This is a genomic window from Pigmentiphaga sp. NML080357, assembly GCF_002188465.1.
Lineage (GTDB): Bacteria > Pseudomonadota > Gammaproteobacteria > Burkholderiales > Burkholderiaceae_B > Pigmentiphaga.
Genome location: NZ_NINW01000059.1, coordinates 1 through 56,063, shown reverse-complemented (window position 1 = coordinate 56,063; position 56,063 = coordinate 1). Strand labels below are relative to the sequence as shown.

Annotated in this window: 53 protein-coding genes (1 of these 53 running past the window's edge); 14 read left to right on the top strand and 39 right to left on the bottom strand. The window is 67.8% G+C overall.

Annotated features, from left to right (window positions below):
- The 5 genes from CDO44_RS27210 to CDO44_RS27190 all read right to left on the bottom strand — a co-directional run.
- Window positions 1-590, bottom strand: partial view of a cyclase family protein gene (locus CDO44_RS27210; RefSeq protein WP_087783414.1) — the 5' portion only. The gene continues 187 nt to the left of window position 1, outside the view; the window shows 590 of its 777 coding nt (coding positions 1-590); it begins with the start codon at window positions 588-590; its stop codon lies beyond the left edge, outside the window.
- Between the two features lie 12 nt (window positions 591-602).
- Window positions 603-1,913 (bottom strand): TRAP transporter large permease, encoded by a 1,311-nt coding sequence (locus tag CDO44_RS27205; RefSeq protein WP_087783413.1) that lies wholly within the window; start codon window positions 1,911-1,913, stop codon window positions 603-605.
- Window positions 1,910-2,485 (bottom strand): TRAP transporter small permease subunit, encoded by a 576-nt coding sequence (locus CDO44_RS27200; protein WP_087783412.1) that lies wholly within the window; start codon window positions 2,483-2,485, stop codon window positions 1,910-1,912. The genes CDO44_RS27205 and CDO44_RS27200 overlap by 4 nt, the downstream gene beginning before the upstream one ends.
- Window positions 2,486-2,504: 19 nt before the next feature.
- Window positions 2,505-3,560, bottom strand: a complete 1,056-nt coding sequence (locus CDO44_RS27195; RefSeq protein WP_087783411.1) for a C4-dicarboxylate TRAP transporter substrate-binding protein — start codon at window positions 3,558-3,560, stop codon at window positions 2,505-2,507.
- Window positions 3,561-3,626: 66 nt separating this feature from the next.
- Window positions 3,627-4,325 (bottom strand): TetR/AcrR family transcriptional regulator, encoded by a 699-nt coding sequence (locus CDO44_RS27190; protein ID WP_087783410.1) that lies wholly within the window; start codon window positions 4,323-4,325, stop codon window positions 3,627-3,629.
- 481 nt (window positions 4,326-4,806) lie between these two features.
- Between CDO44_RS27190 and rpmB the strand changes: the two genes are divergently transcribed.
- Together rpmB and rpmG are read left to right on the top strand one after the other, a co-directional pair.
- Entirely contained in the window at window positions 4,807-5,043 is a 237-nt protein-coding gene (gene rpmB / locus CDO44_RS27185; RefSeq protein WP_087783409.1) for a 50S ribosomal protein L28, read from the top strand.
- 24 nt (window positions 5,044-5,067) lie between these two features.
- The gene (rpmG, locus tag CDO44_RS27180; RefSeq protein WP_087783408.1) at window positions 5,068-5,235 is read left to right on the top strand and encodes a 50S ribosomal protein L33; all 168 of its coding nucleotides are present in this window, start codon (window positions 5,068-5,070) and stop codon (window positions 5,233-5,235) included.
- Window positions 5,236-5,344: 109 nt separating this feature from the next.
- On the opposite strand, the gene CDO44_RS27175 is transcribed toward rpmG, so the two are convergent.
- From CDO44_RS27175 to CDO44_RS27145, 7 genes are all read right to left on the bottom strand, one after another.
- Window positions 5,345-6,310, bottom strand: a complete 966-nt coding sequence (locus CDO44_RS27175) for a fumarylacetoacetate hydrolase family protein (RefSeq protein ID WP_087783407.1) — start codon at window positions 6,308-6,310, stop codon at window positions 5,345-5,347.
- Window positions 6,311-6,321: 11 nt separating this feature from the next.
- Window positions 6,322-7,287: a tripartite tricarboxylate transporter substrate binding protein gene (locus CDO44_RS27170; protein ID WP_087783406.1), complete on the bottom strand. Its 966-nt coding sequence runs from the start codon at window positions 7,285-7,287 to the stop codon at window positions 6,322-6,324.
- A 192-nt stretch (window positions 7,288-7,479) separates the two neighbouring features.
- Entirely contained in the window at window positions 7,480-8,289 is an 810-nt protein-coding gene (locus CDO44_RS27165) for a CoA ester lyase (protein WP_087783405.1), read from the bottom strand.
- Window positions 8,286-9,497: a CaiB/BaiF CoA-transferase family protein gene (locus CDO44_RS27160; protein ID WP_087783404.1), complete on the bottom strand. Its 1,212-nt coding sequence runs from the start codon at window positions 9,495-9,497 to the stop codon at window positions 8,286-8,288. Before CDO44_RS27160 ends, CDO44_RS27165 begins: the two co-directional genes overlap by 4 nt.
- Window positions 9,494-10,855 (bottom strand): MmgE/PrpD family protein, encoded by a 1,362-nt coding sequence (locus CDO44_RS27155; RefSeq protein ID WP_087783403.1) that lies wholly within the window; start codon window positions 10,853-10,855, stop codon window positions 9,494-9,496. Before CDO44_RS27155 ends, CDO44_RS27160 begins: the two co-directional genes overlap by 4 nt.
- A 22-nt stretch (window positions 10,856-10,877) precedes the next feature.
- Window positions 10,878-12,026, bottom strand: a complete 1,149-nt coding sequence (locus tag CDO44_RS27150; protein ID WP_087783402.1) for an acyl-CoA dehydrogenase family protein — start codon at window positions 12,024-12,026, stop codon at window positions 10,878-10,880.
- Between the two features lie 27 nt (window positions 12,027-12,053).
- Window positions 12,054-12,896, bottom strand: a complete 843-nt coding sequence (locus CDO44_RS27145; RefSeq protein ID WP_087783401.1) for a MaoC family dehydratase N-terminal domain-containing protein — start codon at window positions 12,894-12,896, stop codon at window positions 12,054-12,056.
- 159 nt (window positions 12,897-13,055) lie between these two features.
- On the opposite strand from CDO44_RS27145, the gene CDO44_RS27140 reads away from it, so the two are divergent.
- The 3 genes from CDO44_RS27140 to CDO44_RS27130 all read left to right on the top strand — a co-directional run bounded on the left by CDO44_RS27140 (window position 13,056) and on the right by CDO44_RS27130 (window position 16,051).
- Complete coding sequence (locus CDO44_RS27140) at window positions 13,056-13,997, top strand: LysR family transcriptional regulator (RefSeq protein ID WP_087783400.1); 942 nt, start codon at window positions 13,056-13,058, stop codon at window positions 13,995-13,997.
- A gap of 68 nt (window positions 13,998-14,065) precedes the next feature.
- A complete protein-coding gene (locus tag CDO44_RS27135) occupies window positions 14,066-15,493 on the top strand; it encodes a DHA2 family efflux MFS transporter permease subunit (protein ID WP_087783399.1) in 1,428 nt (475 codons plus the stop codon).
- Window positions 15,494-15,646: 153 nt separating this feature from the next.
- A complete protein-coding gene (locus CDO44_RS27130) occupies window positions 15,647-16,051 on the top strand; it encodes a GFA family protein (RefSeq protein WP_087783398.1) in 405 nt (134 codons plus the stop codon).
- A gap of 107 nt (window positions 16,052-16,158) precedes the next feature.
- Here the strand turns inward: CDO44_RS27130 and CDO44_RS27125 are convergent, their stop codons facing one another.
- From CDO44_RS27125 to purN, 3 genes are all read right to left on the bottom strand, one after another.
- Window positions 16,159-17,361, bottom strand: a complete 1,203-nt coding sequence (locus CDO44_RS27125; RefSeq protein WP_087783397.1) for an acyl-CoA desaturase — start codon at window positions 17,359-17,361, stop codon at window positions 16,159-16,161.
- A gap of 281 nt (window positions 17,362-17,642) precedes the next feature.
- Window positions 17,643-19,181, bottom strand: coding sequence for an RsmB/NOP family class I SAM-dependent RNA methyltransferase (locus CDO44_RS27120; protein ID WP_087783396.1), 1,539 nt, complete (start codon window positions 19,179-19,181; stop codon window positions 17,643-17,645).
- Complete coding sequence (gene purN, locus CDO44_RS27115; protein ID WP_233146385.1) at window positions 19,178-19,813, bottom strand: phosphoribosylglycinamide formyltransferase; 636 nt, start codon at window positions 19,811-19,813, stop codon at window positions 19,178-19,180. The genes CDO44_RS27120 and purN overlap by 4 nt, the downstream gene beginning before the upstream one ends.
- Before the next feature lie 240 nt (window positions 19,814-20,053).
- Here purN and CDO44_RS27110 point away from each other — a divergent pair, with 240 nt between their 5' ends.
- From CDO44_RS27110 to CDO44_RS27075, 7 genes are all read left to right on the top strand, one after another.
- Window positions 20,054-21,049, top strand: coding sequence for a bifunctional riboflavin kinase/FAD synthetase (locus CDO44_RS27110; RefSeq protein WP_087783434.1), 996 nt, complete (start codon window positions 20,054-20,056; stop codon window positions 21,047-21,049).
- Window positions 21,050-21,319: 270 nt separating this feature from the next.
- On the top strand, window positions 21,320-24,136 hold the full coding sequence (ileS, locus tag CDO44_RS27100; protein WP_087783393.1) for an isoleucine--tRNA ligase: 2,817 nt from the start codon (window positions 21,320-21,322) through the stop codon (window positions 24,134-24,136).
- Window positions 24,136-24,636 carry a signal peptidase II gene (gene lspA, locus CDO44_RS27095; RefSeq protein ID WP_087783392.1) on the top strand — a complete coding sequence of 167 codons (501 nt, stop codon included), beginning with the start codon at window positions 24,136-24,138 and terminating at the stop codon, window positions 24,634-24,636. Before ileS ends, lspA begins: the two co-directional genes overlap by 1 nt.
- Window positions 24,637-24,750: 114 nt before the next feature.
- Window positions 24,751-26,010, top strand: a complete 1,260-nt coding sequence (gene coaBC / locus CDO44_RS27090) for a bifunctional phosphopantothenoylcysteine decarboxylase/phosphopantothenate--cysteine ligase CoaBC (protein ID WP_087783391.1) — start codon at window positions 24,751-24,753, stop codon at window positions 26,008-26,010.
- A gap of 10 nt (window positions 26,011-26,020) precedes the next feature.
- Entirely contained in the window at window positions 26,021-26,593 is a 573-nt protein-coding gene (locus CDO44_RS27085; protein WP_087783390.1) for a phage holin family protein, read from the top strand.
- Window positions 26,590-27,039: a dUTP diphosphatase gene (dut, locus tag CDO44_RS27080; protein WP_087783389.1), complete on the top strand. Its 450-nt coding sequence runs from the start codon at window positions 26,590-26,592 to the stop codon at window positions 27,037-27,039. Before CDO44_RS27085 ends, dut begins: the two co-directional genes overlap by 4 nt.
- Window positions 27,040-27,049: 10 nt before the next feature.
- The gene (locus CDO44_RS27075) at window positions 27,050-27,766 is read left to right on the top strand and encodes a GntR family transcriptional regulator (RefSeq protein ID WP_087783388.1); all 717 of its coding nucleotides are present in this window, start codon (window positions 27,050-27,052) and stop codon (window positions 27,764-27,766) included.
- A 51-nt stretch (window positions 27,767-27,817) separates the two neighbouring features.
- Here CDO44_RS27075 and CDO44_RS27070 read toward each other — a convergent pair whose 3' ends face one another.
- The 6 genes from CDO44_RS27070 to CDO44_RS27045 all read right to left on the bottom strand — a co-directional run bounded on the left by CDO44_RS27070 (window position 27,818) and on the right by CDO44_RS27045 (window position 33,753).
- Window positions 27,818-28,561: an SDR family NAD(P)-dependent oxidoreductase gene (locus CDO44_RS27070; RefSeq protein ID WP_087783387.1), complete on the bottom strand. Its 744-nt coding sequence runs from the start codon at window positions 28,559-28,561 to the stop codon at window positions 27,818-27,820.
- 4 nt (window positions 28,562-28,565) lie between these two features.
- Window positions 28,566-29,540, bottom strand: coding sequence for a tripartite tricarboxylate transporter substrate binding protein (locus CDO44_RS27065; protein WP_087783386.1), 975 nt, complete (start codon window positions 29,538-29,540; stop codon window positions 28,566-28,568).
- A gap of 82 nt (window positions 29,541-29,622) precedes the next feature.
- Window positions 29,623-31,044: an MmgE/PrpD family protein gene (locus tag CDO44_RS27060; protein ID WP_087783385.1), complete on the bottom strand. Its 1,422-nt coding sequence runs from the start codon at window positions 31,042-31,044 to the stop codon at window positions 29,623-29,625.
- Between the two features lie 33 nt (window positions 31,045-31,077).
- Window positions 31,078-31,917, bottom strand: coding sequence for a fumarylacetoacetate hydrolase family protein (locus CDO44_RS27055; RefSeq protein WP_087783384.1), 840 nt, complete (start codon window positions 31,915-31,917; stop codon window positions 31,078-31,080).
- Between the two features lie 19 nt (window positions 31,918-31,936).
- On the bottom strand, window positions 31,937-32,419 hold the full coding sequence (locus tag CDO44_RS27050) for an aromatic-ring-hydroxylating dioxygenase subunit beta (RefSeq protein WP_158213460.1): 483 nt from the start codon (window positions 32,417-32,419) through the stop codon (window positions 31,937-31,939).
- Window positions 32,420-32,445: 26 nt separating this feature from the next.
- Window positions 32,446-33,753 carry an aromatic ring-hydroxylating dioxygenase subunit alpha gene (locus tag CDO44_RS27045; RefSeq protein WP_087783382.1) on the bottom strand — a complete coding sequence of 436 codons (1,308 nt, stop codon included), beginning with the start codon at window positions 33,751-33,753 and terminating at the stop codon, window positions 32,446-32,448.
- Window positions 33,754-33,884: 131 nt separating this feature from the next.
- On the opposite strand from CDO44_RS27045, the gene CDO44_RS27040 reads away from it, so the two are divergent.
- Together CDO44_RS27040 and CDO44_RS27035 are read left to right on the top strand one after the other, a co-directional pair.
- Window positions 33,885-34,673, top strand: coding sequence for an HpcH/HpaI aldolase/citrate lyase family protein (locus CDO44_RS27040; protein WP_158213459.1), 789 nt, complete (start codon window positions 33,885-33,887; stop codon window positions 34,671-34,673).
- A gap of 108 nt (window positions 34,674-34,781) precedes the next feature.
- On the top strand, window positions 34,782-35,381 hold the full coding sequence (locus CDO44_RS27035) for a DUF2239 family protein (protein ID WP_087783380.1): 600 nt from the start codon (window positions 34,782-34,784) through the stop codon (window positions 35,379-35,381).
- Here CDO44_RS27035 and CDO44_RS27030 read toward each other — a convergent pair.
- The 18 genes from CDO44_RS27030 to CDO44_RS26940 all read right to left on the bottom strand — a co-directional run bounded on the left by CDO44_RS27030 (window position 35,368) and on the right by CDO44_RS26940 (window position 55,895).
- Entirely contained in the window at window positions 35,368-35,589 is a 222-nt protein-coding gene (locus CDO44_RS27030; protein WP_087783379.1) for an acetyl-CoA carboxylase biotin carboxyl carrier protein subunit, read from the bottom strand. The genes CDO44_RS27035 and CDO44_RS27030 overlap by 14 nt on opposite strands.
- 30 nt (window positions 35,590-35,619) lie before the next feature.
- Window positions 35,620-36,993, bottom strand: coding sequence for an acetyl/propionyl/methylcrotonyl-CoA carboxylase subunit alpha (locus CDO44_RS27025; RefSeq protein ID WP_087783378.1), 1,374 nt, complete (start codon window positions 36,991-36,993; stop codon window positions 35,620-35,622).
- A gap of 12 nt (window positions 36,994-37,005) precedes the next feature.
- A complete protein-coding gene (locus CDO44_RS27020; protein WP_087783377.1) occupies window positions 37,006-38,244 on the bottom strand; it encodes a CaiB/BaiF CoA-transferase family protein in 1,239 nt (412 codons plus the stop codon).
- Window positions 38,241-39,263 carry a tripartite tricarboxylate transporter substrate binding protein gene (locus tag CDO44_RS27015; protein WP_158213458.1) on the bottom strand — a complete coding sequence of 341 codons (1,023 nt, stop codon included), beginning with the start codon at window positions 39,261-39,263 and terminating at the stop codon, window positions 38,241-38,243. Before CDO44_RS27015 ends, CDO44_RS27020 begins: the two co-directional genes overlap by 4 nt.
- A 22-nt stretch (window positions 39,264-39,285) precedes the next feature.
- Window positions 39,286-40,050: a GntR family transcriptional regulator gene (locus CDO44_RS27010; RefSeq protein WP_087783375.1), complete on the bottom strand. Its 765-nt coding sequence runs from the start codon at window positions 40,048-40,050 to the stop codon at window positions 39,286-39,288.
- Between the two features lie 2 nt (window positions 40,051-40,052).
- Window positions 40,053-41,618 carry an acyl-CoA carboxylase subunit beta gene (locus CDO44_RS27005; protein WP_087783374.1) on the bottom strand — a complete coding sequence of 522 codons (1,566 nt, stop codon included), beginning with the start codon at window positions 41,616-41,618 and terminating at the stop codon, window positions 40,053-40,055.
- 119 nt (window positions 41,619-41,737) lie between these two features.
- Window positions 41,738-42,907 (bottom strand): PrpF domain-containing protein, encoded by a 1,170-nt coding sequence (locus CDO44_RS27000; RefSeq protein ID WP_087783373.1) that lies wholly within the window; start codon window positions 42,905-42,907, stop codon window positions 41,738-41,740.
- A 144-nt stretch (window positions 42,908-43,051) separates the two neighbouring features.
- Complete coding sequence (locus tag CDO44_RS26995; RefSeq protein ID WP_087783372.1) at window positions 43,052-44,221, bottom strand: ABC transporter substrate-binding protein; 1,170 nt, start codon at window positions 44,219-44,221, stop codon at window positions 43,052-43,054.
- 110 nt (window positions 44,222-44,331) lie between these two features.
- Window positions 44,332-45,549 carry a TolC family protein gene (locus CDO44_RS27540; RefSeq protein WP_158213457.1) on the bottom strand — a complete coding sequence of 406 codons (1,218 nt, stop codon included), beginning with the start codon at window positions 45,547-45,549 and terminating at the stop codon, window positions 44,332-44,334.
- Window positions 45,542-48,661 (bottom strand): efflux RND transporter permease subunit, encoded by a 3,120-nt coding sequence (locus CDO44_RS26980; protein WP_087783371.1) that lies wholly within the window; start codon window positions 48,659-48,661, stop codon window positions 45,542-45,544. The genes CDO44_RS27540 and CDO44_RS26980 overlap by 8 nt, the downstream gene beginning before the upstream one ends.
- 12 nt (window positions 48,662-48,673) lie before the next feature.
- Window positions 48,674-49,786, bottom strand: coding sequence for an efflux RND transporter periplasmic adaptor subunit (locus CDO44_RS26975; protein ID WP_087783370.1), 1,113 nt, complete (start codon window positions 49,784-49,786; stop codon window positions 48,674-48,676).
- A 114-nt stretch (window positions 49,787-49,900) separates the two neighbouring features.
- A complete protein-coding gene (locus CDO44_RS26970; protein WP_233146387.1) occupies window positions 49,901-51,319 on the bottom strand; it encodes a HAMP domain-containing sensor histidine kinase in 1,419 nt (472 codons plus the stop codon).
- Window positions 51,320-51,321: 2 nt separating this feature from the next.
- Window positions 51,322-52,005, bottom strand: coding sequence for a response regulator transcription factor (locus CDO44_RS26965; RefSeq protein ID WP_087783369.1), 684 nt, complete (start codon window positions 52,003-52,005; stop codon window positions 51,322-51,324).
- Window positions 52,006-52,111: 106 nt separating this feature from the next.
- The gene (gene ehuA, locus CDO44_RS26960; RefSeq protein ID WP_087783368.1) at window positions 52,112-52,882 is read right to left on the bottom strand and encodes an ectoine/hydroxyectoine ABC transporter ATP-binding protein EhuA; all 771 of its coding nucleotides are present in this window, start codon (window positions 52,880-52,882) and stop codon (window positions 52,112-52,114) included.
- A gap of 25 nt (window positions 52,883-52,907) precedes the next feature.
- Window positions 52,908-53,576 carry an ectoine/hydroxyectoine ABC transporter permease subunit EhuD gene (gene ehuD, locus CDO44_RS26955; RefSeq protein ID WP_087783431.1) on the bottom strand — a complete coding sequence of 223 codons (669 nt, stop codon included), beginning with the start codon at window positions 53,574-53,576 and terminating at the stop codon, window positions 52,908-52,910.
- Window positions 53,576-54,220, bottom strand: coding sequence for an ectoine/hydroxyectoine ABC transporter permease subunit EhuC (gene ehuC / locus CDO44_RS26950; RefSeq protein WP_198951467.1), 645 nt, complete (start codon window positions 54,218-54,220; stop codon window positions 53,576-53,578). The genes ehuD and ehuC overlap by 1 nt, the downstream gene beginning before the upstream one ends.
- A gap of 5 nt (window positions 54,221-54,225) precedes the next feature.
- A complete protein-coding gene (gene ehuB, locus CDO44_RS26945; RefSeq protein WP_087783366.1) occupies window positions 54,226-55,140 on the bottom strand; it encodes an ectoine/hydroxyectoine ABC transporter substrate-binding protein EhuB in 915 nt (304 codons plus the stop codon).
- A gap of 98 nt (window positions 55,141-55,238) precedes the next feature.
- Window positions 55,239-55,895, bottom strand: a complete 657-nt coding sequence (locus CDO44_RS26940; protein WP_087783365.1) for a glutathione S-transferase family protein — start codon at window positions 55,893-55,895, stop codon at window positions 55,239-55,241.
- Between the last annotated feature and the right edge of the window lie 168 nt (window positions 55,896-56,063).

Genomic DNA, 56,063 nt, shown 5'->3' with positions numbered 1-56,063 from the left:
TCGGCGAAGCGCTTGGCGGTATGCACGAACGGCGCATCCCAGCTCCAGGCGTCGGTGCCCGTCACGCGCACCCCGCGCTCGGTCAGGTAGAGCGTCGCCTCCATGCCCATGCCGCAGCCGGCGGACACATAGTCGGGTTGGCCGTAGCGCGCGCCGGCCGCCGTATTCACCAGCACGATGTCATAGGGTTCCAGCGTGTGGCCGATACGCGTCAGCTCGGCCTCGACCTCCTCGGGCGTTACCACGTGGCCGTCCGGCAAGTGGCGGAAATCCAGCTTCACGCCGCGGCTGAAGCACCACTCCAGCGGCACCTCGTCGATGGTGATGGCGCGTTCGCCGCCGTCCATGGTGGAGTGGAAGTGGTAGGGCGCATCCAGGTGGGTGCCGTTGTGGGTCGAGACATTGAGCCGCTCGATGGCCCATCCCTCGCCGCCGGGCAGGTCGGCCACGTCCAGGCCCGGGAAGAACGCCGCCATGTCGGCGGCCGTCGAGCGGTGGTCCAGATAGGCGATCTGCGGCAGGTGGCCGGGCGGGTCCGAAGCGATGGTGTCGTCCAGGGCAACGGAAAGATCGACGAAACGTCGTGGCATGAGAAACTCCTTTCAGCGCCGGAGCAGGCCGGTGGCCAGCCAGGGAAAGACCAGGATCAGGGCAAGCACCGCCAGCATGATGGCGGCGAACGGCATGGCGCCATGGAAGATCTCGCCCAGCTTGAGCGTGCGGTCGGGCGACGTGCCCTTGATGACGTAGACGGACAGCCCGAACGGCGGCGTGAGCAGGCCGACCTCGACCGCGATCACGGTAACGATGCCGAACCAGATCGGGTCGATGCCGAAGGCCTTCATGATGGGATAGAACAGCGGCACCACGATCAGCAGGATGGATGAGCTGTCCAGGATCGTGCCCATCGCGACGATCAGCACCACGTAGGCGATGATGATGCCCCAGTAGCCGATGTCGCTGGCGGCGATGGCCGCGCTCAGGAACTCCGGCAGGCCGCTGAGCGACAGCATGCGCGAATACATGCTGGCGGCGATGATCAGAAAGCAGATGGCGGCGGTGACCTGGCCGGTGTCGGTCAGCACCCGCCAGATGCGTCCGGGGGGCAGCGCGCGGCGGAACAGCCCGATCACGACCGCGCCCAGCGCGCCTACCGCGCCGGCCTCGGTAGGGGTGAAGAAACCTCCGTAGATGCCGCCCAGTACCAGCCCGATGAGCAGCACGATGGGCAGCGCCTTGCGTCCCATCGCCGCCACGGACAGGGGCGTGACGTCTTCCGAGATGCTGGTGCCGGCAAACGCCGGCCGCCGCCGAGCCAGCCAATAGACGCCCAGCCCGAAGGCCACGGCGAGGAGGATGCCGGGCACCACCCCGGCCAGGAAAAGATCCCCCACCGATTGCTCGGTGAGCACGCCGTACAGGATGAGCAGCAGGCTGGGCGGGATCAGCATGCCCAGCACCGAGCTGCCGGCCACGATGCCGTAGGCGAAGCGCTTGGTATAGCCGTGCCGCAGCATCTCGGGCACGGCCACGCGCGTGAAGACGGCGGCCGAGGCGATGGAAATGCCCGTGATGGCGGCGAAGATGGCGTTGGCGCCCACCGTGGCGATGCCCAGGCCGCCCTTGATGCGCCCCAGCATGCGATTGGCGACGTCGAAGGCGTCGCGGCCGATGTCCGCCTGCGAAACCACGAACCCCATCAGCACGAACAAGGGCACCACGCCGAAAATGTAGGAGTCGATGGACTCCGTGGCGGCCAGGGCCAGCATGCGCCCGGTGATCAGGAAACTGCCCTTGATCGCGAGCACGCCGAGGAAGGAGCACACGGCCAGCGCGATGGCGACGTGCATGCCCGCATAGATGAGCCCCACCATCCCGAACAGCGCCAGCGCGCCGATGGCCAGATCGCTCATGATGCCCTCGCTTGCAGCGGCAGGCCGCGCGCGCCGCCGGCCAGGCATGCGGCGCGCACGGCCCGCACCAGGAACTGCAAGCCGAGCGCCGCCGTTCCCACCAGCATGACGAGCCGCACGGGCCAGATCGGCGCGGTGAAGTCGCCGATCGCGCCGACGAACAGGTTGCGTGTCCAGGCGCGCTCGAACAGCGGCAGGAGGCCGTTGAAGAGCACCGCGCAGAACCCCGCGCCGACCAGGCAATACAGGGCTTCCAGGCCGGCCCGGCCGCGCGGCGGCAGCCGGTCGAGCAGGATCTCGGCGCGAGTCAGCCCTCCCAGCCGCAAGGAATGCGCGACCTGCAGGAACACGATGGCCACGATGGACATGCTGACCATCTCCGGCACGCCGGAGATCGGCTTGCCGAAGAAGGCGCGGCCGATCACGTCGGAGTTGATGGCCAGCATCACGCCCACGATCAGCAACGTGCCGAGCGCGTTCAGAAAGGCGGTGCAGGCATCCAGCGCGCGCAGCACGGGGTGGTGGGACGGCGGGAGAAAATCGCCCTCGCCGGCGACGGGAACTTCGGACATGGCGAACCTCCGGGGAAGCCTAGTTCTGGCCCCAGTTGCGGACCGGCTTGGCGCCGGCCGCCCGCACTTCTTTCATGTAGGCGTCCAGCACTTCCTTGGCGGGCAGCTTCTGCTTCTGCAGCTCGGCGATCCAGCCCTTGGTCGGATCCTCCAGCGCCTGGGCGTACGAAGCGCGCAGGCTGGTCGAGTCCGGGTTGAGCTTGCCGCCCTTGGCGACCAACTCCTGCAGCGCCGCCTCGGTGGCCTTGCGCAGGTCGTCGGTATAGGCGCGCTCGAAGGCCGCCGCCCCCGCCACCAGCGCCTTCTTCAGCGCCTCGGGCTGGGCGTCGTACCAATCCTTGTTGGCCGCCAGGCCGCCCGAGTACTGCGCGCCGTAGCCGATCTGGGTGATGTAGGGCGCGACCTCCTGGATCTTGGCCGGCACCGCGGCGGTGGCGAAGGTCACCACGCCGTCGTAGAGGCCGGTCTGCAGGGCGTTGTAGTACTCGGTCAGGTTGCCCGCGACGCCCACGGCGCCGGTGCCCTTCATCCAGTTGATCGAGGTGCCCGGCGTACCGATCTTGCGGCCCTTGAGGTCGGCCAGGCTCTTCACCGGGAACTTGGTGAAGAGCAGATAATCGTCCAGGCCGAAGCCGCCCCCGATGTAGACCACGTCGTTCGCTTCCCACGCCTTCATCATCGCGGGGATCTTGCGCTGCACGTCCTGCACGGCCTGCGTGATCAACCCCGGATCGGTCGAAACGAACGGCGTGTAGTAGGTGACGTTCTGCAACGGCAGCTTGGCGGGCTCGAAGATGGTGGGCACCAGCGCGATGTCGGCCACGCCGTCCTGGGCCGCCTCCAGCTCCTCGCCCACCTTGGCGAGCGAACCGCCGTACTGCTGCTTCCATTCGATCTTGATGTCCGAGCCTTCGAGCGCCTTGTTGACCGCGGGCACGAAGGTTTCCTGCAGGTGCTTGACCCACCGGAACACGGGCGGGTGGCCGTTGACGAGGGTCACGGTGACGGTCTTGGCCTGCACCGCCACCGAAGCGGTGGCCAGCAAGGCCGCGAAAGCGGCCGGAAGAATGCGCATGGAGGTCTCCTTGGGGATGCCGGGCTCGTGCGGCCCGGTTCTTGCGGTTTGGGAAAAAACCTGGGTTCACTCGCCTCCGGGGCCGGCGCGCGGGGAAAGAACGGGTGGCGGACCGCCCATTCCAGCGGCGCGCCCGGCGGCCAGCGCCTCGATGCCGGCGCTGATGAAAGGCACCAGCCGGGCCATGACGGCGTCGACGTCGCCGTCGTCGCAGACGCCGCCGGACAGGCGGCCCGCCCGCCCGGTGGCCGACATCATGGTCATGCCCACGCCGATGGCGAACATGTAGGACCACACCGCATCGGCCTGGTCCAGCTGGGGCAGGATGCGGCGGAAGGCCTCGATGAAACGGCGGGCGATGGCGTCGTAGTGCGCGGCGATCAGGGTGCGCGAGCGCTCGTCGTCCGCATTGGCGGTGGCGGCCAGCACCCGCGAGAACAGATTGCCGGCCTGCCCTTCGTGCCCGAACTCCACGGTCGGCCGGAACAGGGCCTCCAGCAGGTCGCCAAGGGCGGGCTTGCCCTGTCCTTCCGGCCCGAACAGGCGGTCCAGCTCGGCCGCGCGCAACGCGTTGATGGCGTCGGAGCGCCGGGCGAACATGGCCTCGTAGAGCTTTTCCTTGGTGCCGAAGTGGTAGTGCAGGAGCGCCTGCGCCACCCCGGCCTCGGTAGCGATCTGCCGCATGCTGGCGCCATCGAACCCATGCAGGGCGAAAACCCGCTCGGCGGCATCGAGGATGGCGGTGCTGGCGTTTGGCTCGGTCAAGGCGGTATCCCGGAAACATCGTCGGGCAGAGCCTATATCCTGACTGATCGATCAGTCAACATAGGGTTGTCGAGCAATCCCGCATGGCGCGGCACAGCCGGGCGCCGGGATTCACCGGGGGTTCGCTAGAATGGCGGCGCGAATGAGCCGGCCGCGCCGACGCCGCAGCCAGGCGCGGCTGCGGCATAAACAACGCCTTGAAAACAAAGCGGATTCCATGCTATTCTTGCGAGCTTTACGGCGTTGCCTTTGGTCCGCGAGAGAACGCGCCCTGGGAAAAGCCTTTCGCAAGCGAGCTTGCGGATGCTTTTGACGCACGCTTTCAACGCATTCTGGTTTTCCGCCGGGGTGCCTTGAGAACAGTGCGAACCGGGTCCGACATCATCCATCTTGCCGGGCACGCCGGAAATTCGGGGCAACATCCGGCACTGCCGATCCCCGGATCCCTATCCCGAATTCACGAAATAGAAGAGGTGTCGCCATGGCACGAGTATGTCAAGTAACCGGTAAAGGTCCGATCGTGGGCAACAACGTTTCCCACGCCAACAACAAGACCAAGCGCCGCTTCCTGCCGAACCTGCAATACCGCAAGTTCTGGGTCGAAAGCGAAAACCGCTGGGTTCGCCTGCGCGTGAGCACGAACGCCCTGCGCACCATCGACAAGAACGGCATCGAAGCCGTGCTGGCCGATCTGCGCGCCCGCGGCGAAGCCGTTTAACCACCGGGTCCACAGGAGCACACCATGGCCAAGGGTATACGTGAAAAGATCAAGCTCGAGTCCACCGCCGGCACCGGGCACTTCTACACCACGACCAAGAACAAGCGCACCACCCCGGAAAAGATGCTGATCAAGAAGTTCGATCCGGTCGCGCGCAAGCACGTCGAATACAAGGAAACCAAGCTGAAGTAATCGGCTCGGTACGCCGGTTCGCCGGTCCGATAAAAAACCTCGCCTGGGCGAGGTTTTTTATTGCCATGGCGTTGCGTGCGCGCCGCAATGCTTCACGCACGCACGGGCATCAAGCCGCGACCACTCGGTTGCGAAGCCTGCCTATCCCGTCGATCTCGCACTCGATCAGGTCGCCAGGCCGCAGGTAGCCCGACGCCGGGACGATGCCATTGCCTCCCGACCACTTGCCACCCAGCTCCTTATCGGTGGACCAGGCCGTTCCGCTCGGCGTACCGGTGATGATCATCATCCCCGGCCGCAAGGTGAGATTCATCGAGAAAACGTGGACCAGTTCCGCCACGGTCCAGATCATCTGCCCGGTATGGCTGTTCTGCCTGAGCTCGCCGTTGACCCATGAACGGATTCCCAGATCCTGGGGATCGGGAATGCCGTCGGTGTCGACGATGAAGGGACCGACAGGCGCGCTGGTGTCGAACACCTTGCCCCTGCCCAGCTCGTACCAGCTGCTGCCGTCCGGGCGGAAGCGGACCTGGCGGTCGCGAGCCGTCACGTCGTTGACGATGGTGTAGCCGAACACATGCTCCAATGCCCGCTCACGCGGGATGTGCCGGCCCGGCTTGCCGATGACGACGGCCAGTTCCACCTCCCCGTCCAGTTTGCGCGTCAGCACCGGATCGTGGACGATGTCGTCGTGCGGGCCGACGACGCAGTCGGCCGTCTTGACGAAGAACTCGGGCTCCTTGCCGCTGGTATCCGAGCTTGCCTTCTCGGCGTTATGGCTGAGGTAGTTGCTGCCCGCGCACAGAATGGTGGAGGGAAGCATGGGGGCGCACAGCTCGGCCTCGTCCAGGGCCAGGCGTCCCACACCCCGATCGGCGGAAATCGCCACGGCCCGCGCGGCCAGTTCGCGGGACCGCGGCGCATGGCGAATGACCTCGGTCATGTCGGCGAACCAGCCCACCTCGCGCCCCAGCCCTCCCACGGTTTCTTCGACCGATTGAGGATCGACCAGATCGGCACCGTCGACGATGCCGACGCGATGGACGCCGTTGCGGCGATAAGTTGCATACTTCATGGGTATCCTTGCTATTCGAGTTTGCCGATGCTGTTGATGACCTGGGTCTGGTGCCGTTCGTCGGCGCGCCAGAATGCTTCGAAATCGGCCTCGTCCTGGTACTGCACGGGCGTTCCCATCCCTGCCATGGCTTTCGAGAACGCCGGATCGGCGACGGCATCCCGGACGGCTGCGCGCAACCGCATCATGACGGGCTCGGGGACGCCGGCCGGCGCGAACAACCCGGCCCACAGGTAGTATTCGGCGTCGTAGCCCAGTTCTTTCATCGTCGGCACATCGGGAAGGCTCGCCAGGCGTTCAGCGCCCTGCACTGCCAGCGGCCTGAATTTGCCGCTCCTGATGTGGCCCGAGATATTGCCGTAGGTCTGCGTTGAAGCCTGGACATGCCCGCCCAGCAACGCCGTCACCTGTTCGCCGCCACCGCCATAGGGCACGTGCAGCAGCTTGATGCCCGCGGCATGGGCGAAACGCTCCATGGCGACGTGCGTGGTCCCGTAGATGCCCGAAGAGCTATAGCTGACGGTCCCGGGCCTGGCCTTCGCCGCCTGCACCAGTTCCTGCACCGACTTCCAGGGCGCATCGTTGCGCACCACCAGTACCGTCGGATCGGCCGACATGCGCGCGATGGCCATGAACTGCGAGGTCGCATACGACGGCGTCTTGCCGGTCAGCCTGTCCGCGGCGGGAATCGCCGAAATGCTCGGCAGCGCCATCATCAGCGTGTAGCCGTCGGGAGCCGCCTTGGCTACATGGGCCATGCCTACGCCGCCGCCGGCGCCGGGACGGTTCTCGATGATGACGGATTGGCCGAGGCGTTTGGCCATCAAGGGCGCCAGCGGCCGGGCGGTGGTGTCCGATACGCCGCCGGGTGAAAACGGAACGACCAGGGTAATGGGGCGAGAAGGGAAATCATCCGCCGCCATGACAGCGAGCGGACACGACAGTGCGGCAGCCAGCGCCGCATGGCGTGGGTTCATTGCGTGTCTCCTGAATAGGTATTGTTCTGGCGCGTACCGCGGACGGCCGCGCGCTGGTGAACACTAACACGCGAATGGCGGTTTTTGTTGCCGAAAGCCGCCCGGCTGCGCGGCAATCCGGCATTTCATGCCGGCCACGAAGCGTTTTCGGGACACCCGTGCCGCCTGTGCCGGACAGGCCATTGCCATGCCTTAGTCCGCCCGGTCGAGGATCGCCCGCGCTCGACGAATGACGGGCGCGTCCACCATCCGGCCGTCCAGCTTGAAGGCCCCCCGCTCGCCGCTGGCGGCCTGCACCACTCGCCGCGCCCATTGCAGGTCTTCCCCGGATGGCTGGAACGTCTCGTTGACGACAGGCACTTGCAAGGGATGGACGCACAACATCCCGCCCATGCCAGCGCCACGTGCGCGGGCGGCCTCCGCGCGCAATCCCGCGATGTCATCGAGCCGGAGATGGACACCATCGAGAGGGGCGGCAAGCCCGGCGGCGCGGGCATGCAGCAGGAGCCGATGACGAACGTCGTCCAGCATCGCCCGGCCGGCTGGCGTGGCCGCATCCAGACCCAGGTCCAGCGCGAAATCCACCGAACCGAACGCCAGCCGCGCCACGCCTTCTGCACGTGCCAGTTCGGGCAGCGCCAAGACCGCCCGGGCGCTCTCGACGAGCGGCCATAGCGGCTTGCCGCTCGCCGCGGCATGGGCGACGACGGCAGCCGAATCCGCCTTGGGCAACATGATGGCGGCCACCCCCGGCGATCGCGCGCACAGCGCGAGATCGTCGTCGAAATACGAGGTATCCGCGGCGTTCACCCGGACGACGACGCACGCGCCGGCATGGGCCTCCAGAAATCCCGCCAAGGTCTGGCGCGCCGCCTCCTTGGCGCCATCCTGCACCGCATCCTCCAGATCGACGATCACGGCGTCGGCGCCGCTCGCCAGCGCCTTGGGCAGGCGCTCGGGACGATCCGCGGGTACGAAGAGGGCCGAGCGTACGCCCCTCATGGGCCGATCGCACGCTGGGTGCGCAATGCCTGGATCTGGGCGTCGCCATAACCGAGCTCGGCGAGGATGCCGGCCGTATGCTGCCCCAGCGCCGGTATGGCATCCATGCGGGCCGCGAAGGCACTGCTCGCCCCGGGCGGCAGCAAGGCAGGCAGCATGCCGGCCGGGCTGCCGACCTCTGCCCAGCGCCCGCGCGCGGCCAGTTGCGGATGGTTCCATACACCGGCCATGTCGTTGACGCGGGCGTTGGCAATCTGCGCCTCCTCCAGCGCCGCGATGACTTCGTCCGCGCTCATGCGCGCGAAGGCGGCGACGATGATGTCGCGCAATGCGGCGCGATTGGCCGTGCGGCGCGAGTTGGCGTCGAAGCGCGGGTCTTCGGCCAATTCCGGCTGGCGCAGCACCCGTTCGCAGAACACCCGCCATTCGCGCTCGTTCTGCAGGCCGAGCATCACCGTGCCGCCGTCGCCGGCGGGAAACGGGCCGTAGGGATAGATGGTGGCGTGCGCGGCGCCCGAGCGCGCGGGCGGCGGCGCGCCGTCGAATGCGTAGTACATGGGGTAGCCCATCCACTCGACCATGCTCTCGAGCATGGAAACGTCGATGCGGCTGCCTTCGCCGGTGGTTGCGCGCAGCAAGAGCGCGGCCAGGATGCTCGAATAGGCGTACATGCCGGCGGCGATGTCCGCCACCGAGGCGCCGGCCTTGGACGGCTCGTCCGGCGTCCCCGTCACCGAGAGAAAGCCCGCCTCGCTCTGAATCAACAGGTCGTAGGCCTTCTTGTCGCGATAGGGGCCGGTGTCGCCGTAACCGGAAATATCGCAGACGATCAGGCGCGGATGGCGTTCCCGCAGCGCCTCGAAAGAGAGTCCCAGGCGCGCCGCGGCGCCGGGGGCGAGGTTCTGCACCAGCACGTCGATCTTGGGCAGCAGGCGCTCCAGCACGCCCCGGGCCCCCTCCTGCTTGAGGTCCAGGGCCAGGCTTTCCTTGGAGCGGTTGGTCCAGACGAAGTGGGATGACAGGCCGCGCACGCGCTCGTCGTAGCCGCGCGCGAAGTCGCCCGCGTCCGGACGCTCGATCTTGATGACCCGGGCGCCGAGATCGGCCAACTGGCGCGTGCAGAACGGCGCGGCGATGGCATGCTCCAGGCTCAGGACAGTAATGCCGTCCAGCGGACGGGGCGAAGGAGATGGGAAGGCAGCGCTCATGACCGGTCCAGCATGAATGTCGACAAATCGTCCACGCGGCGCAGGCTCCACAGCCTGGGTATCCAGGCGTCGATCTCGGCCGGTTCCGCCGCGCCCGAGAACGCCGCCAGGCGGCGCAGCTTGGCCTCGAGCTCGGCGCGCGACAGGGTGTTGTCCGGGTCGCCCTTGGGAGAGTCGATGGCCGCCCGAAGCAGGCGGCCGTCGCGGGTCTCGACCTCCACACGGCCGAGCCAGCGGGCGGGATAGGCGCGATCGACCTCTTCATCCTCCACCATGGCGGTGCGCCGGCGGATCTCCGCCACGGCGGGGTCGGTCAACGCATGATCGCGAAACTCCTCCAGCCCCGCGCGGCCATACACGGCGACCAGGCCGAGCACGGTGCCCATGGAGAATTTCGCCTGGTGCACGGTGCGTGGCTCGGTCACGCCGCCCAGCACGTCGATCGCGGCGCGATGCACCCGCGCCCGTATCGCCGCGATCTCGCCGTGCGCAAGCCCTTCCCTGCGCATGAGATGCAAGAGCGCATCGGCGGCGGGATGGGTGTGCCGGCACGAGGCATGGAATTTGAACGAGGTCTCGAGCGTGGCCCAGCGCCGCCCCAGGCGATCGCACAGACGGGAAGGATCGGCGTCCGACGACATGCCCGCCGCCATGCCTTGCCGGCCCTCCAGCACGCCGTGCGCGCCGGTCAGGCCCTGGGCGGCGAGGTAGGCCGCAAGCAGCCCCGAGGCCGCGGCCTGGCCAGTATGCAGTTGCTTGGAATCGGCCGCCTCGCGCAGGAATTCCCAAAGCCCGGCCGCCTGCGTTCCGGCCGATCCGAGCGCATGGGCGAACGTGGACGCATCCAGTCCCAGCAGCTTGCCCACGCCGGCGGCCGCGGCCAGCGTGCCGACCGTACCCGTGGTATGGAATATCCGGTAGTGCGAACGCCCCATGAACTCGCCGATGCGCACGCCGGCCTCGTAGCCGGCCACCGCCGCCAGCAGCATGTCGGCGCCCGACTTGCGCAGGTCCTGGGCGGCGGCGAATACGGCGGGAAATACCACGGTGGCCGGATGCAGGACCGAACCGTTGTGCAGGTCGTCCTGCTCCGCCACGTGCGATGCCGCGCCATTGACCAGCGCGGCGAAATGCGCCGAAGTGGTCCGGCGATCGGTCAGGATGGCGCAACGGCCGCCGGCCGGTCCCATGGCGGCGGCATAACCTTCGAACAGCGGTATCGGATGCGCGCCCTTGCCTGCCAGCGCCGACGCCACCCAGTCGAAAAACAGCTCTTCGGCCCGGTCCACCACTGGCGCGGGCAGGTCGCCGAACTGCAGTCCGGCGAGGAACTCGCACAGTTCGCCCGTCGCGGGCATCGTCGTCTCCTCCATGCCGGCTTCAGAACGAACGCGGCAGGCCCAGCAAATGCTCGGCCACGTAGGAAAGAATGAGATTCGTGGAGATCGGCGCCACCTGGTAGAGCCGAGTCTCGCGGAATTTGCGCTCGACGTCGTACTCGCAGGCGAAGCCGAAGCCGCCGTGGGTCTGCAGGCAGGTGTTGGCGGCCTCCCACGATGCCTTGGCGGCCAGGTACTTGGCCATATTGGCGCTCGCGCCGGCGTTCTCGCCCGCGTCGTATTCGCGGCATGCGCGCCAGCGCATCAGGTCGGCGGCCTCCACCTCGATGTGGGCCTCGGCGATGGGGAACTGCACGCCCTGGTTCTGGCCGATGGGCCGTCCGAATACCTGGCGTTCGCTGGCGTAGTCGCGCGCCCGCTCGACGAACCAGCGGCCGTCGCCGATGCATTCGGCGGCAATGAGCGTGCGCTCGGCGTTGAGACCGTCAAGAATGTAGCGAAAGCCTTTCCCTTCCTCGCCGATCAGGCTGTCGGCGGGCAGTTCCAGGTTGTCGAAGAACAGCTCGTTGGTTTCGTGATTGACCATGTTGGGAATGGGCCGCACGTCCATTCCCCGGCCGATGGCCTCGCGCAGGTCGACAAGGAAGATGGACATGCCCTCGGTCTTCTTGGCGACCTCGGCCAGCGGCGTGGTCCGGGCCAGGAGGATCATCAGGTCCGAATGCTGCACGCGCGAGATCCAGACCTTCTGTCCGTTGACCACATAGCGGTCTCCACGCCGCACGGCAGTGGTCTTGATCTTGGTGGTATCGGTGCCCGTGGTCGGCTCGGTCACGCCCATGGATTGCAGGCGCAATTCGCCGCTGGCCAGACGGGGCAGGAAATATTCCTTCTGCGCGACGGAACCATGCCGCACCAGCGTGAAGAGGTTGTACATCTGGCCGTGCACGGTACCGGAATTGCCCCCGCAGCGGTTGACCTCTTCGAGGATGACGGATGCCTCGGACAGCCCCAGCCCCGAGCCGCCGTACTCGGCCGGGATCATGGCGCTCAGCCAGCCGGCCTCGGTCAGGGCGCGCACGAAATCATCGGGAAAGCCCCGCGCTTCGTCGACCTTGCGCCAATAGGCGGCATCGTAGCGGGTGCAGAGCGCGCGCACGCCCTGGCGGATGTCGTCATAGTCTTCCATGCTGATTCCGAGTCCGAAATATTCGCGCTATCGCGAAGCGAAGCGCAGTTCGCCGTGCTGCACGGCGCCGTCGCCATTGCCGGCCCATAGCTGCGCGACCCCCTCGCCCGCCATCCTGCCGGCGGCCGCGAAAGCCGTGGGCGCGATCAGCGGACGCACGCCGCGGTACGAGAAATGCGTCGGCCGCAGTTGCGGGTGGGCACGCTGGAATGCCGCCACCAATAGCGTGGCGATCAGGGGCCCGTGCACCACCAGGCCGGCATAGCCCTCTTCCCCGGTGGCATAAGGCCAGTCGTAGTGGATGCGATGTCCATTGAAGGTCACGGCCGAATACCGGAACAGCAAGGTGGAAGTGGGCACGATGGTCTCCGACCATTCGGCGACGGGCAGCGGCGCCGGATCGGCCGTGCGCGGCGGAGAAGGCTCGCGATAGACGATGTCCTGCTCCTCGCGCACCGCGAGCCTGCCGCGCTGCTCGTAGTCGTGCCGGACGGTCACGAACAGCAGGGCGCCGGTGCGGCCAGCCTTCTCTTCGACCGACAGGATGGTCGAGGTGCGCGTCGCGCCTTCGCCCACGATCAGCGGATGGAGGAATTCGAGCCGGCCCCCTGCCCACATCCGGTTGCGCCGGTCGGCGGGCGGCAGGAACCCGCCCCGGGCGGGATGCCCGTCCGCGCCGAGCCCTGCGGCCTCGACAGGCTCCTGAAAATAGGCCCAATGCCACAGAGGCGGCAAACCGGCGCCCGGCTCGGGCGCGGGCTGGCCCAGCGTCGCCGCGACGCGACGGGCGAGGTTGTGGCTGATCTGGTCGACGGACGATTCGGTACGGCCCACCCAATCGCTGGGAGAAGCTGCGGTCTCCTGGTTCATGCGTGCTTCCATGCGGAGCGCCCGGCAGGCGCGAAGTGGTCGATGCGGCAAGCATGCGCCGGGCGAAGCCTTCTGTAAATTTTGATTTTTGTTATCCAGCCTTCGCCGTTACGGAAGGCGATGGGGTAAGGTAGCGTCTTTGCGCGCCCGTCTTTCGCCATGCATTTCGATCTGGCCGACCTGCGGTTGTTCATCCACGTTGCCGAAGCGCCCAGCCTGACGCAGGGCGCCCGCCGCGCCCACCTTTCGCTTGCCGCCGCCAGCACCCGCATCAAGGAGCTGGAGGCCCAGCTCGATGCGCGCCTCTTGTATCGAAACAGCCGCGGCGTGGAGCTCACTCCCGCGGGACGCCGGCTGCTCGAACACGCCCGGCACGTCATGCGCCAGGTCGACATGCTCAAGGGCGAATTCGCCGACGGCGGTTCCGGCACCACCGGCCACATCCGCATCTTCGCCAACACCACCGCGGTAACCGAATTCATGCCGGAGATCCTGGCGCGCTTCCTGGCCGAACGCCCGGGCGTCACCGTCGACCTCCAGGAGCGCCTGACCCGGGACATCATCCGCGGCGTGATGGACGGATCGACCGACCTCGGCATCACCGCCGGCCCGATCACCGCCCCGGGACTGGAGCGGTTGCATTTCAGCACCGACCGGCTGGCACTCGTCGTGCCGGCGGACCACCCGCTCGCGGCGCGCGGACGGGTCACGCTGGACGATACGCTGCGCTACCCGCACATCAGCCTGCACGACGGCAGCACCCTGCTGGCGTTCCTGCGCGAACAGGTCGAAAGCCGCGGCGCGGAACTCATCCTTCGCATACAGGTGTCGAGCTTCGAGGCCGTGTGCCGCATGGTGGAGGCGGGAGTCGGCATAGGCGTGATCCCCGAATCGGCGGCGCAACGCCACCGCCGCACCATGGACCTGGCCATCGTCGCGCTCGACGAGCCATGGGCCGTGCGCGAGCGGGACCTGCTGGTGCGCGAGCTGGAAGCCTTGCCCGCCTGCGTGCGCGCCCTGATCGAGGCGGTCCAGGCGTACGGACGGCAAGCCGGGGAGCCTGCCGCCGCGACCGGGACATCGACGGCCGCAAGCGACTAAAATCGCCGGCTCGCGTCGGCCGCGACGATCGCGCCCGGCACGCTCCACCTTTGCACAGAGAACGCTCCATGGGTAATGCCACGCCCCTACGCGGCGGCTATCGGATCATCGCGCTGATCGTCGCCAGCGCGTTCTTCATGGAGCAGCTGGATTCCACCATCATCTCCACCGCGCTGCCGGCCATGGCGCAATCGCTGCACGCCGATCCGGTGCGCATGAACTTCGCGATGACGGCCTATCTGCTGAGCCTGGCCGCCTTCATTCCCATCAGCGGCAGGATCGCCGACCGCTTCGGCACGCGCAATACGTTCCGCGCAGCGATTGCCCTTTTCGTCGTCAGTTCGGTGTTGTGCGGCCTGGCCCAGAACCTGCCCTGGCTGATCGCGGCGCGGCTGCTGCAGGGAGCGAGCGGCGCGATGATGGTTCCGGTAGGCCGTCTGGTGCTGCTGCGCACGGTGGAAAAATCCCAGCTGGTCTCGGCCATGTCCTGGGTGCTGTTCCCGGCCATGATGGGCCCGGCGGTAGGACCGCTCATCGGCGGCTTTCTGACCACCTACCTGTCCTGGCACTGGATCTTCTACATCAACGTTCCCATCGGCCTGGCCGGCATTGCCCTGGCCACCGTCTACATTCCCGACATCCGCAGCGATGCGCCCTCCACGTCCTTCGACTACCTGGGGTTCGTCCTGTCGGCCGCGGCGCTGGCCAGCCTGATCGTCGGCCTGGAAGGATTGGGCCACGGCGGCTTGTCGGCGACCACGCTATCGTTGCTCGGGGCGGCCGGCGCCTGCGCCCTGCTCTATGGCTGGCACAGCCGCCGCCACCCGGAACCGGTGCTGGACTTCAGCCTGTTGCGGATCCCGACCTTCCAGGTGGCGATGCGCGGAGGCCTCCTGTACCGCGTCGCCTACGGCGGCTTTCCGTTCCTGATGCCCCTCATGCTGCAACTGGGTTTTGGCCTGTCGGCCGCCGAAAGCGGCGCGATCACCTTTGCCGGCGCGGTCGGGGGCCTGGTCATGAAAGCGATCTCGGTACGCTTCCTGCGTGCCTTCGGCTACCGCAACGTGATGATCTGGAACGGCCTGCTGTCGGCCCTGCTGCTGGGCCTGTGCGGCGCATTCCGGCCGGAATGGCCGCTGCTCGCCATCTACCTGCTGCTCCTGCTGGGCGGGCTGGCGCGCTCCCTGCAATTCAACGCCTACGGCACCATTGTCTACGCCGACATCCCGCCGGCGCGCATGAGCGCAGCCACCAGCCTGGCGAGCACCAATCAGCAGATGACCGCCGCGCTGGGCATCGGGCTGGCGGCGCTCGCGCTGGATTTCTCCATGCGGGCGCTGGGCCATGACAGCGTGCGGCTGTCGGACTTCACCGTGGCCTTCGCCGCCATGGGCCTGCTCGGCGCGCTGGCGGTGACGCAATGCCTGGGCCTTCCGGCCGACGCCGGCGCGGAACTGAGCGGCCACGGGCGTGAAAGCGGAACGGCCGGCTCTTAGTTCTTCTCAACGCCAGTATGGAAAGTATCATCAAACCCGGCCCGCCAGACCACAACGACGCCGGTCGAGCCCCTCTTCCGGCCAATAGGAGAACCTCCATGCCATCCATGATTCGCCTGCTCGGCGCGGGCCGACCTGCCGGGGAGCCGGCCCATGCCTAGTGGCGGCAAGACACGAACAGCCACGTGCTCCTGCCGCGGCGTACGGCTCGCCCTTGCCGGCGAGCCCAGGCGCGTCTACGCGTGCAGCTGCACCGAATGCCAGCGCTGCACCGGGTCGGCCTTCGCCTACCGGGCCATCTTTGCGGATGCGGCCATTCTCGGCCTCGAAGGCACGACCCGCTCCTGGCGGCGAACCGGCTCGTCGGGACGGTGGCTCGAGCAGACGTTCTGCCCCACGTGCGGCACTGTCGTCTTCATGCGCGCGGAAGCGTTGAATGACGCTCTTTCGATATCGGTCGGTTGCCTGGAGGCCCCCGATTTCCCTGCGCCCCAGTTGCTGCATTGGTCCGACCGAAAGCACCGCTGGCTGTGCCTTGAAGGCGTTGCCGAGCAATAAAAAACCCCCGGCGGAAACCAGGGGTTTGTGGACAGCCTCGGAAACCGCGAGGCGCCTTCAGGCAAGGAACGCAAATGGGCGGCGGTGCCCCTGACGGGGCACCGGACTCAAGTGGCGTAGCTGCGCAGGCGCGCGGAGAACTCTTCCAGGCGCGCAATGCCGCTTTGCTGAGCGCGGTTGCACCAGTCCTGCAGGTCGCGCAGCAACTGCTCGCTCGAAGCGCTCGAGCGCTCCCAGATGGCGGCGAGCTCGCGCCGCATCTCGACCAGGATGGCCAGCGAACGATGGTCGGCCAGCACGGTGTTCAGTTCGGAACGGTGCGAAGCCGGCAGCGACTCGTCGTCGGCCCGGTGCAGCAGGGCCCGCGCGCGCCGTAGCAGTTTCGATTGCCGGTGCGATTCCTTGGCCGCCTTCAAGCGCGCGATCTCGTCCCGGCAGGCGTGCTTGAGCAGGTCGGCATAGCGCGCCATGATTTCGTAGCGGTGCGTGATCACGGCCTGCAGGGTCTCCAGGTCGACCACTGGCTTGCCGTGCGCCAGCCTTACCTTGGGGGCGACCTTCTTCACCTTGGCCAGGCGAAGGATTTCCAGCGCGCGGATATAGCCCCAGCCGATGTCGAATTCGTACCACTTGTTGGAAAAACGCGCCGACGAGGCATAGGCATGGTGATTGTTGTGCAGTTCCTCGCCCCCGATCACGATGCCCCACGGGAAGACGTTGCGGCTGGCATCGGGGCTGGCATAGTTGCGATAGCCCCAGAAATGGCCGATGCCGTTGACCACGCCCGCCGCCCAGAACGGAATCCATATCATCTGCACGGCCCAGACGGTCAGGCCGATCGCGCCGAACAGCGCGATGTCGATCAGCATCATCAGGCCCACGCCCTGCCAGCCGAAACGGGAATAGATGTTGCGCTCGACCCAATCGTCGGGCGTGCCATGGCCGAACTTGTCCAGCGTTTCGCGGTTCCCGGCCTCGTCCCGGTACAGCTCGGCCCCCTGGAAGAACACCTTGCCTATGCCGTAGACCATGGGCGAATGCGGATCGCCCTCGCGTTCGCAACGGGCGTGATGCTTGCGGTGAATGGCCACCCATTCCTTGGTGACCATGCCGGTGGTCAGCCACAGCCAGAAACGGAAGAAATGCGCGACGGCGGGATGCAGGTCCAGCCCGCGGTGGGCCTGGCAGCGATGCAGGTATATGGTGACGGCGAGGATGGTGATATGGGTTGCTACCAGGGTGAAGGCCACGATCTGCCACCACGAGGCATCAAGTAGACCGTCGGACAGGAACGCAAGCAAAAAATCCATAACACCTCACAGGCTGGCCGGCACGGAACCGGCACGCGAGACGCCGGGCGCCTCGTGAAAAAACGGGGAATCGAAACGGCGGCCGCCCGCCATGGCAGCCGGCAAGGCCAAGATCGTTAGAAATCGGGGAAGCGCCGCAGTTCCTAAGGGGAAATACCGACGCCATGCAACGAAATGGCCGGAGTCCCGGCCATGGCTGTCGCACCCGACACGATAACGCGAATATGGGGATGCCACGAGTCTTTTTCAAAGAAGGGATAACCCTAGTATAACCAGGGTTATCAGCTGTCGCCGCCCGCCCCTTGCTCCGGCGTACCGGCGGAGGGCTTGCCGGTCGTTTCGCCATCGGCGGCTTCGGCCTCGTCGTCGAGCGCGGCCAGTTCGGGATCGGGCTCGGGCAGCTCGACCGCGGCGGTGGCGGCCCGCTCCGCGGCCGGCCCCTGGCGCCGCTGGAACACCGCGGCGAAGAACCCATCGGTGGCGTGCACGTCGGGCCGCAGCTTCAGGTAGGGTCCGGACAGCCCCAGCGGGCCGGCGCGGTCGGCCAGGATATCGGACGCCGACAGCAACTCGAAGTCGGGGTTGGCGGCCAGGAAGGCCTCGACCTGGCTTTCGTTCTCCACCCGCAGGATGCTGCAGGTTGCGTAGACCAGGCGTCCGCCGGGCGCCACGCAGCGCGCGGCGGAGGCGAGAATGCTGCGCTGGAGCGCACAGAGGTCGGACACGCTCTCGGGCGTCTGCCGCCACTTCAGGTCGGGATTGCGCCGCAGCGTGCCGGTGCCGCTGCACGGCGCGTCGACCAGGACCCGGTGCGCCTTGCGCGCCAGGCGCTTGACGCGGGCATCGTTCTCGCTGGCGATGGCCACCGGCACGACGTTGGAAAGCCCGCTGCGGGCCAGGCGAGGCTTGAAGCGCGCCAGGCGGGCCTGCGAGACGTCGAACGCGTACAAGCGGCCGGTCGAGCGCATCAGCGCGCCCAGCAGCAAGGTCTTGCCGCCGGCGCCGGCGCAGAAATCGATCACCATTTCTCCGCGCCGGGGGGCCACCAGCAGGGCCAGCAACTGGCTGCCCTCGTCCTGCACCTCGATGCTGCCGTCCTCGAAACGCGACCAGCGGGTAAGCGCGGGCCGCCCCTGCAGCCGGATGCCGAACGGCGAATACGGCGTGGGCTCGGCCATGGCATGGGCCACGCCCGCGCGCAACTCGGCCAGGATGGCCTCCCGCTCGGCTTTCATGGGATTGATGCGGATATCGAGCGGCGCGGCCCGATTCAGCGCCGCGAGCATGCTGTCGCTGTCCGCCTCGATGGCGAGCGCCTCGGACAGCCAATCGGGGATGCTCAGGCGGATCTCGCGCGGCAGAGAAGCATCGGCAATGGCCGATACCCGTTGCAACCAGTCGGCCTCGTCGCTGTCCAGCGCCGGCAGGACCTCCTTTGCGCCCAGCGTGGCCGCCAGGCCCAGGATGGCGAGACGGCGCGTCGCGGCGCCCCGCCCGCCCTCGGCAACGTGCCGGTAGCGGCGCAGGTGGCGCAGCACGTCGTAGACGGCCTCGGCCACCGCCGCGCGATCGCGGGCGCCCAGCTTGGGGTGGTCGCGGAACCAGCGCGACAGCACCTGGTCGGCGGGCCCCGACCACTGCAGGATCTCCCCCAGGGCGGAACGCACCTGGTCGACGCGCAGCGCCGTGGGATGCTGAGCCGGCCGGGCGCCCTGCCTGGCGGGCGTCGCCGGGCGTCCGGCGCCGGACCGGGAGGAACCGCCGTCGCGGCGCCCCGCCGGCCGCGCGGAACGCGATGAACCTGGTCGCCCGGACGTCATGCCCTGCCTCCGCTCGGATGCGATGCGGCGCGGGCCCCGTCGGCCGCCAGGCCGAAGCAGCGGTCATCGATGCCGCGCACCGCGACCTTCCCGTCGTCCAGGCTCACCCTGCCCTGCGCCAGCCAGGAAGCCACCGCGGGATAGACCACGTGCTCGATGCCCAGCACGCGTTCGGCCAGGCTCGCCTCGGTATCGCCCTCGCGCACGGGTACCACGCCTTGCGCGATCATGGGGCCATGATCGAGCACGGGCGTGACGAAATGGACGGTGCAGCCGTGGACCCGGACGCCGGCCTCCAGGGCCTGGCGGTGCGTGCCCAGGCCGGGAAACAACGGCAGCAGCGAGGGATGGATATTGACCAGCCTGCCCGCGTAATGCCGCACGAAGTCGTCGGTGAGAATGCGCATGAAGCCTGCCAATAGCACGTAGTCGGGCGAAAAACCGTCGATCTCGCGCGCCAGCGCGGCGTCGAACGCCGCGCGGTCGGCATGATCGCGATGGGCGACCACCCGGGTGGGAATGCCCTGGGCGGCGGCCCACTCGAGCCCGGACGCCTGTTCGCGGTTGGCGATCACCGCAGCCACCTCGGCCGGCCAGCCCTGGTCGCGGCATGCCTGCGTGATGGATTGCATGTTGCTGCCGCGGCCGGAAATCAGGATGACGAACCGGCACCGGCGAGCCGAGGAAAAAGGAGATGCTTGCACCGGCGAATTGTATCGTATCGCCCGCGCCGCCGCGGCCCGGTTCGCGGGGCCGCCCCGGACCGGCCTATAATCGGGGATGGTCCCCGGCATTCGTGGAACGCCGGGCTTTGTCGCATCTGGTCCTGCCCCGGCTTGAATCCGTCCCCGTCTCCCGCTCCGACGCCCGCCCTGCGCATATTCAGGGGTTTGCCGCCGCCCGCGCTGCGCCGGCCGTGCGCCCTGGCGATCGGCAATTTCGACGGCGTGCACCGCGGCCACCAGGCCATCCTGGCCCGGGTACGCCAGGTCGCCCAGGAGCGCGGCCTGGTGCCGACGGTCATGACCTTCGAGCCGCATCCGCGCGAATTCTTTGCCGAATTGCACAAGCGGCCGGAACTGGCGCCCACCCGCATCGCGGGGCTGCGCGACGAACTGTGCGCGCTGGCCCGCTACGGCATGCAGCACGTGGTGGTCGAAAAATTCAACGAGCGCCTGGCCTCGATGCCGGCGCAGGAATTCATCGACCGGCTGCTGATCGACGGGCTGCGCGTGAAGTGGCTGCTGGTGGGCGACGACTTCCGCTTCGGCGCCCACCGCACCGGCGACATCGCCCTGCTGCGCGCCAATGCCGAGCGCCATGGCTTCGAAGTCGAATCCATGGATTCCGTCACGGACCACGGACAACGCATCTCGAGCTCGGCCATCCGCACCGCGCTGGCCGTCGGCGACCTGGAGCGCGCGGCCGAACTGCTGGGCCATCCCTATAGCGTCAGCGGGCACGTCATCCATGGCCAGAAGCTTGGCCGCACGCTGGGCTTTCCCACGCTGAACCTGCGCGTCTCGCGCCGGTGTCCGGCGCTGTCGGGCATCTTCGTGGTACAGGTGCACGGACTGGCTCCGGGGCCGCTGCCCGGCGTGGCCAGCCTGGGGGTCCGTCCCACGGTGGACGACAGCGGCCGGGTCCTGCTGGAAGTCCACGTCTTCGATTTCAGCGGCAATGCTTACGGTAAACTCGTGCAGGTGGAATTCCTGAAAAAGCTGCGCGACGAAGAAAAATTCGTCGATCTGCCGACCCTGAAAGCGGCGATCGAGGACGACGCGCGCCAGGCTCGCGCCTATTTCGCGTCCAGCCATTTGGGCCAAGCCGACCTAGCCACTTCCGCGACGGATCGAATTAGTAGTTAGGCCCCCCTACGCGCTTACGCGCGCCCGGAATGGCGGACCCCCAGCCGCTGCGCGGCAGCCCCCAAGGGGGCCGGGACCCGCCTTGGGGCGGCCCGGCGCCGGGTCCCGTGGGGGCGATGCGGGTGGACCGGCGGAGCCGGATCCACCGCATCCTGGGGGTTGCCTTGGCTGGCAAAGATGGCGGTCTTCCTGCCTTCCGTGGCCTGCGATATTTGAATGTGAAGCTTGCCCGCCCCGCGGACGGGGCTGATGTGCAAAACCTGTGTCTCCATGGACTATAAGAAAACCCTCAACCTTCCTGATACCCCGTTCCCCATGCGCGGCGATCTCGCCAAGCGCGAGCCCGGCTGGGTCGCGGCCTGGGAAGAGAAGCGCGTCTACCAGGCCATCCGCGCGGCCAGCGCCGGGCGTCCGCGCTTCGTGCTGCATGACGGCCCGCCCTACGCCAACGGCGACATCCACTTGGGACACGCGGTCAACAAGATCCTGAAGGACATCATCGTCAAGAGCCGCACGCTGGCGGGCTTCGACGCCCCGTACGTGCCTGGCTGGGACTGCCACGGCATGCCCATCGAGATCCAGATCGAGAAGAAATACGGCAAGGGATTGCCGGTGGCCGAAGTGCAGGCCAAGGCGCGCGCCTATGCGACCGAGCAGATCGACCGGCAGAGAAAGGACTTCAAGCGCCTGGGCGTGCTGGGCGATTGGGACCATCCCTACCTGACCATGAACCCTCGCAACGAGGCCGACGAACTGCGCGCGCTGGGCGCCATCCTCGAAAAAGGCTTCGTGTTCCGCGGCCTGAAGCCGGTGAACTGGTGTTTCGACTGCGGCTCGGCGCTGGCCGAGGCCGAGGTCGAATACGCCGACCGCACCGACCCGGCCATCGACGTGGCCTTTCCCTTCGCCGACCGGCCCGCGCTGGCCAAGGCCTTCGGCCTGCCGTCCATCGACGGGGAAGGCGCCATCGTCATCTGGACCACCACGCCCTGGACCATTCCCTCGAACCAGGCGCTGAACGTCCATCCCGAAATCGATTACGCGCTGGTGCGCGTGAAAACGCCCCAGGCCTGGGGCACGCTGCTGATCCTCGCCCGCGAGCGGGTCGAGGCCTGCCTGCAGTCCTGGGACCTGGAAGGCGAGATCGTCGCCACCTGCAAGGGCCAGGCGCTGGACCACGTCGCCTTCCATCATCCGCTGGCCAGGAAGGATCCCGGCTACGACCGGCTGTCGCCGATCTACCTGGGCGACTACGTCACGCTGGACACGGGCACGGGGATCGTGCACTCGGCACCGGCCTACGGCGTCGAGGACTTCGTCTCGTGCAAGAACAACGGCATGCCGGATGCGGACATCATCAACCCCGTGATGGGCGACGGCCGCTACGCGTCCACGCTGCCCCTGTTCGGCGGGCTCTCCATCTGGGACGCCAATCCCAAGATCGTCGCCGCGCTGGAAGAGGCGGGCACGCTGCTCAAGGTCGAGAAGCTGCGCCACAGCTACATGCATTGCTGGCGCCACAAGACGCCGGTCATCTACCGCGCCACCAGCCAATGGTTCGCCGGCATGGACATCCTGCCCGCCGAGGGCGGCGGCACGCTGCGCGAACGCGCCCTCGAAGGCATCGAGGCCACCCGCTTCTACCCGTCCTGGGGCAAGGCGCGGCTGCATGCGATGATCGCCAACCGGCCCGACTGGACGCTGTCGCGCCAGCGCCAGTGGGGCGTGCCCATGGCCTTCTTCGTGCACAAGGAAACCGGGGAATTGCACCCGCGCACGGTGGAACTCATCGAGCAGGTCGCCCAGCGCATCGAGAAAGACGGCATCGAGGCCTGGCAGTCGCTCGATCCGCGCGAACTGCTGGGCGACGAAGCCGAGATGTACGAGAAGAACCGCGACACGCTGGATGTCTGGTTCGATTCCGGCACCACTCACCAGACCGTGCTGCGCGGCTCGCACGCCGCCGATGCCGCCTGGCCCGCCGACCTGTACCTGGAGGGCTCCGACCAGCACCGCGGCTGGTTCCACTCCTCGCTGCTGACCAGCTGCATGCTCAACGGCACGCCGCCCTACAAGGCCCTGCTCACGCACGGCTTCACGGTGGACGGCCAGGGCCGCAAGATGAGCAAGTCGCTGGGCAACACGCTGGCCCCGCAGAAAATCTCCGATACCCTGGGCGCCGAGATCCTGCGCCTGTGGATCGCCAGCACCGACTACTCCGGCGAGCTGTCCATCTCCGACGAGATTCTCAAGCGGGTCGTGGAATCGTACCGGCGCATCCGCAACACGCTGCGCTTCCTGCTGGCCAACCTGAGCGACTTCGACATCGCCGCCCAGGCCGTGGAACAAGCGCAGATGTTCGAGATCGACCGCTACGCGCTTGCCATGACCGCGCGGCTGCAGGACGAGATCACGGCGCTGTACGACCGCTACGAGTTCCATCCGGCCACCGCGCGGCTGCAGACCTTCTGCTCGGAAGACCTGGGCGCCTTCTATCTCGATATCCTGAAGGACCGCCTCTACACCACCGCGCCCGACAGCGTGGCGCGGCGCTCGGCGCAGACCGCGCTCTGGCACGTGACGCAGGCGTTGCTCAAGCTGATGGCGCCCATCCTCTCGTTCACCGCGGAGGAAGCCTGGGCGCTGCTCAGGAAAGACTCGCCCACTATCTTCACCGAAGTCTTCCACGCCATCCCGCCGCAAGAGGACGCCGAGGCGCTGCTGCACAAGTGGAACCGCATCCGCGACCTGCGCGGCGAAGTCACCAGGAAGCTGGAAGAAGTCCGCGTGGCGGGCGGCATCGGCTCGTCCTTGCAAGCCGAGGTCGACATCCATGCGCCGGCCTCCGATCACGCGCTGCTTGCCAGCCTGGGCGAAGACCTTCGCTTCGTGCTGATCGTCTCGCGCGCGGACGTGCATGCCACCGACGGAGAACTGCGCATCGAGGTCGCCCCTTCCAGCCACCGCAAGTGCGAGCGCTGCTGGCACTGGCGCGAGGATGTGGGCGTCGATCCCGAACAGCCCGAGATCTGCGGCCGCTGCGTCGCCAATCTCGAAGGCAGCGGCGAACCGCGCGAGTTCGCCTGATGGGCGCCGTCGTCTCTCGCTCCCGACTGGCGGGGTGGCTGGCGATCGCCGCGCTCATCATCGTCGCCGACCAGATCACCAAGGTCGCGGTCGACGGGCTGTTCGCCTACGGCGAACGGCTGCCGCTGCTGCCGGTGCTGGACCTCACGCTGCTGTACAACCGCGGCGCCGCCTTCAGCTTCCTGGCCGGCGCCGACGGCTGGCAGCGCTGGTTCTTCACCGTCCTGGCGCTGGCGGTGTCGGGCTTTATCGTCTGGATGCTGTCGCGCCACGGCCACCAGCGCCTGTTCTCGTGGGCGCTCACGCTCATCCTGGGCGGTGCGCTGGGCAACGTCATCGACCGCTTCATCCACGGCCACGTCATCGATTTCGTGCTGGTGCACTACGGCGACTGGTTCTTTCCCGCCTTCAACCTCGCGGACTCGGCGATCACGATCGGCGCGGTGCTGCTGGTCGTGGACGAATTGCGGCGGGCCAAGCGGCCGTCTGCCGCCGCCTGAGGCAGGCCGGCGCCATTCCCCCGGGGCGGCCGGACGTCGTTCCGGCCCGGCGCCGCCAGCGCCCGCGGATTTTTGCCGCATAATGCGGAAATACACAATATCCGCTTTCCGCCCATGTCCGACCTCGCCAACAAGCGCCTCGTCCTCGGTATGACCGGCGGCATCGCCTGCTACAAGATCGGCGAGCTGGTGCGGCGCCTGACCGAGCGCGGCGCAACGGTGGACGTCGTCATGACCGAGGCGGCCACGCATTTCATCACCCCGGTCACGATGCAGGCCCTCTCCGGCCGTCCCGTCTACGTGGACCAGTGGGATCCACGCGTGCCCAACAACATGGCGCACATCAACCTGACGCGCGGCGCGGACGCGGTGGTCGTGGCGCCTGCGAGCACCGATTTCATGGCCAAGCTCGCGCACGGCATGGCCGACGATCTCCTGACCACCCTGTGCGTGGCGCGCGCCTGCCCGCTGCTGCTGGTGCCGGCGATGAACCGCGAGATGTGGGCCAACCCTGCCACCCAGCGCAACGCGGCCCAATTGCGCGCCGACGGCATCACCCTGCTTGGCCCGGCCGAAGGCGACCAGGCCTGCGGCGAGGTCGGCTCGGGCCGCATGCTGGAACCGCACGAAATCCTGGATGACCTCATCGCCCACTTCCAGCCCAAGCTGCTGGCCGGCAAGCGGGTGCTGGTGACGGCGGGACCGACCTCCGAGCCCATCGATCCGGTTCGGGTGCTGACCAATGTCTCCTCCGGCAAGATGGGCTATGCGATCGCCCGCGCGGCGCGCGAGGCCGGAGCCGAGGTGACGCTGGTGTCGGGCCCGACCGCGCTGCCCGCGCCGCGCGGCGTGCGGCGCGTGAACGTCATGACCGCGCGCGAGATGCTCGATGCGGTCATGGCCGGCGTGCCCGATGCCGACGTCTTCGTGGCGGTCGCCGCGGTGGCGGACTGGCGGGTCAAGGAAGTCAGCGCAAGCAAACTCAAGAAGACCGAGGCCGGACCGCCCCGCCTGGAGTTCGTGCAGAATCCGGATATCCTGGCCACCGTGTCGGGCCTGCCGCGCCCGCCGTACTGCGTGGGTTTCGCGGCCGAGACCGAGGACCTCGCCCGCCATGCGGCCGAGAAGCGGGCGCGCAAGCGCATCCCGCTTCTGGTGGGCAACCTGGCCCAGGATGCCCTGGGCCGCGACGATACCGCGCTGGTGCTGTATGACGACGCCGGCGAACACCCCTTTGCGCGCCAGTCCAAGCTCGCGGCGGCGCGCCAGCTGGTGGCCGAGATCAGCCGGCGCATGGCGGGCCTGCCGCCCGCGCCGGCCGGCGGCGGTTCGGCGCAGCCGGATCCGCAGCGCCCAGGCGCCCGGGACATCTAGAGGAAGCACCATGCCGTTCGACGCCGAACCGCCTGGCGGCGACTACGCCGCCTATATCGACAAGATGGTCAACCGCGGCGCGGGCACGCCGGGGGCGCAAGGCCTGCTGAAGACCGGAACCGGCGGATTCCAGTCCGCGCTGCGGCTGCCCGGCGCCCAGAAGGAAACGCGCAGCCCGGGGCAGCAATATACGGCCGGCACGGGCATTCCGTCCGCGCCGACGGCGCCGGCGCCGCCCTCCTCGCATATGCCGGCCGGCGTCAGCGAACCCGCCTCCAACGCGACGCTGGCCGCGCAAGGCAGCCGCGCGGTGAGCGGCACCATCCAGATCGTGCTGGGCGTGCTGTTCGGCGTGCTGACGGCGGCCAGCATTGCGGCCGCCTTGCTGGACGAGGATCCGCTCGAACCGTTCCACGTCGTCCGCACCGTCATCCTCTTCATCGTCGCGCGGATGCTGTTCCTGCGCGGCCGCCGCGCGCTGCGGGGCGCGCAGTCCATCCCGGGCGTCTCGCTGCCGCCCTTCGTGCCTCCTTCCCGCCCCGCCAACCGCGCCCAACGTTCCTCCACCCACCGTAGCTCATGAAATCCGTAGACCTGAAGATTCTCGACGCGCGCATGCGCGAGTACCTGCCCGCCTATGCCACGCCGGGATCGGCCGGACTGGACTTGCGGGCCTGCCTGGATGCGCCGCTTGCCATCGCCCCCGGCCAGACCGCCTTGGTGCCGACCGGCCTGGCCATCCACATCGGCGATCCGGGCTACGCCGCGATGATCCTGCCGCGCTCCGGCCTGGGCCACAAGCACGGCATCGTGCTGGGCAACCTGGTCGGACTGATCGACTCAGACTACCAGGGCCAGTTGATGGTATCGACCTGGAACCGCGGACAGGAGCCCTTCGTGCTGCAACCGATGGACCGCCTGGCGCAGATGGTCATCGTGCCGGTGGCGCAGGTCGGTTTCAACGTGGTGGACGATTTCGCCGAGTCCGACCGCGGCGCGGGCGGGTTCGGAAGCACCGGCAAGCATTGATCGCACGCCCATGGCGAAGACCGACAGCGTGGGCTCCGATACGGACCTCGAGGCCGTGCGCATCTACGAGGCGCTGCGCAAGTGCATTTTCCAGGGCGAGTTCCGCCCCGGCCATGAGCTGAACCAGGTCCATATTTCCCAGAAGTATGGCGTCAGCCGCACTCCGGTGCGGGAGGCCCTGCGCATGCTCCAGGCCGACGGGCTGGCCGAGGCGCGGTTCAAGTACCGGATGACGGTCACCCAGCTCACGGCCGAGGAAGTCGACCAGATCTATGGATTGTGGATCGCCTGCCAGGCCATTGCCACCCAGGTATCCATGGGCCGCCTGAGCCGCGCCGAACTGGCCGCCTGCAAGAAGGTCGTGGACAGGATGTCGCGCCAGGACGGCGAGCAGTCCAGCCACTGGCGCGACCTGCACCTGGATTTCCACCGCCGGCTGAACCGGCCGGCGGGCAGGATGTACATCGACAAGATGGACGAATACTGGCACCGGACCGAACGCGCGCGCTACTCGCTCGAGCAGACCTCGCCGTCGCTGTTCGGCGACGACCGGGGCGACCATGCCGGCCTGCTGCATGCCTACGAGACCGGCGACCTTCAGGCGGCGCAGCGTATCCAGACCCTGCAGCTCGTGCGCTCGGCCACGGCCTCGATCAAGCTGATCGACCCGGACTACACGCCGATCTTCATGCAGAACGCGGTGGCGGTCTTGCGCGTGCGCCTGTAGCCGCCGGCGGCGCCTAGGGCCCGCCCTCCTGAAAGGAGCCTCGCCCAGGCCCTAGTCCATGAAGCGCCCGCCGGACATGTTCAGCGTTTCCCCCGTAATGTAGCCGGACAGGCGCGAGGCAAGGAACAAGGCGGCCGCCGCGGCTTCCTGCGAACGCCCCACGCGCCCGACGGGAATGCCCTTGAGCACGTGCTCCAGGTCTTCCCCGGTCTTGGTTACCTGGACGTCGAACAATGCGGTGGCGATGGCGTTGGCGGTAACGCCCCGCGGCGCCAGTTCGGCCGCCAGCGAACGGGTGAACGCGATCAATCCGCCCTTGGCCGCGGCATAGGGACTGACGCCCGGGTGCGCGCCGGTCTTGCCCGACATCGAGCAGAACGACAGCAGGCGCCCGAAGCCGCGCTGCGCCATCCGGGCGGCGGCTTCCCGCAGCAACAACACGGGCAGCACCAGTTCGTCACGCGCGATCTGGGCATACAGCGCCGGATCGATGTCCAGCGCCTTACCCACCGATACCGGCGGCGAAACGAAGATCAGGGCGTCGAGCGGCCCATTGGAGGCTTCCACCCGATCCAGGAAATCGCGGATCGCGACCGGATCCGCATTCGCCGGCACGCGGTCGCCGGGCATGTCCGCGACGCCGCCGGGCGACAGGTATCCTGCATGGACCCTGGCCCCATGCGCATCGAAGCCGTCCACCACGGCGGGCCCTACGCCGCCTTCCGCCCCCACCACGAGCACCGACATGCCGGTGACGTCGATCACCGCGGGAAATTGCTGCGCCCCTGTCCGCATCGCCCTACTCCTCGGCCTTGATGTTGTATTGCGCGATGACTTCGCCGTAGCGCCGGAATTCCTTGCCGACGAACTCGCGCATCTCGGCGGTCGTGGATGGCCGCATGGTCAGCCCGAACTTGTCGAGCTGGCCGCGGACGGGTTCGTTGCTCACGATCGCATGGATGTCGCGGTACAGCTTCTCGGCAACCGGCGCGGGCACGCCGGTCGGAAGCATGAAGCCGTACCACGCTTCGGTGGAGAAATCTTTCACGCCCAGTTCGGCGAAGGAAGGAATGTCGGGCGCATGGGAGTTGCGCTGCTCGGCCCCCACGCCCAGCGCCTTCAACTGGCCCGAGGCGAGATAGGGCTTGACGGTATGAGTGGCGATGAAGAACGCCTCGACCTGACCGCCGATCAGATCGGTCACGGCCGGGGCCGTGCCCTTGTACGGCACGTGCAGGAATTCGGTGCCCGTCTTCTGCTGCAACTGGGCGATGAAGATGTGCGAAGGCGAGCCTATGCCGGCGCTGGCGAACGCCACCTTGCCGCGATTGGCCTTGGCGTAGTCCAGGAACTCCGTCAGCGTGTTGAAGCGCGACTTGCCCGAGACCACCAGCGTCATGTCGCCATAGCCCGCGATGATCAGCGGCTGCAGGTCGCGCATGGGCACGAAGGTATCGGACTTCATCAGGTGCGCGGTGACCGAGATATTGCTGCCCATGACGCCGACGGTATAGCCGTCGGGCTGCGACTGGGCCAGGACCTGGGCGCCGACGTGGCCCGACGCCCCGAGCCGGTTCTCCACCACCACCGGGACCTTCCAGACCTTCGCCAGCTCTTCCCCGACCAGGCGGGCCAGGCGGTCAGGTCCGGTACCTTGCGAGAAGGGCACGATGAAGCGCACGGCCTTGTTGGGGAATTCGTCGGCCAGCGCGAGGGACGAACTCGCGGCACAGCACAGGACAAGCAGGAATTTCCAGACTGAACGGGTAAGCATGGCAAGGCCCTCTCATAGAAGCTCTACACGGCACATCCACCGCCAAGCACGCTGCCTGCGCGGCATCCAGAGGCGATGGCTTTCAGGCCACCGTCTCGTCCACCAGTTTCCGTATGTCGACGCACGCATCGAGATTCGCCACGGCCAAGATCAATGCCTCGGCCTGCGCGGCCCGGCCTGCGCCCAGGTTTTCCTTGAACTTCTCGACCAGGGTGTCGAACGAGATCGGCACGCCGGCCGACCCGGGCGCGGCCTCCCGGCCGCCGCTCCAGCGATTGCCGGCCTCGTCCTCGATCACCACTTCCGACAACAGGTTGGACGGCGAAGCCGGCTCGGCCTGCACCACCCGGACGCGGCCATCCAGCAGCCGGCGCAGCTCGGGCGATTCGCGCAGCGGCGCCTCGAAGCTGGCGGGGCTGATGCCCCCCTGCACCAGCGCGGCCGCGACGATGTAGGGCAGGGAATGGTCGGCGGCCTCGCGCGTGCGGGGCGCGAACGGATCGACGCGGATCTCGTACAGGTGGCGATATACCCCGGGGTCGGCATGCACGGTCACCTTGGCGATCGTGCCGGACGACCGGCCGGCTTGCTGCCATGCGGCACGCGCGCGCAGGGCCGACTGGATGGCGCTCTGCGCGCGAGATCCGACCGGCCAGCGCTTGAAGCTTCCGCGGTCGATGCCTTCGAAGCGCTCGATGCCTTCGATGCGCCGCATGGCCTGTTCCGCCTCGTCGGGGGTAACCTGCAGCTTGGCGAGATAGCCGAACTTCCCCTCGAAGGGGCGAACCACGCCCTCCACGCCGCACTTGGCCAGGTGGCAGGCGTAGATCGAGTGCCGAACCCCGTCGCCGCCGTTGAAGCGTTTCCACATGGTCAGCTCGCCATGCGCGTCGAACTCGGAAGACTCCGCTTCCAGCGACGGATAGTTCGCATTCACGGTGATCGAGAACGCCTGCCGGAACTGCGCATGATCGAGCTCCAGCATGTCGCCGACCGCGGCCGTGGCGCCCAGCGCGGTCAGGCACGGATAGTCCCAGCCGGCGCGGTCGGGATCGATGTAGTCGCTCATGGCGACGATCATCTCGTAGCCCAGGCACAAGGCCCGCGTCACCTCCCGGCCCCCCGCGCCGGCCGACTCGGCCACCGCGATCACACCCGTCAGGATGTCGCTGGGATGGGCGCCGCCCAGGCGGCCGAGATAGAAATCGTTGAAGTCGTAGGCGCGCAGCGGCGGACTGTTGAGCAGGGCCGCATGCTCGATGCCGACGCGCTCGCCGGTTCCCCACAGCCGGGCCCCGCCCGCGGGCACCGGAAAGCAGGCGGCAAACTTGCGCGCGCACCGGGCGGCGCGATGGTCCAGCGCACCCAGCACCACGCCGAACGAGTCCAGCACGATCTTCCTGACGGCCTCGCGACAGGCGGCATCGATCTCGAAGCGGCGGGAACGGATGCAGAACGCGGCCAGGCGATCAAGAAATGCATCGTTGGGAGAGACGGCGTGCATGCGGGATTCCTGTGGAAAACGGTTGACGGGGGATCAGCGGGTGATGCGGTACTTCTGCGTGCCCAGGCCGGCGATGCCCAGTTCGATCAGCTCGCCGCCCCGCAGGTAGCGCGGAGGCTTCATGCCCAGACCGACGCCCGCCGGCGTGCCGGTGATGACCAGGTCGCCGGGCTCCAGGGTCATGCACTGGCTCAGGTAGCTGACGATGGCCGGGCAGTTGAAAATCATCTGGCGGGTGTTGCTCTGCTGCACGCGCTCGCCGTCCACCGAGAGCCAGATGTCGAGCGCATGCACGTCGGCGATCTCATCCCGGGTCACGAGATAGGGACCGACGGGACAGAAGCGGTCGAAGCTCTTGCCCTTGTCCCACTGGCCGCCGCGATCGAGCTGGAAGGCCCGGTCGGACAGGTCGTTCGCCAGCACGTAGCCGAAGATGTTGCCGGCCGCATCACGCTCGGACACGTCGCGGCAGGACTTGCCGATGACGATGCCCAGCTCGACCTCCCAGTCCATCTTCTCGGCCTTCGCCGGCTTCGGTACGTCGTCATACGGTCCCGACAAGGTCGACGGCGCTTTCATGAACACCACGGGTTCGGCCGGAATCGCCATGCCGGATTCCTTGGCATGGTCGACGTAGTTCAGGCCGATGGCGATGATCTTTCCCGGCCGCGCCAGCGGCGGTCCCAGGCGAGGCGTTCCATCGATCCGCGGCAGCCTCTCGGCATCGACCGCGCCCAGGCTGTCCTGGAGGCCGCGCGCCATGGCCTGCGGATCGATGTCCCGCAGCAGCCCGGACAAGTCCCTCAGCCCGCCCTGCCCGTCCAGCATGCCCGGCCGCTCGCATCCTTCGGCGCCGTACCTGACCAGCTTCATGTGCTGTGCCCCCTGAGTATCAATAAATGAAGGCGAGATTGCCTTGCCATCCGGCCCGGTCGAGCAGGTGGACGCGTTTCTCGTGGATCCGGAATCCGCCGTCGTCCCGGCGCAGCAGATAGTCGACGCGGGCCACGATGGCGTTCTTCTGGCCCAGGCCGACCTGGGTCCAGTCGCCGCCGCGGATCTCGTGGATCAACTGGCTGCTCGATACGGACCAGAGACCGCCGCGTTCGTCGGCCACGACGTTCGAGACGAAGTGCAGCGTGCGCGACGGCGGCTGCTGCGCCGGAAACCAGTGATTGACCAGGTGATACACGCGCTCTTCGCGGGCCATCCTGTCGTCATTGACGATGGCGGCCTGCCGGCCGGGCTGCGCCTCGTCCACCAGCGGCACGATGTAGAGGCCGTCGTCGTCGAACAAGCCGAGCCAGTCGTCGAACCGCCTGTCGTCCAGCAATCGGGCTTCGCGATAAATGAACTGGGTGATGTCTTGCAACATTGCGCTTTCCATGCTCGGTTCCCGCCTCAAGCGTGCTTCGATGCCTGCTGCATCATTTTTTTCCAGGCCCGCCAGAGAGCGCGCTGCGGCGCTTCGCTGGACGGCAGGCCCCGGTAGTCGCCGCTCTCGGTCCGCTCATCGCTGTCCATGCCGCGGTCGAACACCAGCCATTCCACGCTGCTGGCGCGCAGCCCCTGCGTCACGCGCGCGAATATCTCGGTGTCGTCCGTCATGCCGAACCCCGACGGCCCATAGAACCGCTCCTGGCTGCGCAGCATGCCGGCGTTGAATGCATCGGGCGCGCCTTCGATCTCGTACGGGTAGATCAGCACCTCGGTCTCGTCGACCGAGATCGGGCGCCAGACCCGGATCTGCTGGTGGATCATGCCCATGCTGGGGAATACGGTGGAGGTGGTCTTGGAGGTGATCCCCGCGAAGGCCGCCTCGCCATGCCTATCCAACAGCTCGCGATACATGCGTCCGAACTCGCCGTCCAGCAGATAGCCGGGATCGGCCGCCGGGACGCGCGCGAAGCCATGCCCTTGCCGGCAGGACCAGGTCTCGCCGCGAAAGCGCTGCTCCCGCATCTCGCGCGAACTGCGTCCCTTGTGCACGCCGAAATCGCCGGTACTGTCGCCGTACTTTGCCTGCAGCTTCACGAAGGCGCCGTGGGTGTGCATGAAGTGATAGGCATCGACGATGTTCTCGGTCTGCAGCTTCCAGTTGCCCCGGTATCGGCAGACATAGGGCTTGGAGGCGATCGCGATGCGGCCCACGGGCGAGAGGTCGAGCTTGGCGTCGATGACGGTCTTGAGTTCGCCCAGGTAGGAAGCCAGCGGCTGGATGTCCGCATCGAGCGACACGAACAAGAGGCCGCGATAGCTTTCCAGCCGCGGCACGCGCAGCAGGCCTTCCGGTTCGATGAAGTTGGCGCCATAGCCGCCCGGGTCCCCTCGTTCGGACACCAGCCGCGTCCTGCCCGCGAGGTCGAAGATCCAGCCGTGGTACGGGCACCGCATTTCCTGCACGGTCCCCTGGTGCTCGCGCAGCAGCGTCGCGCCGCGATGCACGCAGCGGTTGAAGAAGGCGCCGATCTTTCCTTCCTTGTCGCGGATCACGACGATGGGCTGGCGGCCGACGTATGCCGTCTTGAAACTGCCGGCCGATGGAAACTCGGTCTCGTGTCCGACGTAGATCCAGGTCCGCTCGAAGATGTGCTTCATCTCCAGCTCGAAGACGTCCTCGTCCGTGTACGCCTCGGTGCGAACGAGGAATTGCTGCCCGGGTATCTCGCGGACGTAGTCCCCAACATCGATCTCTGGTGTCCTGCTCATGCTTGCCTTTGACACTATCTCTGCCGTGAAAAAGTGGATACACTTTTAGTCTGTTGGCAGCCAGAATCTTTGTCAATCACTTTTCGTACGAATCCACGCCCATGCGTGAAAACCCCCAACGGGAGGCAGTCATGTCGAAAGTCCTGCGCCTAGCGATCGCCGAGAAGCGAACCGTGTTCGGCGGATGGTGTGCCCTACCTTGCGCGTTCGGCGCGGAACTCCTGGCCGCGGGAGGACTGGACTACGTCTGCGTGGACCAGCAGCACGGCCTGATCGACTATGCCGAGGTCACGCCCATGTTCACCGCCATCGAACGCGCCGGCGGCATTCCCGTGACGCGCGTGCCGGCCGCGACGGACTGGATGATCGCCAAGGCGCTGGACGCCGGCGCGCAAGCCGTGATCGTGCCGATGTGCGAGACGCCTGCGCAGGCGGCCGCGGCCGTCGCGGCCTGCCGCTATCCGCCCGCCGGGATCCGTTCCTACGGCCCCATCCGCTCGGCCTTGGTGCGGCAGGCGCGCGATACGGCCACGCTGGGCGACGAGCCCATGTGCTTCGTAATGATCGAAAGCCGCCGGGGGCTCGACAGCCTGGAGGCAATCGTCGCCACGCCGGGCCTGGACGGCATCTATGTCGGTCCCGCCGACCTGGCGCTGGGCCTGGGGCTGGAGCCTGACCTGGACAAGCCGGAAAAGGAACACGCCGACGCGGTCGCGGCCATTCTCGAGGCCTGCCGCCGCCATGGCCGCGTGGCCGGCATCCAGTGCTCGGGAGGCGCCTCGGGACGCCGGTATGCCGACCAGGGATTCGGCTTCGTCACCATCGCCAAGGACAGCGCGCTGCTCCAGGCCGGCACGCGGCAGGAACTGGCGCGGGCGCGCGGCGACGCGGCCAATCCCGCGGCATCGGGCTATACCTGAAGCGATCGTTGCGGATCGTCGACATGCCAATAAATTTACCCGGGTGATATTGCAATTTCATTTTTACCCGGGTAAATTATCACCACATTCTTTCTTGTGGTGAATGCCATGCCTGCCCTTACCTGCACCGCCTTCGGCGGCCACCGCCTGCTCGCGAGCGGCCCCTTGCGCGACGTCGCGCTGGCCGTGCGGCGTGCCGCGCGCGCGCCGGACCACGCGCCGATTCTCATCTTCGACGACGCGACCGGCAAAGCCTTCGACATCGACACGCGCGGCTCGGAACGCGAGGTGCTGGCACGCCTGGGCCCGCTGCCGTCGGCCGCCCCCGACGAAGCCAGCGCCGCCGGCGAGCCCGCGGCGCCCCGCGGCAAGGGACGCCCCAAACTGGGCGTGGTCGCGCGCGAGGTCACCTTGCTGCCCCGCCACTGGGAATGGTTGAATGCCCAGCCCGGCGGCGCCTCGGTGGCGCTGCGCAAGCTGGTGGAGGAAGCGCGCCGCGCCCACGCGGGCCAGGACGAGCAGCGGCGCGCGCGCGAAGCGGCCTACCATTTCATGTCCGCCATGGCGGGCGACCTGCCCGGCTTCGAGGAAGCCGCCCGCGCCCTCTTCGCGGGCGACGGCGAGCGCTTCGCGGCGTTGCTGCGCGACTGGCCGGCGGACGTGCGCGACTACGCGCTGCGCCTGGCGGCAGGCGCTACCCCTCGATGACGGCCACGACCTGGCCTTCCTCGACCGGGTCGCCCTCTCCCACGCGCAGCTCCAGCACCGTCCCGGCGACAGGCGCCGGGACGGGGATCTCCATCTTCATGGACTCCACGATCAGCAGCGCCGCCTCCGCGTCCACGTTCGCCCCGACGGAAGTCTCCACCTTCCACACGGTGCCGGTGATCTCGGATTGCACTTCGATACGCGCCATGGCGCCTCCCCCTGTCATTGTCCATCGGACTCACGCGGCGCTCGCCGCGGCAGCCGCCTTCATATCCCGCACGACCTCGGCCGCAAGGCCGGTGTCGATGTCCGCGTTGACGAACCGTTCATGGCGCAGCAACGCGAGCACGAACGGAATGTTGGTCTTGACCCCTTCGATCACCGTGGCGCGCAGGGCCTGTTCGAGCGCCGCCAACGCACGCGGGCGATCCTGCGCGTGGACGATGAGCTTGGCGATCATGGGGTCGTAGTACGGCGTGACGCGGCACCCCTGGGCGTAGCCCGTTTCCACCCGTACCCCGGGACCGGACGGCCATTCCAGTCTGGCCAACGTCCCGGGCGACGGCAGGAAGCGCACCGGATCCTCGGCATAGATGCGCGCCTCGATCGCATGGCCCGCCAGGCCCACCGATGGCGGCAGCACGTCATCCAGCCGGTCGCCCCACGCCAGGCGCACCTGGGCCTGCACGAGGTCGATGCCGGTAACCGCTTCCGTGACCGCATGCTCGACCTGCAGGCGCGTGTTCATCTCCAGGAAATTGAAGCCGCCCCCGCCGTCGTACAGGGTCTCGACCGTGCCGATCACGTCGTAGCGCATGTCGGCCAAGATGCGGGTGACGCCATCGGCCGCGGCGTCCAGCGCGGCGCGCGGCAGGCCGGGCGCCGATGCCTCCTCCACGACCTTCTGGTGGCGCCGCTGGACCGAGCATTCCCGCTCGTACAAATGCCGCACGTTGCCGTAACGGTCGGCCAGCACCTGGAACTCGATGTGCCTCGGCCGTTCGACCAGTCGCTCCAGGTAGAGATCCGCGCAGCCGAAGCTGCGCTGTGACAGGGAACGCGCCTGCGCGACGGCGGCCAGCAACTGCGCGTCGTCGTGCGCGGCCAGCATGCCTATGCCGCCTCCCCCGCCAGCGGGCTTGACCAGCACCGGGTAGCCGATGCGCCGCGCGGCCGCGAGCGTTGCCTCGGCGTCGTCGTCCAGCAGTCCGGAACTCGGTCCCAGCGGCATGCCGCGCGCTGCCATCAGCTCGCGGGCGCGCGTCTTGTGGCCCATGGCCTCGATCCAGTCCGCGCCCGGGCCGATGAAGCATGCCCCCTGCGCGGCGACGCGGCGCGCGAAACCGGCGTTCTCGGACAGGAAGCCATAGCCCGGGTGCAGGCCATCGGCGCGGGTCTCGGCCAGCACGGCAAGCAGCGCATCCTGGTTCAGATAGCTGGCACGGGCATCGGCTGGCCCGATCGCGCAGGTCTCGTCGGCCCACGCCAGGTAGGGCAGGTCGCGGTCCGCCTCGGAATACACGGCCACGGTCCGGATGCCGAGCTGCTTGAGGGCGCGCAGCACGCGGGCCGCGACCGCGCCGCGGTTGGCCACCAGCACCTTATCGAACATGGCGGTCGCTCCTCATGCCGGCTTCCCCGGTTCGCCGCAGGCCACGATGCCGCGCTCGACCAGCGCATCGATCTCGCTCGGCGACAGCTGCAGTTCCTCGGCCAGCACCTGGCGCGTGTCCTGTCCCAGGTCCGGACCTGTATGCATGATGCGGCCCGGCGTCTCGCTCAGCTTGGGCACGATGCCGGGATGGTGCAGTGTCCCGAGTTCCGGATGAGGCACTTCGGGCAGCATGTCGCGGGCGGCGAATTGCGGGTCCTCGAAAATGTCGGCCATGGTGTAGACGCGCGATACCGGCACCTCCGCCTCGAGCAGCAAGCGCTCGATCTCGCTGCCGTCGTGCTGCAGCGTCCATTCGCTTACCACGCTGTTGCAATACGGGATGTTCGCCCCGCGCGCGCGGATCGAGCTCATGCGCGGATCCTCGATCAGCTCGGGGCGGCCCATGACCGCGATCAGCCGCTCGAAGGTGGGGTTGCTGTTGGCCGCGATCAGCACATAGCCGCCATCGCGGGTGGGATAGAGACTGTTGGGCGCCATGTTGGGCAGGTTGGGGCCCACTCGGGTCGGGATCAGGTTCAGCGTCTTGAACGCCGGCACGTAGACCTCCATCTGCGTGAACGCCGTTTCGTACAAGGCCACGTCCACCACCTGCCCCTTGCCGGTACGCGCCCGGTCGAGCAGGGCCGAGACCGTGCCGAACGCCGCGTAGACCGCCGAGAGATAGTCCGTGGTGGCCACGGCCACGCGGGCCGGCGGCCGATCCGGATCGCCCGTCAGGTGCCTGACGCCCGCCATGGCCTCGCAGATGGCGCCATAGCCCGGCCGCAGCCGGTAGGGCCCGGTCTGGCCATAGCCGCTGATGCGCACCATCACCAGCCCCGGGTTCTCGCGCGACAGTTCCTCGTATCCCAGGCCCAGCCGCTCCATCACGCCCGGCCGGTAGTTCTCCACGAGCACGTCGGTCTTGGCGGCCAGCCGCCGCACCAGGTCGCGCCCCTCGTCCTGCTTGAGGTCGATCACTATGGCGCGCTTGTTGCGCAACGCGGTCGCCGCATAGAGCGACACGTCGCCCACGTGCTTGCCCATGTTGCGCAGCGGATCGCCGCCAGGCGGCTCGATCTTGATCACGTCCGCGCCGAAATCGGCCAGGATGCGCCCGCACGCCGGACCGGCCACGGTGGAGCAGATCTCGATGGCCTTGTAGCCCGACAGCGGTCCCGGATGACCCGCAAGCCTGGCGTTGCTCATTTGCCGGCCTCCAGCAAGCCGAGCCTGCCCACGATCTCCCGCATGCTTTGGTACTCCTCTTCGTAGAACCGCGCGGCATCGCGGTGCCCCATGAAGTTGGGCCGGCTCTGGTTGGTCTCGGCCAGCTGCACCCACATCGCCGAGCGGCTCATGCGCCGGCACAGATCCTCCCAGAACCGGACCTGCTCCTCGGAGATTCCCTTGGGCGCGACGATGCCCATGGACGAACTGAAGGTCGAATCTATGCCCTGCTCCTTCCACGTCGGCACGTCGGCAAACAGGCCGCCCAGGCGCTCGCCGGCGCTCACCGCGAGCACGCGGATCTTGCCCGCCTTCTTCAGCGCGATCACATTGGGCGTGGTGGCGGCCACCACGTCCAGGTGCCCGCCCACCAGGGACACCATGGACTCCGCGGAAGACTTGAACGGCGCGACCACGAGTTTGCGCACGTCCACTCCTGCCGCCCCCAGCGCCTTGGCCGTGCCGATGTGGATATGGTTGCCGATGCTGGTGGCCACGCCTATGCGCTGGCTGCCAGGGTCCTTGCGCAGGCGCTCGGCCAGGTCGGCGGCCGACTTCACCGGCGACTCGGCGCGCACGGCGGCCACCACGAACTCGTCCTGGATGACCGCGATGGGCGTGAGGTCGCGATGCGGCAGGATGTCGAGGTTGCCCGTCAGGTAGCTCGATATGTAGCCGTGCGAATTGATGGACAGGAAATGCGGATCGCCGCGCTTTTGCAGCAGTACCTCGAAGGCGATCTTGCCGTTTGCCCCGGGCTTGTTGGTGACCAGGAACGACTTGGCGCCCGGGCCGGCAGTCTCGTCGTAGAACTGCTTCATGGCGCGGCCGGTCTGGTCCAGCGCTCCGCCCGGCCCCGCCGGCACGACAAAATCCACGTTCATGTCCGGCTTCCAGGCGCCCCAGACGGGGCCTGCGGCCAGACCGCACAAGATGCCGCCCATGCCAGCGCCCAGCATGGCGGCGGCGCGGCGGCGGCCCTGATCGATAGTCTCCATGTCTCCCTCCTGACGGGCTTTTTTAGGCTGGCACTTCGGTCTCCAACAAACGGCGGATCTCCCGCCAGTTCTCTTCCAGGCGACTGGCGAAAAAGCGTTCCGCGGCGTCGGCGTCGCCGCGGCGGATGGCATCGATGGCGCCTCGCCACAGGACGATGGAGCGTCGGCGTCGGGCCACGGAATTCAGGCCGAGGCTGGTGTAGCGCAGCATCTGCATCGACAGCGAGGCGATGAGCGGGAACAGGCGCTCGTTGCCGCACAGCGCCGCGCACAGCAGCGTCATTTGCGCCGCCGTCTCGCCGTAGCGCCGTGCCGCGCCGGGGTCGTCGACCGTTTCCCTCAGCGTGCGAAAGCCGATCTCTAGCAAATCGAGCAGCTGGTCCGGCCGGCGCTCAGCCGCGCGGCGGCCGACCAGCCGCACCAGGCTCGCGCGTACTTCGAACAGGTCGTGGATTTCCTTTTGCGACAGGAAGGTCGCGCGGGCGCCGCGCCGGGCATGGATGCGCACCACGCCTTCGCGCTCCAGGAGGCGCATGGCTTCACGCACCGGGCTGCGGCTCACCGCGAACTGCCGGGCGATGTCCTGCTCGCGTATCCACTCGCCCGGGGCGATGGCATGCGAAATGATGCGGTCGCCCACGCTCGCGGCGATCTGCTCGGGCAGGGTCAGCGTGTTGGACGGTCCGGCGAACACCCACCAGAACGCGATGGGCGTGCCGCGGTCCTCCTCGAACGCCTGGAGAAAGGCCGCCGCGCGGCTGGCATCGGGGGGCGCGGGCCGCTCCATGGTCAAGGGCGTACCCCCGCCCGGAGCTTGGGTCCCACCGTGGTCCGCAGCTTTCCCTGGGCGGCATCGATGAACTGGCACAGATAGGGCCGGGTTTCGCGCGGATCGATCAAGTCTTCCACCGCGAACGCCTCGGCGGTCCGGAAGGGCGACGACAGCGCCCGCAGTTCGGCCTCGATCTCCGCTTCGCGCCTGGCCGGATCGGGCGCGCTCTGGATGTCGGCGCGATACGCGGCCTTGACCCCGCCTTCTATGGGGAGCGATCCCCAGCTGGCCGATGGCCATGCGATTTTGAAATTCAATCCCGCGCGGTCGATGACGCTGCCGCCCGCCACGCCGAAGCACTTGCGAACCAGCACGGTATAGATGGGCACCGTCGCCTGGGCCAGTACATAGCGCTGCTGGATGCCGAAGCGCATGACCGCCTCGGACTCCGACTCGACGCCGATCAGCAATCCCGGCACGTCCACGAAGAAGATCAGGGGAATGTTGAAGGCGTCGCACAGGTCGATGAAATGCGTCTGCTTTCGTGCGGCCTTTACGTCGACGATGCCGCCGAACATGGGATTGTTGGCCACCACGCCCACGACCTTGCCGTTCATCCGCGCCAGCATGGTGATCACCGCCCGGCCGAAGCCCGGCTGGATCTCGAACTCGGACCCCCTGTCCACGACCATGCCCACCAGCTTCTTCATGTTGTAGGCCTGCCGTTCGGAGCGCGGCACGATATCGACGAGGGCATCCTCGCAGCGGTCGACCGGGTCGCCCGACATGACCACCGGCGGGAGCTCCCAGGCGTTCTGTGGCATGTAGGACAGGAACCGCCGGATCTGCGCCAGACAGGTTTCCTCGTCCGGCGCCACGTTGTCGATGGTGCCGGCCGTATCGGATGCGATCTTGGCGCCACCCAGGTCGTTCTTGTGCAGCTTGGCGCCGAAGGCGCGCTCGACCACCGGCGGACCGGCGGCGAAAATCTGGCTGCTGCCTTGCACCATCACGGTCCAGTGGGCCAGCACGGCACGGCCCGCGGGCCCGCCTGCCACGGTACCCATGACTGCGCTGACCACGGGCACCATGCCCATCAGCGATACGGACCGTTCGAAACCGTCCTGACCGTAGCCCGGCGTGACCGAATAGCCCTTGCGCTTGACGGTGTTGACGGTCCCGCCGGTGCCGTCGATAAGGTTGACCAGCGGAATGCGGTAGTGAAAGGCCAGGTCTTCGACAAAGCCGCCTTGCCCGCCCTTGCGGCGATCGCTGCCGAAGCCGGTGCCGGCGCGGATGGTGTAGTCCTCGCCGCCCACCGCCACCGGCCGGTCCGCGATACGGCCCAGACCCATGACATACGGCGCCGGCTCGAAACTGTCGAGCTTGCCATCCACATAGGACGCCTTGCCGGCCAGTTGCCCGACCTCCTGGAAAGACCCGGCATCCAGCAATTTGCCGATGCGTTCGCGCACCGTCAGCTTGCCGGCCGCGTGCTGCCGCGCCACCGCGGCCTCGCCGCCACACGCCCGCGCCAGTTCCCGCCTGCGCCGGATCTCGTCCGCCTCCGCCCGCCAGCTCATGCCGTCTCCTCGGACCGGTTATGGTCGGATCACTATAATTGGCTTCAATAATATTGTCGACAATTTGATTGACTCTGAAAAACCCTTGCCGGGACTGGGCCGTTGCGACCGCCCGCCGGTCAGGCGGCCGGGCGAACCTCGCCGCCGGCGTGCGCCAGCCATTCGCGCAGCTCGGCCGAGGCGCGGTACAGGGGGACGTGGCCGCGTAGCAGTATCTGGGCGCTGCGCCGGTAGGCGGCGCTGGCGATCTCCAGCCCGCGTTCGCCTTGCCTGGCCACGATCGTGGTGTCGAGCACGCCCGCCGGATTCTCGATGCCGACCCGGCAATCGCCGAACTCCCCGCCCACGGCGGGAAGTCCGCGCGCCGCCGCGTGGGCGACGGTGCCGGGAATGAGCGCGGCCGACGCTATGCAGCAGCCGCCCGACACTGCCAGCGAGGCATGCGCCGTCTGCGGGGTGAAATAGCGCACCGCCAGATGCCCGCGCCCGCGCGCCGCGCCGACGATGCAGACCTTGGGCACGGTTTCGCTGCGAGCCAGCGCGGCCTCCGTGAGTCGCGTGCCGTCGCGCGCCTTCAGGCCCATGCGCAGGCCGGCGGCGATCCAGATCTTGCGCAAGGCCGCGATGAAGTCGCGGTCCGCCTCCAGCTCGGCGATGGGTTCGTGCGCGGTCTTGCCGAATTGCGCCGCATCGGCAATGACCATCGGAACCGCGACATCCACGCACGAGACCTGATAGCCTTCCACGTCATCGGTCGGGCGTCCAGTCGGGAGTAACATGCCGGTCTTCGCGCCCACCGGTTCGTGCAGGAAGAGATCGACGGCCGGGAACTCGCCATGGACGCCAGGTATGGCGGCCGCCTCCATCCCTCCCCCGCCGCGCCGCCAGACCTTGCCGGTCGTGACGACCCCCGTATTGGTGTTGCGTATCGCAATGGACCAGGGCCCCGGCTCGGCCGGGTCGGCCAGCCCCATGTCGAGCGCCCACAGCGGCAGGGCCGCCGACATGTTGCCGCAGTTGACGCTCCAGTCGACAGCCGCGGTCTGCGCAGCCAGCTGGGCCAGCGTGCTGGCCAGGCGGAGCCCGTCCGGCCCCGGCTCGACATCGGCGAAGAACACCTTGTTGCTGGTGGCGGGCCCGCGGCCCAGGCCCGTGATCTGGCGGTTGCCCGGAAGCTCGCCGTCCAGCGGCACGCCCATCAGGTGCCGCAGCAGCTCCTCCTTGAGCGCGAGGTCCGGCGGCGCCAGCGCCTCCCAGATGACCAGGCCGGTGGAGGTGCCGCCGCGCATGTGGTGAACGGGAAACTCCGGAACGCCATTTCGCAGGCGGACGGAAAAGTCGGCCGGGGGACAAAGCCCCTGGCGACGTCGATGATCGATGCTTGCGGACATGTTCCGCCTCCCGCTCGCCGGGGCGACGCCCGGCCGCCGCTTTTACTTGCCCTTGCCTTCGCCCTCGTAGGCGAACTTGCCATCGCGCACGATGCCCATCACGCGCGATCGCTCGTCGAAACCCTGGTGGTCGGAGGCCGTGATGTTCAGCACGCCGTTGGGCACCATCAGGTTGGACGTCGATTCGATGGCATCGCGCAGCGCCGCGCGGAATTCGGGCGTGCCGGGCTTGGCGCCCTTCTGCAAGGCGCGGCGTACCGCATCGTCAAGCAGCATCCACGCGCCCCAGGCATCGCCGGCGAATTGGGTGACCGAGCCGGCGCCGAACTTGGCCTCGTAGCGATCGACGAATTCCGTGGCCACCTTTTTCACCGGATGCGAATCGGGCAGGCCGTGGGCCACGACGCCGGGACCGGTCGGGAACAGCGTGCCTTCGACCGCCTTGCCCCCCAGGCGCAGGAACTCGGGCGTGGCGATGCCGTGGGTCTGGTAGAGCTTGCCGCGGTAGCCGCGATCGACCAGCGTCTTCTGCGGCAGCAGCGCCGGCGTCGAGGACGCCGCGACCAGGATCGCGTCCGGCTTGGCCAGCATCAGCTTGAGCACCTGGCCCGTCACCGAAGTATCGGTCCGGTTGTAGCGCTCGTTGGCCACGACCTTGATGCCGGCCTTCTGCGCCAGCGGCGAGAACTCGTTCCACCAGCTCTCGCCGTAGGAATCGTTGAAGCCGATGAAGCCCACGGTCTTGATGCCGGCGCGGGCCATGTGGCCGACGATGGCGCTCGCCATGAGCGAGTCGTTCTGCGGCATCTTGAACGCCCACTTGCGCTTGGGATCGGAATGGGGCTCGATGATGGAGGCGTTGGCCGCCAGCGCGACCATGGGAGTGCGGCTCTCGGCGATCACGTCCAGCACCGCGAGCGCCGCCGGCGTGGTGTTGGGGCCGACGAGGACATCGATGCGCTGCTCAGAGGTGAGCTTGCGCACGTTGGTCACCGTATTGGTGGGATCGGACGCATCGTCGAGGATGACGTAGTTGGCTTTCTGGCCTCCCAGCGTGGGCGGCCACATCATGACCACGTTCTTGGACGGAATGCCGATCGCGGCCGCCGGGCCCGTGGTGGCGATGTCGACACCCACGGTGATGTCAGCCCTCGCGGCGGACGCCAGCACGAGGCCGGCCAGCAGGAAGCCGCGCAATGCCCATGATTTCATTCTTAACCCCCGGTGTCAGTACCGGCCGGCCAAAGAAAACGCGCCATGAACGGCGGGGCCGGCCACGACGATAGTTTACGCTCCATGCCCAGGACGCGGGGCGCGGCGGATTATTCGAGCAGGTCCGCCCCCAGCTCGCCCGACGCGATGCGCACGTCCACTTCCGCCTGCAGCACGGCCTCGACCAGGTCCAGGTAGGTATTCTTCTTCTCGGCCACCGCCTGGATCGCATCGACCAGATCGAGGATGGAGCCCCGGCCGAGCGTGTAGGCATCCTGGGCCATCTGCCGCAAGCGTGGAACCATGGCCAGGCCCTCTTTCTCGAAGCGCTCGGCCAGTTGCTGGCGCCGGTCGAGCTGTTCGGTGGCGCGGCGCAGCTCGCCCTCTGCGGCGACCACGATGGCGCGGCTGCGCAGGCGCATGCCGTCGGCCTCGGCCGCCGCCCGGGCGATGGGTCCCTGGTTACGATCGAACAGAGGTATGGCGACGGAGACGCCGTATTCGGTGCTGCGGCCTTCGTTGTTGTTCAGCCGCCCCACCATGAAGGTGGGCGTGGGATAGGCCTCGCGCCGCTCGGCATCGAGCTGTTTCTCGGCGAAAGCCTGCTGGGCCAGCGCGGCTCGCACCGTCGGCAGGCGGTTCTGGGCTTGCGGCCACATGGTGTCGAAGCTCAGGGCCGTCCAGTGCGGCGCGATGGACCCGGCGGCCCGCGGCCGCCATGCCGGCGCGCCCACGCTGGCCGCCACCCGGGCCGACGCCTGCAGCGTCTCGGCCTGGGCCTGGGCCAATTGCGCATCGAGCGAAGCGCGCTCGATCTCGAGGCGCGTCAGGTCGTAGCGGCTGCGCGCCCCGGCCTGCACCTGCCCCTGGACAATGCGAAAGGCGCTCTCCAGGTCGTCCTTGGCATCGAGCCAGCGCTTCTCGCGCTCCTGAGCCACCAGCAGCGACATGAAGTCGCGTGCCGCTTCCTGCAAGGCCTGGGCGTACACCAGCCGCAGTTGCGCCCGTGCGGCCTCGACGCCGCTCCTCGCGCTTTCGATCCGCGCGCCGCGCTGGCCGAAGATGGGGATGTCCTGCGACAGCGTGGTTTCCCGCTCGCCCCGCTTGTGGGTGTAGGCCACGCTCGGATTGGAGAAGGTCTGGGCCGTCATCAGGTCGGCCTCGGCCATCGCCACCTGGGTGCGCTCGGCCTGCAGGGCCGGGCTGTTGTTCCTGACCAGCTCCAGCAGCTGGGGCAGCGTGACGTCGGTGCCGAGGGCCGGAGCATCGGCGGCGCGGGCCTGCGGCAGGCACAGCGCCAGCACCAGGAGGCAGAGGAACTTACGCATGATCGTTATCCGTCGTTGCAGCATCCCGCTCTTCGGCGGTCAGCATGCGCTTGGGTCCGAGCCACGCATAGAGCACGGGCAGGACGAACAGCGCCACCAGCGGCAGCACCGCCATTCCGCCGACCACCACGGAGGCGAACGGACGCTGCGTCTCGCTGCCTACCCCGGTGGACAGCGCCATGGGCAGCAGGCCGATCAGGCCAAGCAGCGCCACCATCAGGACGGAGCGCATGCGCTCGGCGGCGCCCTCGACCAGCGCCGGCAGCATGGCCACTCCCTCGCGCCGCAGGTTCTCGACCGCGCTCAGGACCAGCAACCCGGCCAGGGCCACCTGCCCCAGCAATGCGATGAAGCCGATGGCCGCGCTGATGGACAGGTCTATGCCCGTCAGGTGCAACGCGACGATCCCGCCTATCATCGCGAATGGCGCCGTGAGCAGGATGATGGATGCGCTGCGGGCGCTGCCGAGCGCGCTGAAGAGCAGCACGAACACCACCAGCAGCGACAAGGGCACGACGATCTTCAGGCGTTCGGCGGCGCGCTGCTGGTTCTCCCACTGGCCGCCCCACTGCGCGATGTAGCCTTCGGGCATTTTCACATCCTTGTTGAAGGCCGCGATGGCCTCCTTCACGACCGAGCCCATGTCGCGGCCCTGGACGTTGAACTTGAGCGCCATGTAGCGCGCATTGCCCTCGCGGAAAATCGAGGAGTTGCCCACCTTGAAGCTGATGCTGGCCAGCGCGTGCAGCGGCACGTAGGTACCGTCGGGCGCGGTGACGGGAATGTCGCGGATGCGCGCCTCGTCCATGCGGTCGACGAACGGCAGCCGTATCCGCACCGGCACGCTGCGCTCGCCCTCCCAGGCCGTGGTGACCACTTTGCCGGCCAGCGCGGTCTCTACCGCGGTATCGGCCACTTCCATGGAGATGCCATAGCGGGCCAGCGCTTCCCGGTCGAATTCGATGTGCAGTTGCGGCGCCGGCGCGTCGCGATAGAGGTCGAGATCCACCACGCCGTCGATATGGCCGACCGCCTCCTTGGTCTGCTGCAGGATGGAGCGCATGGTCTCGATCTCGGCGCCGTAGACCTTCAACACTACGTGCCCGCGCGCGCCCGAGGTCGACTCCTCCACGCTGTCGCGGATGGGCTGGGCGAAGTTGAACTGCACCCCCGGGATGTCGGCCAGCGACTGGCGCATCTGCGCGACCAGTTCATCCTTGGTCAGCCCCTTGCGCCACTGCTTGCGGTCCTTGAGCCGCACCAGGACCTTGGCGACGTTGATGGTCTCGTTGTCCGTGCCGTCCTCCGGCCGCCCCTGCTCGCTGGTCACCGAAATGGCCTCGGGCACCTGCTTCAGGCGCATGCGTATGGTGCGCAGCAGCTCCTGCCCCTTCTCCAGCGAGATCGATGGCGGCATCTGCACCAGCACGTAGGCGTCGCCCTCGTCGAGCTCGGGCAGGAATTCCGTACCCAGGTGGGAAGCGGCGTACAGCGCCACGGCCAGGGCCGCCAGGGCCACGATGAATACCTTGCGGCGATTGCGGCCGCTCTCGAGGATGCGGGCGATCCATCCCGAATAGGCATGGTGCATGCGCAGGAAGATGGCCGGTTCCGGCGCCACCACGTCCTTGGGCCGCAGCAGCAGTGCGCACAGCGCGGGTACCAGCGTGAGCGCGAACACCAACGCCCCGACCAGCGCGAAGGTGTAGGTCATCGCCAGCGGGCGGAAGATGCGCCCCTCGATGCTCTCGAGCGAGAACACCGGGATCAGGGCCGCGATCACGATGGCCATCGCGAAGAGGGTGGGCTTGGCGACCGACATCGCCGCCTCGATGATCAGCCCGTACATGTCGCGGCGCGAGGTGGGCTTGCGCAGCCTGGCCTTGTGGATGATCGCTTCGGTCAGTACCACCGCCCCGTCAACGATGATCCCGAAGTCGATCGCCCCCATGGAGATCAGGTTGGCCGGCATCCCGAGGAAATGCAGGCCGATGAACGCCACCAGCAGCGACAGCGGGATGACGACGGCCACGATCAGCGATCCGCGCAGGCTGCGCAGGAACAGCCATAGCACGCCGACGATGAGCGTCGCGCCGAAAAGCAGGTTGTGGTAGACCGTCTGCAAGGTGTGGTCGACGAGATGGGACCGGTCGTAGCTCGGTTCGATCCGCATGCCGGCCGGCAGCATGCGCGCGTTGATTTCGTCCACCTTCTTGTGGACCTGCTCGAGCACCTTGCTCGGGTTCTCGTCGCGCTTGAGCAGCACGATGCCCTCGACGATATCGTCTTCGTCGTCCATGCCGACCGAACCCTGCCGCGGCGTATAGGATTGCACCACGCGGGCCACGTCCTTAACGCGCACCGGGGTGTTGCCGTGCACGTCCAGCACGATGGTCTCGATGTCGCGCGGCGTGCGCAGGAGCCCGATGCCGCGGATGATGAGCGACTGCTCGCCTCGCCGCAGCAGCCCGCCGCCCACGTTCTGGTTGGACTTGGACACCGCGTCCACCACCTGGTCCAGCGTCAGGTTGTGCGCCATCAGCTTGGCCGGGTCCACTTCGATGTGGAACTCCTTGACGAATCCGCCCATGCTGACGACGTCGGCCACGCCCTGGATCTGCTTGAGCACGCGGGCCACGGTCCACTCCTGCTCCGAACGCAGTTGCGCCAGCGTATGGCGGTCGCTGTTGAGCCGGTAGTAGAAAATCTTGCCGAGCGGCGTATTGTCGGGCGCCATCTCGGGCGTCACCCCGTCGGGCAGGTCGGCCGACGGCAGCCGCTGGGTCACCTGCACCCGCGCATCGAAGCTCTTGGTGCCGTCGCCGAACACCATGGTGATCATGGACAGCCCGAAATAGCTCTCGGACCGCAGCGACACCAGCCCCGGCGTGCCGTTCAGCGCGCGTTCGAGCGGGAACGTCACCTGGCGCTCGACCTCCTCGGGCGCCAGACCCGGCGCGAGCGAGATGATGCCCACCTGCACGTTGGTGACGTCGGGATAGGCTTCGATGGCCGTATTCAGGAAAGCATAGACACCGTAGACCGCGACGATGAGCGTGGCGGTCAGCGCCACCAGGCGGCGGTGCACCACCAGCGCGATGAGAGAACGCATGGCGGGACCCTTTTAAAGCAGCTGGCTGGCGGCGCCGTCGAGCAGCAGTCCGCCCTTGACGACCACCTTGTCGCCCGGCTCGATGCCGGACAGCACCGGGATGTAGCCGTTGGAAGGCTGGCCCAGTACCACGGTCCGGGCCTCGAACACGGTATCGGACACCTGCACGAACACGATGGAGCGCTGGCCGTCCTTGATCAGCACGGCGTTCACCGGGACCGACAGCCCGTCGGCGCTGCGGATCCGGATGCCGGCGCGGGCCAGCATGCCGGCCCTCAGGTTGGGACTGGACTGGTCGAGCGTGATGAAGACCTGGCCCCGGCGGGTCTGCGCATTGAGCGAGGACCCGACCCGCAGCACCTTGCCGGTGAGCGGGCGATCGAGCGAAGCGACCACCACCTGTACGGGTGCCCCCTGGACGATGGTGCTGAGGTCGCTTTCGAACACGTCGGCATTGATCCACAGCGCGTTCGGATCGCCAACGGTGAACAGCGAGCCCGTGTCGGGCCCCACCGCGGCGCCCGGCATGGTGTTGCGGTTGATGACCACGCCCGCGCGCGGCGCCTTGAGCACAAGGGTGTCGCTGCCGCCGCCGCCCAGGAACCCGGCCGCGCGCGCCGCCACGTCGGCATTGTGGCGGGCCTCCTGCAGCTTGGCCTCGGCCACCACCAGCTCGGCCTCGATGCCTATGCCCTTTTCCATCATCAGCCGCTGCCGCCTGGCTTCCGCCTGGGCCACCTGCAGTTCGACCTGGGCGTTGGCGTAGTCGGCGCGTATGCGGGAGGCCTCCGGGCTGGATAGCGTGGCCAGCGGCGCCCCGGCCTTGACCACGTCCCCCACCTGCGCCTGTACCTGGACGATCCGGCCGGCGGCGGGCGCCACCACTTCGGCGACCTGCTCCTCGCGGAAAGCCACCCGCGCGGGCGCCCAGACCACGTGCTCGGCGCCCTCCGTGCCCATCTCCCGGATTTCCATGTACTTGAGCGAGGCCGGCTTGATCCGTACCTGGCCGGCAGGCAGCGGTGCGGGGTCTTCGGCGGCGGCGGACGAGGTTTGCTGCGGATCCGAGCACGCCGCCAGGGCGAGCAGGGAAATGGCGATGAAGCGGGAAAAACGCGGCGGCATGGGTACCCTTTGGCGATTGCGCCGGACGACCGTCCGCTGCGGCGGTCGCGACGAACCAGTATCCGAATCGGGAGATGTTAGCGACGCGTGCGAAGGCCGATCATGGCCGAAACATTACCGTTTGGTCATGCTTCCGAGACGCGGCAGGGTGATGCGCGCCACCAGCCCGGGCGCGGCGTCGTCCAGGTGCAACGTGGCGTGGTGCAGGCTGGCGATCGCCGTCACGCTGGCCAGCCCCAGCCCGTAGCCCGGCACGCGCCGGTTGAGCCGGAAGAACCGCGTGCCCACCTTGGAACGCTCGATGGCCTGGATGCCGGGCCCATTGTCCTGCACGACGAGGGACACCGTATCGCCGTCCTGGCGCGTGCTGACCGTGACCCGCGCCGGGCTGCCCGCGTACTTGATGGCGTTGTCGACCAGGTTGGCCACGGCGCTGGCGAGGAGATCCTTGTCGCCCGCCGCCATGACTTCGTCGTCCATGTGCACCCGCAATTCCACGCCTTTCTCTTCGGCCACGGGCTCGTAGAGCTCGGCCACGTCGGACACGATTTCGTTGAGGGATACCGGCTGGAAGGCCTGCCGGCGCGCGCCCGATTCCGCCTCGGCGATCTGCAGCAGCTTGTCGAACACCACGGTGAGCTCCTCGATCTCGCGGATCGCGAAGGCGGTCGCCTGCGCCACCTGGGCGGGGTCCGTGCCGGGACGGCTGGCCACTTCCAGCTTGGCGCGTATGCGCGACAGCGGCGTGCGCAGGTTGTGGGCGATGGTGTTGGAAACGTGGCGCACGCCGTCCATCAGGATCTCGATGCGGTCCAGCATCAGGTTGATGTCGTGGCTCAGGCGGGCGAACTCGTCGTCCTTGCCCGACACGGGAATGCGCTGGGTCAGGTCGCCCGCTTCGATCTGGGCCGCCGTGCGCCGGATCGCGCCCACCCGGCTTTCGAGCTGGTCGCGGAACACGACGGCGCCGACGATGGCCAGCAATACCGATATCACCGCCGCCGCCATCAGCGCATTGCCGATCAGCTGCTCGAGGTCTTTCTGGTCCCGCATGTCGCGGCCGACCACGAGGATGGAGCCGTCGGCCAGCTGCTCGGTGCGAAAACGGCTGTACGACGGTCGGCCGTCGCGCAGGACCTGCTTTTCGACGATGCCGAAAGTCGGCTTGAGCAAGTCCCGCGATACGGCAAGATTGCCCGCGATCTTCTTGCCCGACGCGGTAGCCAGCAGATAGACCTCGGTATCCGAATTGACGCCGTCGGTGAGCGTTTCGGTGATGTCGTCGGCGAGGCGCTCCAGGCCATAGGTATCGAAATGGCTCATCAGGCGATGGTTGGCCGACACCAGTTGCCGGTCGATCCGGTTCTGCAGCACGCCAATGGTCTGCACGTACAGCACCGACAGCAGCACCATCATGAACAGCACCACGGAGACGCCATAGCCCAGCGCCAACCGGAAAGCGACCGATTGCCACAAGCGGCGGGCGAAGGCCAGCGGCCCGGTCTGCCGCCCAGGATAGTCGCCGTAGGCCACGCTCAATGCGGCGCCGCCGAAATCATGTAGCCCACCCCGCGCACGGTGTGGATCAACGGCGGGGAAAAACCATTGTCGATCTTGTTGCGCAGGCGGCTGATCTGCACGTCGATGACGTTGGTCTGCGGATCGAAGCGGTAGTCCCAGACGGCTTCCAGCAACATGGTGCGCGTCACCACCTGCTCCTGGTTCAGCAGCAGGTAGACCAGCAGGCGGAACTCGCGTGGCTGCAGCGTGATGGTCTTGCCGTCCCGCTCGACGGTGCGTTTGGTCAAGTCGGCCTTGAGGTTGGCGATCCGCAGCTCGCGCACGTCGTCGCGCGCCCTCGCCCGGCGATACAGCGCGTCCAGCCGCGCCGCCAGCTCGGAAAACGCGAACGGCTTGGTGAGATAGTCGTCGCATCCGCCGCGCAGCCCGCGCACGCGCTCGTCGAGTCCCGCCAGCGCGCTCAGGATCAGCACCGGCGTGGTCTTGCCGATGCCGCGCAAGGTGGTCAGGATGGACAGGCCGTCGACGTCGTTGGGGAGCATGCGATCCAGGACGATGACGTCCCAGGTCTCGGTCATTGCGCGATTGAGCCCTTCGGCGCTGTCGCGGCAGGCGGCCACCTCGTGGCCGGCTTCCTTGAGGCCATTGCAGATATAACGCGACGTATCGATTTCGTCTTCTATGACCAGGCAACGCATGGCGGCAAACGATTCCTGACGGGTTGAGACCTCGGCGCGCGTGGGCCGCGCCGCTTCCTATAGTCTACCCTCGTTGCCGCGGGAGAGGCCCCGGGGCCCGCTCACCCTAAGCCTCGATGACCGCGTCCAGGAACTGGCGCGTGCGCGCCTGGGCCGGATGGGCGAACACCTCCGGGGACGGACCGTCCTCCAGGATGCGGCCTGACTCGAAGAAGAGCGTGCGGTCGGAACTGCGTTCGGCAAACCTCATCTGGTGCGTGACGATGATCATCGTCATGGTCCGGCGCGCCGACAGCTCCCGCATGATCTCCAGCACGCCGCCCACCAGCTCGGGATCCAGGGCGGAGGTCACCTCGTCGAACAGCATCACCTCGGGCCGCATGGCCAAGGCCCGCGCGATGCCGACCCGCTGTTTCTGCCCGCCGGAAAGATTGCCGGGATACTGGTCGAGCTTGTCGCCCAGCCCTACCATGTCCAGGTACTCGCGCGCCCGCTGCTCGGCTTCTTCCTTGCTCAGTCCCAGCACGTGCCGCGGCGCCTCGGCCACGTTGCGCAGCGCGGTCATGTGGGGAAACAGGTTGAAGTGCTGGAACACCATGCCGATCTTGCCGCGCACCTTGCGCACGTGGGAAGGCCGGGCCGGGACTTCCTGGCCGCCCTGCTCCTGCGTCCACATCGACTCGCCATCGATCAGGATGCGGCCGGCATCCGGGCGCTCCAGCGTCATCAACAGGCGCAGCAACGTGGACTTCCCCGATCCCGACGGCCCGATCAGCGCGACGGTCTGCCCGGCCGGGATGTGCAGGTCTATCCCCCGCAGCACCTCCACCTCGCCATAGCGCTTGTGGACATTTTCCAAGGTGACACTGGCACTCATGCTTTCTCCGTGGTTGGGGCGCCCGTCAGCGCGCGGGGCCGGGGCCCGCTTTTTTCACCAGCCAGGCGGCCGCCAGGCTCAGCGCCAGGAAGATCAGGCCCACCAGAGTGAGCGGCTCGGTATAGCGGAAGGTGGCCGAGCCGGCGATCTTGCTGGCCTGGAGCAATTCGACCACGGTAATGGCCGACAACAGCGGCGTATCCTTGAACATGGCGACGAAATAATTGCCCAGCGCCGGCATGACCGGCGGAATCGCCTGTGGCAGGATGATGTCCCTCAGCGTGCGCCAGCGCCCCAGGTTGAGCGCGAGCGCGGCTTCCCACTGCCCACGCGGCACGCTCTCCAGGCCGGCCCGGTATACCTCGGCGCAATACGCCGCGTAGTGCACGCCGAGCCCCAGTACTCCGGTGGCGAGCGGCGAAAACTGCACGCCGGTGACGGGCAGCACATAAAACAGGAAGAACAACTGCATCAATAGCGGCGTGCTGCGCACGAACTCTATGAGCAGCGCCGCGCTCCAGGCCATGGGCTGGAACCGCGCCCGCCGCATCAGGGCCAGCGCCAGCCCCAGCGTCACGGCCAGCAGCATGCCGAGCAGGGTGGCCTGCACGGTGACTGCCAGTCCGTCCATCAGCGTGGGCAGGACCTCGCGCGCGAAAGCCCAGTCGAATACCGGCCGATCGGCGGGCGCCATCATGCGCGCCCCCGGTGGCGGCTGGCCCGCCGCTCCAGCAGGCGCATGCCGCCATTCAACGCCTGGGCCACCACGAAGTACATCACCAGCACGAGACTGAACACCTCCACCGTGCGGAAGGTCTCGCTGCGCAGCAGCTGCGCGCTGAAAGTCAGGTCGGTAATGGTAATCAGCGACACCAGCGCGGTGTTCTTCAGCAGCTCGATCAGCAGGTTGCCGGCCGGCGGCAGCATGAGACCGACGGCCTGCGGGAGCAGGACGCGCCACAGCGTGGCGCGCGGCGTCATGTTGAGGGCGATGGCGGCCTCGGCCTGCCCCCGCGGCACGCCGGCGATCGCGCCGCGCACGATCTCCGCCCCATAGGCGCCGGTGTGCAGGCCCAGGACGAGGATGCCGGCCCAGAGTGCCGGCAGCCGCAGGCCGAGCAGCGGCAGCACGTAGTACACCCAGAAAAGCTGCACCAGCGCCGACGTTCCCCGGAACACTTCCACGTAGCAGGCGGCCGGCCAGGACAGATAGGGCCGGCGCGACAGCCGGCCGAGTCCCGCCAGCAGCGCGGCCGGCACCGCCAGCACCGCGGCGCCGGCCGTGATCTGCAAGGTCAACCACAAGCCGCGCAGCAGAGGCGGCAGCAGATCCGCCATCTCGGTCATGACGGCTCGGGCACGGCGGCGGCCTCCTGGCCGCACAGCCGGGCGGCCGTCACAGCGCCCGGCAGCTCGCGTTCGGTAAACCCGAAAGGCTGGACCAGGCGCAGGTGTTCCGGTGTGCCGATGAAATGCGCCAGCTCGCGATCGAACGCCTCGCGCAAGGCCACGTCGCCCTGGCGGAAGCCGAAAGCGCCGTAGCCCCTCACCGGGACGCCGTTCTCCGTGGGCTGGACAAACTTCGCGACCTTGTCGATCTGCCAGTCCGGCACCTTGGTCAACACATAGTTGAGAGTCAGGGCCGTGGCCGCATAGACGTCGGCCCGGCCGGCCACCACGCCCTCCACCGCGCTCACGACGTCGGGAAACACCACCACCTGCGACGGCGGCACCCCGGCGCGCGCGGCATAGTCGTTCTGCACCGCGCCCACGACCACGCCGACCCGCGCCGACGGATCGGCCGCCACGTCCGCGTAGCCGTGCAACTGGCGCGCGTTGTCGGTGCGCTGCAGGAAGCCGTCGCCGACGCCATAGGTGGGATTGGAAAAGGCGATCTGCCTGCACCGGTCGGGCAGGACGTACATACCGGCGGCGATGATGTCGAAGCGGCCCGCCTGCAGGCCCGGGATCAGCGCGCCGAATTCGGTCAGCACGCCCTCGACCTCAGGTATGCCGAGGCGCCCGAGCACCACGCGTGCGATTTCAGGGGCCTCGCCGGTCAGCCGGCCGGCACGGCTGTCCATGAAAGCGAATGGCGCCTCGTTGGCGTAGCCGATACGTATCTTGCCGGCCTGGATGGCGCGCTGCAGGCCGTCTGCCGGAGCGGCCGCATCCGGGGCGGCGCCGGCGGCCCCGGCACGCGGAGCAACCGCGGCCAACCAGACTGCCGTCCACGTCGCGAGAAAAAAACGAGTCATGAGCTACCCAGGAAATATCTGGGCAAATCATATCTCTTAACAATATTTCAGTTCAAATCAATTGAAGGCGAATGATCGATAGGCGAGCCGTGCCCGCCCTAATCCCGCCCCTCGGGCGCGCCGAGGGGAAAGAGATGCCGATAGGGGCGCGCCTCGTCCAGCGCCCGCGCGTAGCTGGGTCGCGCGAGCAGGCGGTCGCGATACGCCCAGACGTGGTCGAAGCTGTCGGGAATCGCATAAGACCAGTGGGCATAGAGCAGCGCCGGGGCGGCCGCGCAGTCGGCCAGGCTGAAGGCCTCGCCGGCCGCCCACTCCCGCTCCGCCATGTGGCGGTCGAGCACCGCGTACGCGGTGTCGAAGGCGGCCTTCCACTTCGCGCAATCCTCGCCGTCGTCGGCTTCGCGTCCGATCGCCGCATAGACGATGCGCTGCTGCGGATAGCTGATGTAATGGTCGAAGAATCGATCCCACATGCGGGCTTCGACCGCCGCATGCGGATCGTCGGGGATCAGGCGAGGGGTATCGGGATGAAGGACGTCGAGGTACTCGATGATGCTGGTTGCCTCGAATACCGTCCGGTCACCATCGACGAGCAAGGGGAATTTCCCGATGGGCCAGCGGGCGGCGAATTCGCTCGCCACCGGCTCGCTGCCGTCCAGGATTCTGGCTTGGAAAGGCACGCCCTTTTCGTAGAAGGCCGTCTTGACCTTCTGCGAATAGGACGAAAACGGGTGCAGGTACAAGGACAAGGCCATTTCCGTCTCCTTGTTTCGCCGCACGCCGGCGCCACGCCAACCTGACCTGCTCTGAGAAATTCGCGCCACACGGTGTTTGAGAAAATAGCTTCCGACGCGAGAAGGAAGCGAGATGAAGAAGGCAAGGTACAGCGAAGAGCAGATTGTGCGGATACTGCGTGAGGCCGA

Coding starts and splice junctions, on each gene's coding strand:
- CDO44_RS27205 (WP_087783413.1), bottom strand. CDS start 1,913: ATGAGCGATCTGGCCATCGGCGCGCTGGCGCTGTTCGGGATGGTGGGG.
- CDO44_RS27200 (WP_087783412.1), bottom strand. CDS start 2,485: ATGTCCGAAGTTCCCGTCGCCGGCGAGGGCGATTTTCTCCCGCCGTCC.
- CDO44_RS27195 (WP_087783411.1), bottom strand. CDS start 3,560: ATGCGCATTCTTCCGGCCGCTTTCGCGGCCTTGCTGGCCACCGCTTCG.
- rpmB (WP_087783409.1), top strand. CDS start 4,807: ATGGCACGAGTATGTCAAGTAACCGGTAAAGGTCCGATCGTGGGCAAC.
- rpmG (WP_087783408.1), top strand. CDS start 5,068: ATGGCCAAGGGTATACGTGAAAAGATCAAGCTCGAGTCCACCGCCGGC.
- CDO44_RS27175 (WP_087783407.1), bottom strand. CDS start 6,310: ATGAAGTATGCAACTTATCGCCGCAACGGCGTCCATCGCGTCGGCATC.
- CDO44_RS27170 (WP_087783406.1), bottom strand. CDS start 7,287: ATGAACCCACGCCATGCGGCGCTGGCTGCCGCACTGTCGTGTCCGCTC.
- CDO44_RS27165 (WP_087783405.1), bottom strand. CDS start 8,289: ATGAGGGGCGTACGCTCGGCCCTCTTCGTACCCGCGGATCGTCCCGAG.
- CDO44_RS27160 (WP_087783404.1), bottom strand. CDS start 9,497: ATGAGCGCTGCCTTCCCATCTCCTTCGCCCCGTCCGCTGGACGGCATT.
- CDO44_RS27155 (WP_087783403.1), bottom strand. CDS start 10,855: ATGCCCGCGACGGGCGAACTGTGCGAGTTCCTCGCCGGACTGCAGTTC.
- CDO44_RS27150 (WP_087783402.1), bottom strand. CDS start 12,026: ATGGAAGACTATGACGACATCCGCCAGGGCGTGCGCGCGCTCTGCACC.
- CDO44_RS27145 (WP_087783401.1), bottom strand. CDS start 12,896: ATGAACCAGGAGACCGCAGCTTCTCCCAGCGATTGGGTGGGCCGTACC.
- CDO44_RS27140 (WP_087783400.1), top strand. CDS start 13,056: ATGCATTTCGATCTGGCCGACCTGCGGTTGTTCATCCACGTTGCCGAA.
- CDO44_RS27135 (WP_087783399.1), top strand. CDS start 14,066: ATGGGTAATGCCACGCCCCTACGCGGCGGCTATCGGATCATCGCGCTG.
- CDO44_RS27130 (WP_087783398.1), top strand. CDS start 15,647: ATGCCTAGTGGCGGCAAGACACGAACAGCCACGTGCTCCTGCCGCGGC.
- CDO44_RS27125 (WP_087783397.1), bottom strand. CDS start 17,361: ATGGATTTTTTGCTTGCGTTCCTGTCCGACGGTCTACTTGATGCCTCG.
- CDO44_RS27120 (WP_087783396.1), bottom strand. CDS start 19,181: ATGACGTCCGGGCGACCAGGTTCATCGCGTTCCGCGCGGCCGGCGGGG.
- purN (WP_233146385.1), bottom strand. CDS start 19,813: ATGCAATCCATCACGCAGGCATGCCGCGACCAGGGCTGGCCGGCCGAG.
- ileS (WP_087783393.1), top strand. CDS start 21,320: ATGGACTATAAGAAAACCCTCAACCTTCCTGATACCCCGTTCCCCATG.
- lspA (WP_087783392.1), top strand. CDS start 24,136: ATGGGCGCCGTCGTCTCTCGCTCCCGACTGGCGGGGTGGCTGGCGATC.
- coaBC (WP_087783391.1), top strand. CDS start 24,751: ATGTCCGACCTCGCCAACAAGCGCCTCGTCCTCGGTATGACCGGCGGC.
- CDO44_RS27085 (WP_087783390.1), top strand. CDS start 26,021: ATGCCGTTCGACGCCGAACCGCCTGGCGGCGACTACGCCGCCTATATC.
- dut (WP_087783389.1), top strand. CDS start 26,590: ATGAAATCCGTAGACCTGAAGATTCTCGACGCGCGCATGCGCGAGTAC.
- CDO44_RS27075 (WP_087783388.1), top strand. CDS start 27,050: ATGGCGAAGACCGACAGCGTGGGCTCCGATACGGACCTCGAGGCCGTG.
- CDO44_RS27070 (WP_087783387.1), bottom strand. CDS start 28,561: ATGCGGACAGGGGCGCAGCAATTTCCCGCGGTGATCGACGTCACCGGC.
- CDO44_RS27065 (WP_087783386.1), bottom strand. CDS start 29,540: ATGCTTACCCGTTCAGTCTGGAAATTCCTGCTTGTCCTGTGCTGTGCC.
- CDO44_RS27060 (WP_087783385.1), bottom strand. CDS start 31,044: ATGCACGCCGTCTCTCCCAACGATGCATTTCTTGATCGCCTGGCCGCG.
- CDO44_RS27055 (WP_087783384.1), bottom strand. CDS start 31,917: ATGAAGCTGGTCAGGTACGGCGCCGAAGGATGCGAGCGGCCGGGCATG.
- CDO44_RS27050 (WP_158213460.1), bottom strand. CDS start 32,419: ATGTTGCAAGACATCACCCAGTTCATTTATCGCGAAGCCCGATTGCTG.
- CDO44_RS27045 (WP_087783382.1), bottom strand. CDS start 33,753: ATGAGCAGGACACCAGAGATCGATGTTGGGGACTACGTCCGCGAGATA.
- CDO44_RS27040 (WP_158213459.1), top strand. CDS start 33,885: ATGTCGAAAGTCCTGCGCCTAGCGATCGCCGAGAAGCGAACCGTGTTC.
- CDO44_RS27035 (WP_087783380.1), top strand. CDS start 34,782: ATGCCTGCCCTTACCTGCACCGCCTTCGGCGGCCACCGCCTGCTCGCG.
- CDO44_RS27030 (WP_087783379.1), bottom strand. CDS start 35,589: ATGGCGCGTATCGAAGTGCAATCCGAGATCACCGGCACCGTGTGGAAG.
- CDO44_RS27025 (WP_087783378.1), bottom strand. CDS start 36,993: ATGTTCGATAAGGTGCTGGTGGCCAACCGCGGCGCGGTCGCGGCCCGC.
- CDO44_RS27020 (WP_087783377.1), bottom strand. CDS start 38,244: ATGAGCAACGCCAGGCTTGCGGGTCATCCGGGACCGCTGTCGGGCTAC.
- CDO44_RS27015 (WP_158213458.1), bottom strand. CDS start 39,263: ATGGAGACTATCGATCAGGGCCGCCGCCGCGCCGCCGCCATGCTGGGC.
- CDO44_RS27010 (WP_087783375.1), bottom strand. CDS start 40,050: ATGGAGCGGCCCGCGCCCCCCGATGCCAGCCGCGCGGCGGCCTTTCTC.
- CDO44_RS27005 (WP_087783374.1), bottom strand. CDS start 41,618: ATGAGCTGGCGGGCGGAGGCGGACGAGATCCGGCGCAGGCGGGAACTG.
- CDO44_RS27000 (WP_087783373.1), bottom strand. CDS start 42,907: ATGCGCGGCGGCACCTCCACCGGCCTGGTCATCTGGGAGGCGCTGGCG.
- CDO44_RS26995 (WP_087783372.1), bottom strand. CDS start 44,221: ATGAAATCATGGGCATTGCGCGGCTTCCTGCTGGCCGGCCTCGTGCTG.
- CDO44_RS27540 (WP_158213457.1), bottom strand. CDS start 45,549: ATGCGTAAGTTCCTCTGCCTCCTGGTGCTGGCGCTGTGCCTGCCGCAG.
- CDO44_RS26980 (WP_087783371.1), bottom strand. CDS start 48,661: ATGCGTTCTCTCATCGCGCTGGTGGTGCACCGCCGCCTGGTGGCGCTG.
- CDO44_RS26975 (WP_087783370.1), bottom strand. CDS start 49,786: ATGCCGCCGCGTTTTTCCCGCTTCATCGCCATTTCCCTGCTCGCCCTG.
- CDO44_RS26965 (WP_087783369.1), bottom strand. CDS start 52,005: ATGCGTTGCCTGGTCATAGAAGACGAAATCGATACGTCGCGTTATATC.
- ehuA (WP_087783368.1), bottom strand. CDS start 52,882: ATGAGTGCCAGTGTCACCTTGGAAAATGTCCACAAGCGCTATGGCGAG.
- ehuD (WP_087783431.1), bottom strand. CDS start 53,576: ATGGCGCCCGCCGATCGGCCGGTATTCGACTGGGCTTTCGCGCGCGAG.
- ehuC (WP_198951467.1), bottom strand. CDS start 54,220: ATGGCGGATCTGCTGCCGCCTCTGCTGCGCGGCTTGTGGTTGACCTTG.
- ehuB (WP_087783366.1), bottom strand. CDS start 55,140: ATGACTCGTTTTTTTCTCGCGACGTGGACGGCAGTCTGGTTGGCCGCG.
- CDO44_RS26940 (WP_087783365.1), bottom strand. CDS start 55,895: ATGGCCTTGTCCTTGTACCTGCACCCGTTTTCGTCCTATTCGCAGAAG.